Raw genomic sequence first — 57,671 nt, forward strand, 5'->3', positions numbered from 1 at the left:
ATTGTTCTTTATAAAAAACTTGCATTGAGCGACAAAATCAGGGCTTGTTTGAAATATCGTGGTAGCCCATAAGATTATGGCGCGCGGTTCTATGACCCGGTGATTGGTAGGTGGACGAGCGTGGACCCGCTGGCGGAGAAGTACCGGAGAATGTCGCCTTACAATTATGGCGTGAATAATCCCATAAGATTCATTGACCCTGATGGGATGGATGTGTATAGCGATGATAAGCTGGCGGATGCAGAAAGATTAAAAAAAGAGATAGCTGTCCGTAACTCTAGGGAAAGTTTAGAGGCGAGCCAAGCTCAATTCCAGGAATGGACTAACAGTGTATTTGACGGAACTTTGCTTGGAGGAAGCGGGAACGGTATGGTGAATAATGGCAAAACTTCGTTTGAAGGAAGCGGGGGCGATGCAGCAGATAATGGCGAAACTTTGTTTGAAGGAAGCGGGAGTGATGGAGCGGATAATGCTAATCAGGGGGGGTATTAATAAAAATTTTAGTGGCTGATGCTTCAGGTTTGTTAGACGTAGGACATAGTGCTATTCAATTAAATGATAATTACGTCTTTGGGTATTATCCTTCAAGTAGCAGTGGTCATGGTTTTGGTTCAGGGGATTTGATGTCGAGTAAAGGTGCGCCAAGCGTTGTTTCTAGAAGTACATTCGACAGGGAATATTTAAAACAAGGATACACGGAATACACCCTAAGTATTACGGCCAAACAATTCTCGTCGTTACAAAATTATCTATCAAATGTCGTGAATAATCCAGGTAATTATAGTTTATTTTTGAATAACTGTACAAGCGTAATAATAACTGGTCTTCAGAATGAGGGTATTTACCTTAGAATACATGGCCTCGGAACAACTGGAGAAATTATAACTCCAGCTTTTACCAAACCGGCCCAGTTTGGCAATGCGTTAAATGAAGCATATTATGCAATGCCGAGTTTAGTAACAAAATTTAATCACTACGGAGGAAATTAAAATGAAAAAGATAGTTAAACTGTTAATTGTTTCTACTCTATTCACTTCATGTGTGAATAGCGACGAGGGCATTAAGACATTGTTGCAAAGTAAAACTTTAGATGATCAGATTGAGGGGGCTTGTAAAGCCGGGGAGTCGGGGAAAATGGATTTTATTCCATACCTATTAATGAATGCTGATGACCCAAGAGTGTCGACTGATTTACGGTATAAAGGTTTTAGTGTTTATCAGGAGAAGATGATTGCAATAAAAACCATTCTAAAGATAGGTCCCCCAAAAACGATTACAAGGGAGCCTGACTCTACGATAATTCAGTTTTACGTCAATGCCGCATCTAAGTATATCAATAATTAATAATTATTGGGGATGAGTTAATTTTTAGAATAAGGCGCTTTGTTATTGCTGGTAATTTTAGTATATTTAAATCACAATCATAGTTGTCCGTAGAGTTCCGCTGTTCCAATGTCCATCACTGCTATGTATAAAGCAATATGACAGGTATGAGATTTTTGGAATCACATAAAGTTATATTTTTTGATTCAGCATAACAAGCTAATCTCTGACTGCTATATGCGTTCCTCCCTAAATCAGGAGCCGCCTGTAATTGTATGTAGTCAAAGAGGTACGAATACTTCGAAATGTAGTTTGTAATTATTGTACTCCTAAAATCGATGAACGAGGCAATAGTTTTTGTAGGATTAGCCCCTATTCAAAAACTTGATTTAAAAAGAAAATGATCTTACTTATCAGTCAAGGATGTTATTGAACTTTTCCTCTGATAAGTCTTTCGATTCTCCTTTTCCTGATTGTTTCACTACGGATTATGCTTTGATTTTATATGATAATAATATGAAAATTGCTGGCAGCATGTTCATGAGTTTGAATTGTAATATGTTTCTGTGAACGATCAAACTCCAATAAGATTAACCGCAAAAGCTAAAAGAAGACTGCTACAACTACTGAAATGAGCCACAGTCTTCCTCCGCTGCCGCAAGGTTTTATGTTGTGGCCTGCGTTTATCGTGCAAGACAATACGATGCCGCTATAGGCAGGTGGACATCGATAGATCCCTTGGCGGAAACTTCGAGGAGGATGTCACCTTATAACTATGGTGACAATAATCCAATTAGATTCGTTGACCCTGACGGGATGTCTACCGAAAGCTATATGGAGGAACATGGGATTACCGATGATGATTTAACAACTGTTTATTCGGCATCCTCATCAAATAAGGATGTAGTCAAACTAGGTGATGGGTCTACATTTGTAGATAAAACCGTGAATAGCCAGGCAGAAATAACCAAAAAGTATGGTGCCGGAGCTAAAGATGTAAGTGGTCAAACGTGGACGATAGGGCGAGATGGGGTTTTTGTAAAGTTTGGGAAAAACAGTTGGGATTATATAAATCCTATTACTGACTCTTGGAAGGGCTGGAATGAGGCATTTCAAAAGGGCATAAAGTCTTGGTCGCCGATGCTAAATACTGCTAAGTATACGGCCATAGGAACCACCGGGGTTATTGGCGGCGGATTAGTCGGCGGCGAGTCGGCGGGAAACTTTTTGATTGATAGAGGTGATAGATTAGCGGATTTCTTTGAGGGAATGACTTCTTCAACACCCGAAAGTAGCAGTGTTTTGAACTTTACGTCCAAGTCACTGCAGGCAAAGTTTAAGCGTGCCGGAGATTTTGGAATTGAGGAAAATTGGAGTAGAGCAGCAGCTGGACGTTTTAGTGCGGCGATTAATCAGCACATAAATGATATAGGAACACAGGTATTTCAGGGAGCATACCGAAACAGTAATAATCTCGTTAATTTTTATTTAAACCCACAAACCGGATTGAATGTAATAGCTACACCATCAGGAAAATTTATAAGCGGTTGGTTATTAGAAGCTCCGCAAATACAGTCAGTAATAACCAGGGGATTTTTATGGTAAAACAATGGAAGCATTAGATAAAGTTAATTTAAAAAAATATTTGAAGTTGATTAATTTGTTTTGTGATATGCAAATTGATGTAAAAGAATTTGAGACACATTTCATAAAATTAAGGAGAGAAGATTCCTATTGGATGTCAGGCTCATTCGAACAGCAGTTAGGACAAATTCTTTATACACTTTTTCTTGATATTAGTGATTATACACCAAATGAATTATACGATGTTAACGATCCAATCAATATTAATGAAAGTGAATTAAGAATAAGAGTAAATGAGGCAAGGTTGAAACTAGAGGCAATTAAATGATAACTCATTACTCGTTGATAAAAAATAATCTTCAGTGGGAACCCACGTTTCGTGGCTGTTGAACAATGAATAGGTCCTCAATTTATGAATGCAATAAATTATACTGCTAACAAAATCCATTTTAATTTGACTGGTCCCAATGGTAATATGATAAATGCCTGGAAGGCTATAACCGAAGGTGCAAAAGGTTTAGGTGTTAGTAGGGCCACAAGTTGGGAATTATTTCAATTATATTCCAACCCAGAAGCATTGCAAAGAACTATGTTTTATTTTGGCGGAAAATTAATACCGCCTCCATTTTAAATGATCTATTATGAACAAGGAAATATTTAAATCAGACAGATATTTTACAGCTTTTGATTTTGTGTTAGGTCACGGCCAACTGTTATTAAGATCAAGTAAAGATGACAGTAATAAAAAGAATATTGACATCATTTTTTTTGGTACAAAATATGTTCAGTTATTTACTTCTCTCTGGGGGATTCGCATTAAGCTTGTAGAAAAAGATAAAGGCCTGATTAAATACAATTCTGTTGGTTTATTTTTAAATTCAGATATAAACTTCTTATTCGAAATAGAAACTAAAGATGAAAAGTACTATATAGCTGCTTCATACTTAAAAGTTTATGAGAATGAATTGGAGTTTAACGAAACGAGTTTGGGGTTAGGCTTAGTTATGGGCCGTGAAAAAGAGATTTCGGGAAGCAAATAAAAGACTCTGCTTTAGTCACCTTTTATACCGCGCGGTTACTATTTATAGTACGGTAGGTGATTTGAAATAGTGCTCTATTTATGCTTCCCGGCGTAGGGATTCTGGGATTAAGTCTGTAATCGATTTTGGGAGCACAATAGTTACAAAAATAAGACAAGGATAGGCGTTCTGGGACATTTGAACAGCGGAACTGTACCGCGAGTTGGTGCGACACGAAATATGCAATTGCAAGCTTGGCAACAGTAGTGTCATTGCAAGAAATGAACGAAGCAATAGTTTTTATAGGCGTATCAGGATGTTTCCCCGGTGCAGAAACAAACAGTTTGGTAACTGACTAAAACGACAACCGCTGGCAGTAGCTCGATAGCCTTTATCAAAAATGCCACAGGTCGGAAGTTATGAAAATTGCCAATTACGATAGGTACGACCAAGTCATTTTAAGGCTAATGAATTTTTCCTTTCTAATAACTTTAGGCATCAACTCCTGATCAAAAGAACGAAGCATTAAAATACCTTATTCATTTTGTAGGTGATGCCCACCAACCAATGCACGTTAGCCGTAAAGAAGATAAAGGCGGTAATACTATCCAGCTTCAATTTGACGGCAAAGGAACAAACCTACACAGTCTTTGGGATAGCAAGCTTATAGATCATGAAGGATTAAGTGAAGCTGAAATTGCAAAACAATATGATTGGGCCAACGAAACGCAGATCAAAAAATGGCAAACCGATAGTCCTATGGAATGGCTTTGGGAGAGTTACCAGATCAGCAGCGAACTATATGCAGATATCAAGCCAGGGCAAACGCTTAATGACGATTATTACAAGAAGTATATTCAAACCATCCATTTGCAAATTGATCAGGCCGGTATAAGATTAGCCGGTGAGTTAAACAAGCTATATGCAAATGAACAGGTTAAAATTACAAAGGTTGAGTTATTACCTCCGCCACCGGTAACTGCTCAGAAGATCATGCTTACAGAGGTGAAAAACATGGTTGGCAGAAATGTTTCAGTTAGTGGCAAAGTATATAGTGTTAAAGATATCGGCAGCATGGTGCTTGTTAACTTAGGTGCAGCTTATCCGAATCAATTACTAACTATTGCTTTAAAAGGTGACGCTAAACAATTGGCTTCCCAATTAGATGGTAAAACCGTTACCGTAGAAGGTACCGTGATAGATTATAAAGGCAAACCAGAGATAGTTGTTACTGAAACAAATAAGCTAACGATAGCTAAATAGAGCGAAAGCACCCACCAGGCTGGTTAAGCCTGGTGGGTGCTTTCAAGTTTGTCCAATTCAGCCATCCAACTAAGGCGACTTAAACAATATTCGCGGCTACCAAAACGGCGGCAATTAAACCGGTTGCCATTTCCATTCTATTGGAACCGTGATTAACCCAGCGTTCACCAACCTGCACAAATGTATAAGGTGTCGTATACATAGTAATTGTTATTGCGGCAGGCTTTTGGTCAACTATATAAAAATAGTATATACGGTTCTGATAGTGTGCTTCGAGTTTGCCTTCCATGGCGCAAAAGTATAAATCAAATCAATAGCTCCTGGGGTAGCAGGGACTATGTGGATAATTAAAGAGCAGGTATCCATTTTAACCTTAGTAGGACGTGAAGCTAACAAAACATTATATTTGGATATGACCAGACAGCAGTTTAGGGCATTAGATATAAACAGCCAGGCCGATGTGGTCTGGAGGCATACCGGAATCGCTGTTCCGTCTACTATGGCTTCCGGGTTGCTCGATGATAAGTAGCCGCTGGGCAGAATACGTTTCCGCTTGCTGCTATATGTCCATACGTCAGTACCATTCATCCCGCTATATTCCCTATTTTTAGGTAAACATTGATACCCCACGTTTTTTAATAGCAGTTCCTTCTTTGTTCAAATTGCTATCAGCGGTTAACTTCCGGCACCTGCATCGCCAGCAGTTTCAGTTTACGTTTCTGTAATTCCATGTGATGCTGTATAGTCGCATCATAATCTGTTTCGCCATGGGTCATTTTGTTGATCATGATGAAAATTTCTATGCCCAGCAAGAGCAGGGCCCACAACGACCAAACAAATAAAGCCGGTCCGGAATCCCGCAGGATATGGTACATCAGTTGCAGTTCAAACAGAAACCCGCTGTTAGCTTTAGCCTCTTGTGTCACTTCGTCTCTTAGCTTTAATATCCGATTTTCCTGGTCTACCTTTATTGCCCGTATTTCTTTGATTTGTGCGTCAATTGGTGCGAGCATCGACATTTTCGGATTGGGTATTGAATTGATGGTTACTGCCGTTTTTCTGACAAGATTCGTTTTAGTTGTCGTCCTTTTATTGGTATCAGTGGTAACCGTAGGTACAGCGATAACATCACTCAGCTTACCAATCATTTTGATCGTCGGATTTTTGGTCAGTTCATCTACAAGCGCTTTGCGTTCCGCTTCTTTTTTATTGATGGTACGATCCGTTTCTGCAGACTGGGCTTTTAGTTCCCTTTCTCTGGCTGGCAATAGGGAAGCTACCTGAGCATTTAACTCGAACAATTCCTTGTGTTTAATGTCTTCTCGGAAAATAATCTGGTCAATGATGATCGAACCAATGACCGCCATGATCAGGGCAATAAAAGCGCGCACACCATATTTCAATTTGCTTTGCGAATCAGAAAGAATAATTTGCCGTTCTACCTGCAAAATGATCAGAACAAATAAAACTCCTCCCAAAATACTGTAATACCATTCTGCCGCCAGGTATTTGCTGACAAAGGAATAGCCTATAAATGCCCATAAGATACAAATAATCATCAGCGCAGCTGTGTAACGCTTAACTGCACGGTGTGCAATTTCACTGCAACCTTGCAGCACTTCGTATTTATACCCTGTAAGAAAACACCCGAACTTGATCCACCGGTACTTCATTGTTAAAATCTCCTTGATAAAATATGGTGGTGGGAAATGGCTGCCAGGCCGTTTTTAAATCCACGGGTATAACTGATCAGGATACCCTTGCAATCGCCTTCCCCGCGTGCCGTATCAGTCTCGATAGCTGTTACCTTGTCGATATGCCCCTGTGCGATCTTTTTTTTCATCTCCAATTCCTCGACCATATCCACCATACCGCTCCGGGACCTGCTCGTAATGTGAAATTCAGTTTCCCGGACAAAATCTTCGTAGAACGTTTTTATTTTATTGATGGTGCGGACCAATTCGCTTTGAAGTGCCTCCAGGTTTTGGTTCAGGTTACTGACATCCGGGTTCAGCAAAGCATCGTCATAACCTTTCACTTCGTGATTTTTATCCATAAACGCGTATAGCATGCCGATATGATGATCAACCTGCGCTGGTTCCTGGGCATGTTCCTTTGGAGCCCCCGTTTCTATAAATACGCGTTCTTCAACCTCTGGCAGGGCAGGGTTTAGGTTCGGATGGTGCCCGTTCACGGGCGGGGTCTGTGCACCGCTATTGCCGGCGCGTTTAAAAAAGCTAAACATAGGTTCAAATTATTATGACGGGTACTTTGAATTTACTGTGGCCTCGTTGATGACAGCTTTTGCACAAGGTGATCAACAAGTGATCCGGATAATCCCAGGGGACCTTAAATCCCTTCATCGCTTTTACATATTGGTACTGGCGGTGATGCACCTGGATTTCGTCCGTCCCGTTGCAAATTACGCAACACCCCTTATCGCGGCTAATGATTTCATTTCGTTTAGCCTTCCAGCGCGGGTCAAATAGTAAATTTCCATAAGAGCCATGCGCGGGCGGATCAATAGGCAATACACCGGCATCGGCCTTGGCCGGTTCGTCATCACGCCGGTAGCGGCCAACAAGCTTTTGGCTCCGGATTCCAGTTGTGTCGTAACGATTGATTTGCATAATGAGTGATAAGGTTTAGGTTCAGTCAACTACTTATTAGCATTCTTTTAATTTTAGCAGGTTATCGGATGTAACATCATCAGCGACCGTCTTCACATATTTTGTGCCTTTATCCGTTGTCTGGGCCACAAGTTTTGCCTTGTTGCCCACTGAATCCTTTACATACGCCTCGCCGCCTTTTTTTACAAAATCATACATTTCCTCTCGGGAGCTGGTTCCGGTTTTTTGATCGTCTTCGCTTATCCAGGTCATGCTTTTAATAGCAACATATGGATTTTCATGATTGCCATTATCCTTTTTAATGCAGGTGATTTTTACTGACATATTATTTTTCTTTAATATGTCTCAAAAATACATTGTGTTACGGGGCCATTTTTACGGAAAACCGTAAAGATCAATTTGTGATATGGAGTACGTATTTTTCTAAAATATGGGTGGTCATCGGGAGTACCCTTAAGTTGGTGTCCAGCGGGTTGGGGCCGCTGCCGGTATAAAATTCCACCCGGCCATTATAGTTACTGTACCAGACTTTGCGCACGGAATGATAGCTAAGCGTGTCCGGCCGGGTGATGCGTTTAAAATGATCAATAAGTTGGTATTTGATCGGATAGTGCGAGGCGGAGGTGGACTTGTCATTGCATTCGATGCATTCGTAATGGTCATCGCTCCAGATCATACAGCCCTCCGTACCGGTACAGTGTTTTACCGTCTTTTTAGAAACCAGGTACCAGGTCATCCCTAAAATGATGACAATTGAAAAAATCCACAAAAATTTATAGCTCATGCCTTTTGCCGCTTCCTCGCCGGTTTCTATAGTTTCTTCTCCAGAATCCAGGCCTACGGGAGGTTCATCGGTCAGTACTTCGGTCGGAGGAGGTTTGACGGGCGGATTAGCAGCACCTGTGGTTGGCAGCCCCGGGTGATAGGGGCGGGGGGTAAAGCCGATGAGCAAAGCCAGTAAATCGACGTTCCTGATATTGGTCTTTATCGACCTGTCGTCAAACAGGTTGATCAATGGGCGAAACGGATCAGCTTTGCCGGTTGCGAAAGCCTTTCGGTACGCTGCGGCATTATCCTTTTTACCGACAAAAGAGCGTAATATCTTTTCGTCACCGGTACTTAGTTCCGAACCTTCCTCGCAAATCTTTACGACCAGTGCTTTGATTTTGGCCGGCGTTGGGGTCAACAGCTCCGAAAGCGATGGCTCGTCTTCCATTTGCCTGTCATACTCCGCCAGGACCAGCTCTTTATACTCAGACTCAGACATTTTTAAATTTTTCAAGGATAAATCTAAAACATTTTTTGGAATTCCATCCGCATTTCCGGAATCGCGCCGGAAATAATGGAAATACCGGAATCGATTGGTAGTAAGTCTGTTATCCCGCCGCATATTTGTTCCGGCAATCGATTCGAACGATTGCTGCGAGCAAAGGCAGCGGCGGTAGCCACCCGGCTTGGGAAGCGGTTAACTGCTTCCGCTGTCAATGCTCTCCCTTCCCAAAAAATGGTAAGAGGCGCCTCTTACGCGGTTTGCAGCGATGCCCCGGGACAGTCCCGGGGCGGGCCTGCAGGATTTATTAACCTTTTAAATATCTTGAAAATGCTAAATGTTTTTTTGGCGTTATGGCTGGCTTTTGCCTGCCCCGCGCAACATCATTCCGGTTCTAACGGCGACGATAATGGTACGATAACCACTAATACTGTAGGCGGGGATAACGGGCATCCGCCACCGCCACCACCGCCGCCGCCGCCCGGCAGCTAAATTTAAAATAAGGCAAGTGCAAGCTTGCCTTATTTTTTTGTAATTTATTGTACTTTAGCAGCAAGAGCCTTGAGAAATTTATCACCAATATGGATGTTGCCCCTGCTGATTTTTACGGCATGCCATAAGACCGCCCCGACCAGGCCTGCCGATCAATGGGCAGACTACCGAAAAGCCTACGGCTTCTTAAATAAGAATAAAGACTCCGCTTTTTACTATTTTAACCGGTCGGCAACGAATGCTGTCAACGGAGAACAGGTTGCCATGGCCTATCAGAATATGGCCCTTATCCAGTCCGAAGCAGGCGATGACTACGGAGCCCAGGAAAGCCTGACCCTGGCCTTAAAATCAATAGATGAACATGATCCTAAAAACCGGGGTCACCTGGCGGAGGATTATAACCAGCTGGGCATGACGTTTGCCAATTTAAAGGAACCTGGGCAGGCACTCGGCTATTACGCGCTCGCACTCCGGTATGCGGATAGTCCCGCGCTAAGGTCCTACTTCCTGAATAACCAGGGCAATGCCTATCAGGATGGCAAGTCCTACACCCGGTCATTGGCAAGTTACGATACCGCGATCCGTATAGCCGGAAAGGCAGGTACCGGATATGCCCGTACACTGACGAACATGGCGATAACCAAGTGGCTGCAAAACCCCCGCTATAACGCTGCTCCGGAACTTTTACAGTCGCTCGCTATCCGGGTACAGGCGAAAGATGTTTGGGGCGAAAACTCCAGCTATGCGCACCTGGCGGATTTTTACATGGACACCAAGCCGGATTCGGCGCTATGGTACACCAGAAGAATGTTTGGTGCTGCCAGTAAATTGAATAGCCCCGACGACAAATTGTATGCATTACGCAAGCTTATTGTGCTTGTCCCCAAACAATCCGGGCGCTATTTTCAACAATACCAGCACTTAGCGGATAGCCTTCAATCTGCGCGCAGCGCGGCAAAAAGCCAGTTCGCAGTAATCCGGTATAATGTTGAAAAAGCAAAGACGGAAAACCTGCAGCTGCAAAAGAAAAATACGGAACGACGCTACCAGCTGATAGCCGGATTGGTACTCTCCGGAGTGGCGGTACTCTGGACAATTTGGTGGTACAGGAAACGAAAGCAACGGTTAGAGCTTCAGGCCGAACAGGAGATACAGGAAAATAAATTAAAATTGTCGCAAAAGGTTCATGATAAGGTCGCCAACGGCATTTACCGGATCATGAGCGAGGTGGAACACCTGCCGGAGATTGATCGTACGATTTTGCTTGACCGGCTGGAAAACATGTATAACATATCCAGGAACGTTGCACACGATGAAGCCGAATCGGTTGTCGATTTCGCGGAAAGGATCGCCGCCATGCTTAATGCTTTTAAAAACCCGTCGTTGCGGCTTGCCGTGGAAGGCAATAAAACGGAGTTATGGCAAGCGGTCGATTTACGCATAAGGGAACAATTGCTGCTGGTTTTGCAGGAACTGATGGTCAATATGAGCAAACATAGTAAGGCGACGCAAGCGCATGTGGCTTTTTCAATGAAAGATGGCAGCCTGATTTTGGAATACCGCGATGATGGCATCGGCCTGGATGGGAAAGAGACCACCGGAAAGGGCATGCAAAATACGGTTTTCCGTATAGAAGCATTGAGGGGTACGGTTAATTTTGAAGGTGCGGAGGCGAAAGGCCTCCGGGTTTTAATTCAATTACCGATTTCTGACTGATATGCAGTTTAACCACATTCTTATTGTTGAAGACCAGGACCTGGCCAACTTGTCGCTGAGGCTAACGCTGGAGGGCCTGGAGCTGCCGCGCCCTGTGCATATTTACCATACCGGCCACGCCCTTTCCATGTTAAAAAAGGCGCTTTCGGAAAATGAACCATTTGATCTGCTGGTTACCGATTTGTATTTTGAAGAGGAAGGCACCGCAAAACAATTGCCGGACGGTATGGAACTCATCCGGGGAGCAAAACTATTACAGCCGGAACTCAAGGTGCTGGTGTTTTCAACTGAAAGTAAAATTGCGATGATCCGCGGCCTGTATGAGGATCTGGGTATCGACGGTTTTGTGCGTAAGGCGAGAGGGGATGCAGGTGAACTGAAAAACGCGCTGGAACAACTCTCCGAAAACCGCCGCTACTATCCCCGCGATTACCGCTCGCTTGCCGCGAAAGAAAACCAGCATGAGTTCACGGATCGTGACAAAGCAATCGTCCGGCTGCTTAACGAAGGGTTTTCGCAAAAAGAAATTGCGGACTGGCTGGAACTGAACGGTATGCCTCCTTTTCGTTTGAGCAGCGTGGAGAAACGGTTGAAACTGATGAGAGAGGCCATGAACTTTAGTAAAAACCAGCAGCTGATCGGTTTCTGTAAGGACCTGGGCATGATTTGACCAGGTACGGTTTTCCCTAAAAACAGCAACCACAGGGTTTTTAATTTCGAATAAAATCTTTAATCCCGATTATATGAAAACGCTATTATTATTTGTGGCCTTGTCGCTTGCGCACAACACTTCTGACACCGTTTACATTTGCAGCGGCGCCAAAGGGAAGAAATATCATTTACGGTCTGATTGCCGGGGTTTGAGTCGCTGCACGCACCAGGTCGTGAAAATGAAACTGGCGGATGCAGCGAAGGAGGGAAGGACACTTTGCGGATTTGAGAAATAGTTTTTTATTCTCCCGTTACGGAAAACCGGAAAATACAGCGCCTGGGAACTAAGATATTTGAGTTCACATTTTAAAATCAATTTTATGTCAGCAGCTTATGTAGAACACAGGCCCATTTCTTCAGACAAGAATGCGGCTACCGACCACCATGTGGTCATCGTTAACGGCGCGTCCGTTGGCGGTAAATTTGACACCCAACGCGAGGCAAAGGACTATGCGTGCAAAGAGGGGTACCGTCCGGTGCATGTTGCACGGGAGCGTCATCTGCAAAACAGGGATATTCCTGATCATTGGCGAAAAGATCCATGCTAGTCTAAAGAACAAGGAACAGCTGTTCATCGCCGGCGTATCCTCATACGCTGGCTTTTTTCTGTTAGGAGGCTCAAAAAGCGGTGCAATTGGATATTCCAAAGCAACTGGTCAAAACGGTCCGGGAAATAGTTCAGCTTTTTCCGCTGCACGTTGACCATGGTAACTTGCTGATTCGGTTTTTTTAAATAAATAATTGTGAACACCCTTCATTGATCTGGTTCAGACAAATGTTGTCAGGTATGCCGGAAACTAAGCACTGATCTGATCCTGAATTTTTATCTCCGGAATGACTAATTTACATTGCTATCCCCTTATTTAAGATTGATTTGTCCTTAATTTTTTTGCATAAAAGTATTCTTTGATAGCTATGGATATTTTATCTGCCGTATCAAAGCTTGAATTTCTGGCGAATTCATCTCTGGCCGCTTGGCAAGTTTAATTGTAATAAGGGGATGCAAAGCCATGGTAGATTTAATAGCGAATTTTTTCATCTCCCTGTTACCGCTGTTAAAGAATGCCAGATAGGCAATCAGGTTGTTAATCGTGGGCTTTTTATCCCGCGCAGACAAAGTACCATTGCGATATTGCCTAATTATGCGATTAATCTCTGAAACCAACACGACATATTGGGAATGCTGAAAAGCGTGAAAATGAATTTTAAAGTAGGTTGTTTGATCGGTATCAAAAAGTTGCAGAATCCTTAGGAATTTGTTCAATAAATATCATCCTGTTTGATAAGTTTCAAACACATTTGTAATAAAAAATCCTGAGTTATATAAGTACTATCAAAACTATTAAGGTTGGGATTGTCCGCATATTGTTTAGCAACCATTGCGGTAACATTCAGTAATTTTGTAATTTCAGTATAATTGTCAATATTCTCCTCTTGCACAAAACTGACAAACAAAATGTTTTTGTAGATCATTTTCGTATCTTCTCCATCATATGTTGGAGACTTTACTATCACTTCTATAAGCTCAAAGATTTTGTCATTGTATATGATCCTGTCAATACGATTGTTATAGATTTCGCGAAGTTCAATAAGTTGGGTTAAATCTGTCGAAAATAAGCCATTGCTATTATTTTGATAAGCCCCAAAGAGTTTTTTAAAAACCATTTCGATGACGTCTCTTTTAAGGCTGTCCTTACGCAATACGCCATTTTGAAAGATAGTGTAAACTTTGTAACACAAATAAAGGAAGAAGCCTAAAGAAATGAGGTAGTATAATATATTTATGGTTTCCTTCTCTTATCCTCCGTTTCTTCACCGAAGGCGAAGACCTCGAAAATGGGCTCGCACGCACCGATCAGATTGATCAGCTCATAGGTCAGGATGCCGCTTTGGAGCATCCGGCGATAGTCCGTTTCAAATTCTTCTTCCAGCAGTTCGCGCATATAGTTGAAGCGCGAGGGCCGTAGGTCACGGGTCAATTCTTCAAGGCACAGGGCTTCGATGACATAAGCCGGGCGGTTTTCTTCCTGAAAGGTGTTAAGCAGATCGCTCACGGATTCCACCTTTTGTTTCAGGTAATGCTCCAGCCGGTGTTCTTCCTGTAGGGCGATCAGCAGGTCGGTGTGATTATGCAGCAGGTAATGGTGGAGCTGTTTGATCAATTGTGTTTTCATGTTTAAGACATTTTTAAAGCCCTCCTTTCCGGGGAGGGTTTGGGTGGTGCTTAGATGCCGAAGAATGATTTAATGATGGTTGCCACAACCACGAGGAAGATGCAGGAGCCAAACCAGGCAGCGGCAACTTTGGAGGTATCCTGGTCGCCGGAGTTCCATTTCTGATAAACTTTGACGGCCCCGATCAGGCCGACGATGGCACCGATGGCGTACATTAGGTTGGTGCCGCTTTCAAAATAGCTTCTGACCTGGGTATTGGCCTGCTGGATGCCGGCGTTGCCGTCCTGGGCGCTGGCAATCATGGCTTCGGTTAATAGCAGCGCCCACAGCACGCTTATTTTCAGGGCTTTGTCTACGATTTTTCTCTTGCACGTTTTCATTTTCACTTATCGTTTGGTTAAATATTCTGGCATGACTTTCCCATGCCCGCTCCGTCCCGGTTTTCCGGGATGGAGGGGTTGAAAATTCGCTGCCGCCGTTTCCCATTTTCGGATTACCCTTGGCGCTTAGCGCCGGGACGTTCGGTCAGCAAAGACTGTTGATGGTATTGGTTTTCTTCCGTTGCCCGGCCCCGGTCAGGGGACACGGGACGGAAGCGGCAGGCCTGCTAACGTTCCCACCACTGATTCACTTCTTCTTCGGTCAGCAGGGCGGTGCCGGTTTTTTCACATTCGTTCACGATCACGTGGTTGATTGCGGGCCGCTCTGAAGCGGCAATAGGTTGATTCTCCTGTAGGATCTTTTGCAGCTGGGGTATCAGTATGGCCGGTGCAAAGGGTTTGTCAGCCGCTTTGATAATGCAGGCTTTGAGCTTTAGGGCCAGGATGTCCGTATCGGTAATTGCCTCCTGGTTTGGATGTTTTTCCCGTTCATGTACGGGTGCAGCTTTTATGGCTTCTTCGTCGGGCTGGTATTGCAGGGCTTGTAATTCTTCGCCCGGTTTGTCACCGCTGATTCGGCGCTGCAGGTTTTGCAGTTCGGGGCGGTAGCAGCGCAGAATCACCAAGAGGTAATAAATGATGGCCGCTAAAAGGGCAGCTGTTAGGTATTGGTGTCAGCTGATTGGGTGCAGAAGATGGTTCATTGTCTAATTGCTTTATGTTTTCCTTAATGGGCAGGTTTGCTGCCGTTTGTTGATACAAAGCAACCGGATTTGTATACGCGGGAAAACTTCAACTTTGAGTTGAACCCTTATTGCAGTTTTTGAAGCTAACTGATAATAAGTGAATTATAGGGCATTATTGATTAAATGGAGTAATTTTTATTTGAAAATTGCTGCTGGATCCAAAAGAAATAGCGGTTTTGCTGAAATTAAGATTCAGTGAATAAAAACCCCTGAATTTAAGGATAAGTAAGCGAAGGAGATTTATTCTGGTGACAAGTCTTAACTTTCGCGTGGATTTAATGCGCTCCTTCGCTTATATGTTTTTCAAAAATGCCGCGGCCATTCAGTTCAGGAAATATGCGGTTGCGTTTTAAAACTATCGGAAATCGAACGAGTCCATATCAAGTTTTTGCAAGGAAAGATTTCCGAACTGGTCTTGATCAGAAAGCGGTGGAGGCAATTTCAGTGGATAATTCTTAACGTACATACGGTTTTATGGCGGTACTTCAGTTACTATAGTTAAAAAAACACAGCGGGCAATTCTATTCATGGCTTAAGCCTGTGCTTTGAAAAAAGGGTAATTCACCCACTGTATTTGGTCTTATTTAGGGTATAATGGGCCGGACAGTTGATTCCTATGAAAGAAAAGCATTCACTTCGCCTGTTGCTTGATTGGTTTGCGCCCCTTCCAGTTGTATGGTATCACCTATAGCAGCCATGCCCTCTCGCTGGTAAGGTTTTATAAAAAGGCGATCCTGTTTTAAACACGCAAAGACCCTTAATACTAACTTATATCGCACTGCATTGAATACAGACAGTTTGTGCTTTCCTTCTGATACTTTTCGTTTAAAATAATCTTTCAGCTCCTCGTCGCGGGTAGCGGCACCTATTGCGCAGAGATGTAATAACGCTTTCATTTTTTTGTTAGCCATAGGAGAAACCCGGCGTCTCCTGACCACCGTCCCCGATTCATAAGGAAAAGGGGCTATTCCTGCATAACAAGCAAATTTTTTAGGATTAGTTATATCACGGTATTCGTTTGTGCAAATAATGATATTGACGGCCGTAATAAATCCTATAAAAGGCACAGAAGTAATGATTTCCAGTAGCCTTGTCAATCGTTCGTCTTTGGCGATTAATAGTTTTATTTTCTCTTCCAGATGGGACAGATCTTTCGTTATAGCCTCTAGGCTGGCTTTGTAAATTTCCACCATTTTTTTGTGCGCAGGCGCGTTGATATAATCTTGTTTCTCCTTTTCTGGGTTTTTAAGGATGACAGCTACGCCTAATAAACGGTTCCTATACGCCATCAAATCAGAAAGTTCAATCAGGACCGGCCTTCTGGGAACCCATAATTTTAATTCGGATCTGTTTTTCCAAGCAAAATCAGCAATTCGGATTGCGTCGGACTTATCATCTTTTCCGCGGGATGTCCCCATTGACTTTTTAATTTTTAAAGGGTGCTCCTGAATGATATTCGCCTTAAGTTTTATAAGTATGTTCAGGAAGTGATTACCATAAAATCCCGTATTTTCCATGCAGAAAACTGCTTTTGATAGTTTAAAAGAAGGGATTTCTTTGAGCCGGCCGATAAAGTCGAGGATCGTCTGCTTTTCGTTTTTAATCTCTTTGTGAAAAAGGAATGTTTTTTCTTCAAATACAGCAAAATCAAGCTCATGTTTGGAAACATCTAATCCAATAAAATGAGTGTACTTTTTGACTTTTTTGGTGATTGGGCTGCTATCTGGCATAAATAGACGTTTTGATGTTTGTTAATTCGGTACAATAATAGGCTATTTATGCCCTATTTTACAAGTTTTTTTTTCATTTTATTCGAGGATGATTAAGAACAGCAAAGCCAGGCGTAATGAAGAGGCGATTTTGATCCTTGCTCAAAACGTTCGGAAATACAGGAAGGTAGCTGGTCTGACTTTAATGGAACTCGCTGTAAAGTTAAATACCGATTATTCGCAGATTGGCAGGATCGAACGGGGCATTTTAAACCCCAGTATCTCAATGGTTTTTGATATTGCGACGGTATTGGCAGTAAAGCCGTCGCAACTGGTAGAGGAAGAAAGGAAAGAAGGCTGAAACCGGGCTCGTGATGCTCCGTTCTGCTAATTTTACAACAACTTATTATAAATATTGACCGATTTTCCGAACTCGTTTTAAAAGGACAGCCAGAATCGGAAATGCGATTCCATTCGACTTCATGGCCTTCCAGTCGTTTTGCAACGCCAATATACGGCTTCGTAAATTGCGGTTACTGGCACCCCCAGCCTCCATGTTGACCATGACACTTTTCAGGTAAAACGAATTAATTTTGTTTGTATGTATAAATCTCAACATCAACTCATAGTCTGCAGAGGTCCCCAGATCGAGCCGGTAAACGCCGTGGGCCTTAAAAAGTTCACGGCGGCAATAGAAAGTAGGATGTGGTGGCATCCAGCCAAAGTTAAATACGTTCGGCTTGTACTTTCCGGATCGCCATTTCCGAAAAACTGTACCTGACGAATTTACGAAATCCAAATCGCCATAGAGTAGTTGTAAATTTTGATCCTCAAATGCTTCTGCTACCCGGGACAAAACCTCATTGTGTGCAAAGAAATCATCTGCGTTGAGCATTCCAATAATGTCACCCGATGCCAGATTGATCCCTTTGTTCATTCCATCGTAGATACCTTGGTCAGGTTCTGAAATAAATCTGTGGATAAAATTTTTAAAAATTTGTATAGTCTGAACTGTATTGTCAGTCGATTTTCCATCGATGATGATATATTCGACTTCTTTAAAGGATTGCGCAAGAACCGAAGCAATACAACGCTCGATCGTGGTTCCCGCATTGTAGCACACTGTAATTAATGAAATTTTCAAATCACCTACTTGTTGAAACTATTGCTGTTTGAAGTCGCAAATTTATGTAAATTTGGCGTTGTTTCTAATTAAATAATATTGACAAGAACAGGTGTGTATGTGTAAATTAATAAAATTGTGTCTGGTTCTTGCTTCTGTTTTTACCTTGTCGTCTTGCGGAAGACAACAGTATATCGCATTATTCCAGCAAAAAAACGCCGCGGAAAGTGTTATTTACAACGATACAGTTGGCGATTATCATATCAGGCCTCACGATCTTCTGCTCATTAAGAATTTACAAGACATAAGTTATATCGTCAGTCAACCTGCGGATCGTGGCTCCTCCGGCGGAAGCTCAGGCCAGGGCCAGACTTTTGAAGTCAATGATGAGGGTAAAGTCACGCTTCCGATCGTCGGAGCAGTTACCGTTGGTGGACGGACAAGGGTAGAGGCAAAAAATATGATTGAAGTCTTGTACCGTAAAAACCTTTTGAAAGATCCGATCATTGATTTAAAAATAACCAATTTGAAGGTAACGGTTTTTGGAGAAGTTAAAGGGCAAGGGAATTTTCCGCTTGTAAAGGACCGCACCACGCTCGTAGAGCTTTTAGGAGAAGCAGGCGGCATCACTGAAAGTGCAGACGAGACCAATGTGCAAATTATCCGGGGAACTGAAAAGAATCCCAAAGTAACCAGGATTGATTTAAGCGCAATATCCGCTATCAACGATCCGAGGGCGATATTGCAAAACGGAGATATTATTTATATTTCTAAAAACCGTAGGGCCATACGTAACGACAAGATCCAAAATTTTTCGTCGGTTTATCAGCCTGCTGTTTTATTACTCAATACGCTATTGCTCATTTTTACGTTTTCGCGGATTAAATGAAAGAGACAGAAAGCAAACCGTTTAGCCTGCCAAGCCAGGAAATCGATTATTTTAAAATCGGAAAAATATTACTGAGTAGATGGTATTGGATCATCGGCTGTCTTGCCATAGGCACCTTGGTTGCCAACGTTTATCTATGGTATACCCCGAAGACTTATGCGACCTCGGGTACCATGAAATTTGAGGAGAAAAAATCAGAAATTTCGGACCTTGTAGGTGCAATTACCACGTCTGACAAGGGACCGTCAAAAGTCCAGACGGAAACGATGGTTCTGCAAAGCCGAAATGTCATAATCAGCGCCATTAAAGACCTGGATTACCGGATTAGTTTTTATGTAGTGGGGCGTGTGCTCAACAGAACGAACGAACTATACCCCCAAAAGCCACTTGATATTCAACTGTTGAAATTTGATTCCACAAATTTTTTCCATGATTTCATCAGCTTTAAGCCTAAAAACAGTAACTCTTTTTTACTAACCTATAAAGAATTTGGAAAGCAAGTTGAAAAAACAGTTACTTATAATACGCCATTTACGATAGCCAATATGGCTTTGAGCATCAAAAGGCCTGTTGGTCTTATGAAAGATGTATTTTACCAGTTTAAGTTCAATTCACCTGAAGACTTTTTTGATAGGATAAGGGGCGGTCTGCGTACTAGTGAAGTGATAAGAAATTCGAACATTGTCTCTTTACAGCAAACCGATGTAAATCCAGAGTTTTCAGCAGACGCCTTAAATGCCGTGATGACCGAGTATTTAAAATACGACCGGGCACAAAGAATGCAGTCTGCCACGCAAATGATTGATTTTATCGATAGCCAGTTAAAATATCTTTCCAATGAGGTTAAAGGGTCTGAAAGATCGATTGAAAAATTCAAACAAAATTTGAAGATCATGGATGTTAATTCGGCTGCTGAAGCCGCGCTAACTAAAGCAAAAGATCTGGAGACGCAACGCTCGCTGTTAAAAATTCAGTTAATCGCGCTCGAACAGCTTAAAAGCGACATTGTTAAGGAGAAGAATAATGTAACGTTAAATTTTAGCCTGGAAGGAGTGGTAGATCCCCAGCTGCAGGCATCTATCGAGAAACTGGATAACTTACTTGCAGACAAGTTTTCCCTTGCTAAGACATATACAGAGAATTCTAAACCGATTACTGATATTAACCAGCAGATTTTACAGATTAAAAATACCGCACTGAACAATATTAAAATTTCAATCGGGCTGGTTCAAAAAAATGTTAATTATATTGAAGGCCAACTAAAACCTGTTAACCAGCAGATTGCTCAGTTCCCAGCGGCTGAAAATGACATGGCCGGCTTAAAAAGGAATTTTGAAGTCAATGATAAAGTTTACTCGTTTTTGTCTGAGCGAAAATTGAATGCTCAAATTAGTCGGTCAGGGATTTTACCCGGGGCGACAATTATCGATGCGGCGCAACCTAATTATTCACCAATTTCACCCGACGAGCATAATATCCGCCGGTCAGCTCTTGTTTTTGGGCTGATAACAGGCTTGGGATTGATCGTTCTTATCCGCATGCTGAATCCATATATTTATGATAAGGAGACAATTGAAAGTCTTACAGCGGTGCCGATTCTGGGGGTTATCCGGAAATATCCGGATATTATTGATGAATACAGTTCCCAGATATTGGCCATAAGTAAGCCCAAATCGATCTTTGCAGAATCAGTCAGATCTGTCCGGACAAATTTAAGCTTCCTTGCCTCGGACAAAGAACGCAAGGTTATTTGTGTCACGTCGGAAGTCGCTGGTGAGGGTAAATCATTCGTAGCGGTAAATTTATCAAGTACATTATCGCTTATTGATAAAAAAGTCATTATCATAGGAGCAGACCTTCGGCGCTCAAAGTTGCATAAAACCTTCCAGGTGTCCAATGATATGGGTTTAAGCAATTATCTTGCGAATCAATGCTCCGCAGAAGACATTATTATGCACTCATCGCAGGACAATCTCGATTTCATTCCTTCGGGACCGGTCCCTCCCAATCCATCTGAACTGTTGCATTCAGCAAGGGTTGGAAAATTAATAGACTTTTTAAAAAAGGACTATGAAATAATCATGATCGATACCGCCCCGATAGGGCTGGTTTCAGATTCCATACCTTTGATCAGACTGAGCGACATTAATGTCTTTGTCATACGCTCCGGGAAATCAAAATTTTATTCTGCAAGTGTTCCTAATCGTATAGCCCAGGAATACCACTTGGAAAATACGGTGATCGTATTGAATGCTTATTCGGAGGATTTATTACATTCAAGATATTATACCACTAAGTTTACAGGTGAAAGTTATGGTTCGAAGTATTATTATTATTCAGATTATAGCGGCTATGAAAGTTCGGGTTATTATGTAGACGAAAAAAAGAAGAAATGGTGGGATTTCAGGAATTGGATTAAATGACAGAATGCACAGGTAAATGATCTCAGTTAAATCAACTGCCGGTATAAGTAGATGGTATCCTGTTTATACCCATCCGCGTTCTGAAAAAAAAGCGTTCGAGGCATTGGTAAAAAAGGGAATCGAAGCCTATTTGCCATTGCAACGGCAGCTCAAACAGTGGAGCGACAGGAAGAAATGGGTAGAGGAACCGTTTATAAAATCCTATTTGTTTGTTCGGATTAAAGAACATGAGCAAACAGAGGTATTAATGACAAAGGGAATAGCGCGGTTTCTCTATTTCTCAGGACGGATTGCTTCAATGCCTGACCGGCAGATCAAGGAACTTAAAATGCTTATTGCCAGTCCCTATGAGATGGAGATTACCGAGGATAACCTGCAGGCAGGCGAGCAAATCATGATTAAATCCGGGCCTTTAAGGGGTCTTAAAGGTGAAATTTTAGCATATCGGTCGCAAAAAACATTAGCCTTAAGGTTAGAGAATTTGGGGTATTCCATCATTGTGCACGTTTCTGCATCGCTGATTGGAAGATTTAATATTGAAAGTAGATAACTGACGAAGGCATTTTTATTGATATCAATACTGAAATTAGTAATCTGGGCATTTATTTAAATTATTGGTTTATAATGAGTTGTGCATTAGAGGTGTGACTTATGAGGCGAAGCTATGAGTATATATGTGTAGGATTGCGGGGATAATATCCAAAACGCTGAATCAAAACCAGCTTCTTGAAAAAGTAGGGCTGATGTGTGATACGATGGCTCGTGGCGGGCCCGACGATGTCGGCATATTTTCAAATGAAAATGAAAGTCTGGTGTTTGGACATCGGCGCCTTTCGATCATCGATCTTAGCATAAACGGACATCAGCCGATGGCTGATATTAATCAAAAGGTGTGGATTACGTTTAACGGCGAAATCTATAACTATCTTGCGCTAAAGGCACAGTTATTGGCTGCCGGGATGGATTTTTGCTCCAATTCGGATACGGAAGTGATCATAAATTCTTACCTGCTTTGGGGCGTTTCGGCGTTTGCAAAATTGCGTGGGATGTTTGCTTTCGCGCTATACGATATCGAGAAAGGGATAACTATACTGGTGCGTGATTCAACCGGGATCAAACCACTTTATTATTATTGTAGTAATGGGATATTGACTTTTGCATCGGAGATTAGGGCATTTAAAGCGGCTGGAATTGCAACAGATACTGATCATTCCTGGCCCGTAAGATTTTTGGCTTTCGGCCATATTCCTGAACCCTTTACAACGTTGAAGAATGTTTTCAGCCTTAAAAAGGGACACTATTTATTGTGGCATCAAGATAAGTCCGTCTTTACTTTAAATCAGTTTTTTCCTGATGCTAAAGAGGAATTTATTACCAACGACACAGATGCCAAGGCATATATCCGAAGCAGCCTAAAAGCAGCTGTTAACCGGCAGTTAGTGTCGGATGCCCCCATAGGTGTTTTTTTAAGCGGGGGTGTTGATTCAAGCCTTTTATCTTTACTGGCAAATCAGCAGCAAGAGCAGAACTTAAAAACAATTTCGATTTTTTTTAACGAAGCCAGCTACGACGAACGCGCCTACCAAAACAATGTGCTCGACCAGATAAACGGTGAGAAATTTACGCATCTGGTCCAGCAAAAGGATTTTGAATTGTTTTTTCCGAAGATTATTTCGGATATGGATATGCCAACTACTGATGGAATAAACACCTGGTTTATCAGTAAGTACGCGCATGATGATGGCTTAAAGGCCGTATTATCCGGGGTTGGTGCTGACGAGTTATTTGGAGGGTACCCTTCATTTAACAGGATAAAATATTTGCGCTACCTCAGAATGATGCCATCCGTGCTATTCCGTGGAATGAACTATTTCCAAACGGACAAATACCGGAAAATGTCTTTTTTGGCTCGTGAACATCATTTAGCAGACTATTTATTGTTACGCGGCCTGTTTGTTTCGACAGACATCGCGCGCATTTTGGACATGGACGCAAACGAGGTGAATAAAATTTTATTTAATGAACCTGATTTCAATGAACTCAGATCTTACACTAAGGAGCACGCTGCCTGGTTCGAAACAAATCTGTACATGCAAAACCAATTATTAAGGGATACCGATGTCATGAGCATGAGTCATGGATTGGAAGTCCGTGTGCCATTTTTAGATGAAGATTTTCAACTCGCTGTATGGCGTATTTCCCCGCGCATAAGGTTCGACAGCAAGCAACCCAAAAAGCTATTAATTGACAGCTTCAAGGAAGTATTACCGGAAATGACCTGGAACAGGCCAAAAATGGGATTTACCTTTCCTTTGCAGGAATGGATGGGCAAGCATCGGGAAATTAGTGATGTGAATTTATACAAAGGTACGTTTGCCCGAAACGAAGCTTTAAGATTTAAAAGGGGGAATATGCATTGGTCAAAGATGTTTGCGCTCTACCAGATTCAAAAACATGTCTAAAAAAGTTGTGTTATTTACCCTGCAAACTTTTAGCACAACCGGTGGTATTCAAAAAATGGCACGGACGCTAGCGCATTCATTGTTTTGTCTTTCTATAATAAATAATTGGAATTTTAGCTTATGGTCGGTTTATGATTCTGCCGGAGATTTGATGCCACAATATCTTCCTAAGGAGAATTTCCGGGGGTTCGGCCTAAACCGGCTGAAATTTATTTTGACGACGCTTATCAATGCCGGAAAACCCGAAGTTGTTATATTAAATCATATAAACCTTGCAATAGTAGGAACGCTGATCAAAACCCTAAATCCCAAATGTAAAGTGTGGCTGATTGCGCATGGTATTGAAGTATGGAGGCCACTGACGGCAACCAAAAAGTTATTACTAAAGCGCTGCGATAAAGTCATTTGTGTAAGTAATTACACCATGCAGCAAATGATCAGCCGTCACCATGTCGATGGTTCAAAATGCACGGTTTTAAATAACGCCGTCGATCCGTTCATGAAACTACCTGAATCGTTTTCAAAACCGGAATATTTGTTAAAACGTTATGGGTTAAATGAAGACGACCGGGTTCTTTTTACCCTTACGCGTTTGGCATCGACCGAACAATATAAAGGGCATGATCAGGTCATTAAAGTCATAGCCCTTTTAAAAGACCAGTTTCCTGACATTAAATATATCCTCTCCGGGCAATACGATGAGAAAGAGAAAAAACGTATTGAAAGACTTATTTCCGATCACCATGTAGAGACGTGTGTCTTGCTAACTGGTTTCATTGATGAGGGAGAACTGTCAGATCATTTTTTGCTGGCAGATCTTTTCGTTTTGCCAAGTAAAAAAGAGGGTTTTGGTATCGTGTTTATCGAGGCGCTTGCTTGCGGCTTGCCTGTCATTTGTGGTAATGTTGATGGTAGTATTGATGCGGTTTACAACAGTGAACTTGGAACTCCAATAAACCCTGACAGCCTTTCAGAATTAAAAGAGGCAATCGCCGGATACCTCGAAACAAGTATGACGGAAGATAAAAGACGATACTTACAGGGTAAATGTGTTTCGCAATTTAATGAAAACAATTATATGATCAATTTAGAAGAGTTAATTAAATATGGATAAAAAGAAAGAGGATTTCTGGGATACCGAAATTTCCGCTAAACACAATCTCCTTGATTTGAAGCTGAAAGATATCTGGGATTACCGGGATCTGCTTATTCTACTGGTGAGACGTGACTTTGTTTCTTTTTATAAGCAAACTATATTAGGCCCGCTGTGGTTTTTCATACAACCGTTGTTTACCACTGTTATCTATACATTCATATTCGGAAGCCTAGCTTCCATACCCACCGATGGCTTACCCCAGCCGCTTTTTTACTTAGCTGGAATTACTGGGTGGAACTATTTCGCAGATTGTCTGACCAAAACGTCAGGTGTATTTACGGCTAATGCTGCTTTATTCGGTAAGGTCTATTTTCCCAGGTTAATTGTTCCGTTAAGTATCATCGTATCAAACCTTATTCGTTTTGGAATTCAAATGAGTCTTTTTGCCCTGATGATGCTGATATATTGGCTGAAAGGAGCTGCGTTTCACCCCACTCAATGGATTCTTTTATTTCCATTTTTGTTAATTCTAATGGCTATGCTGGGCTTGGGACTTGGGATGATCTTTTCGGCTATGACTACAAAATACAGGGATTTAAGCTTTTTGCTGACATTTGGCATTCAGCTTATGATGTACTTGACTACTGTTATCTATCCGTTATCTGTGGTGGAAAGCAAATACCCTGCCTATAGGTGGTTGGTTGAATATAACCCTATGACTTCTATCATTGAGGCTTTTAGATTTGGATTCCTGGGACAGGGAACCTTTACCACGCAATCATTGGCGATAACTACCTGCTCGACCTTGTTGATACTAATCACTGGAATTGTAATTTTTAACCAAGTTGAACGGAACTTTGTAGATACCGTGTAATATGTCAGTAGTAATTAAAGTTGAAGGACTTTCTAAGGCTTATCAGTTAGGCGAAATAGGTACGGGTACAATTTCCAGGGACCTCGAACGTTTCTGGGCTAAAATACGCGGGAAAGAAGATCCTTTTCTAAAAATAGGGGAAACCAACGAAAGAACACAAAAAGGTACAAATGACATTGTTTGGAGTTTAAATGATCTCAATTTTGATGTTAAGCAGGGTGATGCTGTTGGAATTATCGGCCGGAACGGTGCCGGCAAAAGTACCCTTTTGAAGATATTAAGCAGGGTAACCGCACCAACCCGGGGGACTATAAAAATTAAGGGTAGGATAGCTAGTTTGCTGGAAGTCGGCACGGGTTTTCATCCGGAATTGAGCGGGCGTGAGAATATTTATCTCAACGGCGCCATATTGGGCATGCGCAAAGCAGAGATCAAAAGAAAATTTGATGAAATTGTTGACTTTTCCGGAGTTGAACGATATATTGACACGCCGGTGAAAAGATACTCTTCCGGGATGTACGTGCGGCTGGCCTTCGCCGTAGCCGCGCACCTTGAAAGTGAAATATTAATCGTAGATGAGGTTTTGGCGGTTGGTGACGCAGAATTCCAAAAAAAATGCCTTGGAAAAATGGACGTTGTCAGTAAGGGAGAGGGGCGTACAGTATTATTTGTTAGTCATAACATGACTGCAATTCAAAAATTATGTAATACTGTTGTTTTATTAAACAACGGCGAAATAGCGGGTATAGGAGAGACACAGTCTAACATAGATAAATACCTTCAAAACGCAATAATTCAAAAGACCACTTTTGACATTCCGTTGCCTCAAGACCATACCGCTTTGCATGGTTTTGCTTCCAGGTTACAGATCGAGGATAGCGATGGCAAACCGATCGCCGAAATTCCTGTAGGAAAAACCTGGCAAGTAAGGGTGTTTTTCAAAATCAATGTTGAAGTGCAGCATTTTATCATCGCTTTAGGCATCATGAATTCAAATGAAGTTAACATCAGGACTTGTTGGAGTGAAAAGGCCTGCCTCAAAGAAGGTTATTATGAAGCAGTATTCAGGGAAGACCAGCTGATATTTGCTCCGGGGAATTATTATTTAACTATAGGGCTTTCTAATTATGAGCGCCCGATCCATTACGTCGAAAATATTGCATCTTTAAGTATCTCACAAGTCAGTGATCCGCTATTGGAAAATACGATCTTGAGAGTTAATAATGTCGGATTATTTTTAAACCCCATGAGCATTAAAATAGCCATGTTGAAAAATAATCTCCTTTAATAAGCTATATGAACATGATAAAAAAACTACAAAGACTCTTTACTGCTAGGAGTAAAAAAGAGGATAATGTTATCGAAAATTGGAATGATGCCGGCCAACCAGTCCCCCCTCCTCATCTCGTTAAACAAAATATAATCAAAAAACTCCAGCAACAGTTTAACTATGATCTGTTCATAGAAACTGGAACATACATGGGAGATATGGTTGAAGCCCAAAAGAAAAATTTTAAAGAAATCATTTCAATTGAATTAGGGGAGAAGCTTTATTCAGATGCTGTTTATAGGTTTAAGAATGACAAACATGTCAAGATTCTTCAGGGAGATAGCGGGGATATTTTAGCTAAACTTTGTGCCGATATTGACCGGCCGGCAATTTTTTGGTTAGATGGTCATTACTCCGGGGGAATCACAGCAATGGGAAAAAAGGAATGTCCTATTTTTGAAGAATTGTCAGCTATATTAAGTGCGAAGCCATTTAATCATATTTTACTTATCGATGATGCCCGGCTGTTTGTCGGTGCCAACGATTACCCAACCCTGGAAAAGTTAAACGATTTTATTACAGAGTATAACCTTTCGGCCAAAATTTATACTGAGTATGACATTATTCATGTTATATTATAGTAGCGATCTTTATTTAAAACGGGAATTTTATGATCTTTAACAGAGAGTATTATATTGATCTTCCAGTGCCAATAAAGCAGGAATTGGATATGTTGTTTAAAAGAGATGCTGCAATTACGATTTTCGAAATTGGTGCCTGCGAGGGGGAGGATTCGATAAGATATTCGAACTTATTTCCGAACTCCAATATTTTTGCCTTTGAACCCCTTCCAAAGAATCTTCAAAAGATACAGCACAATATAGTAAAGTATCAAAAAGATAACATTACGATTGTTCCACTTGGCCTAAGTGATAACTGCGGTATTTCCACATTTTATGTTTCATCAGGGACACCGGAGGGACAGGAGAATAATGAAAACTGGGATTTTGGCAATAAATCAAGCTCCCTTTTACCACCCGACAAGCATATTGATGTCGTAAAATTTATCGAGTTTAAACAGAGAATTGACGTTGAAACCATCACGCTTGATGCTTTTTGTCAAAATAAGGGAATCAACCTTGTTGATTTTGTTCACATGGACGTTCAAGGAGCAGAATTGATGGTTTTAAATGGTGCCAGGAACTCAATTTCAAAAATGAAAGCGATCTGGCTTGAGGTTTCTAAAATTACCTTATACAAAGGGCAGCCGTTAATTAATGATATTGAAAGATTTATGTCTGAAAATAATTTCGTAAAAATAAAGGATACCGTAGATGATATTACTGGCGATCAATTTTACGTTTCAAAAACATTTTTTCCGGGCCATCATCAGATGCTCTCCGCCATTATTCCGCGCGATAGCCGTTTTGAACGCCTGGCCGATTTAAAAGCCCTTTGGGGGAAAACGAAAAGGAAATTGTCGGCTGTCAAAAGATGGTTTTTCAAATGATCATTTGTGAATTGTTCTAATTGAAGGAATAGTGATTATAGTAAAAATTCATGGCGGTTTAGGTAATCAACTATTTCAATATGCGTTTGGGCGTAAGGTTGCCATTCAAAATGCCTGTGAGCTCAAGCTTGATCTTTCCTTTTTTGAAGATCAAAGCGTACGGCGTTACGCTCTGAATCATTATTCCGTTATGGAACATATTGCTTCGCCTGCTGATTGTGAGCGCCTGGTAGCTAAGCATAACTCGAAACTCAGGCACGTTGCCCGAAAATATTTCCGGTATCACCCACATTATATAGAAGAAAATGGCCTCTCTTATAATCAAGCATATCTTGAGGTCAAAGGTGAATGTTTATTTAATGGGTATTGGCAGTCTGAAAAGTATTTTGCGGATATTTCGCATATCATCAGAAATGAATTTAAAGTAACAGTTAAATCTTCAGGCCCTAATATCGAGTTGCGGAAAAAGATTGATTGTTCAAATGCCGTGAGCCTGCATATTCGCCGAGGCGATTTTGAAAATAATAAGATTGTAAATCATATCCATGGAGTTTGCTCACTCGATTATTATCTCGCGGGGATACAGTACATTGCCACACAACTTGCTGATCCGGTTTTTTATGTTTTCTCCGATGATATTTTGTGGGCGAAAGAAAATTTAACCATTAATTATGCAGTTATTTTTGTTGATATAAATGATGAATATTCGGCCTTCGAAGATATGGCTTTAATGAGTCGTTGTAAGCATCATATTATTGCCAACAGTACTTTTAGCTGGTGGGGGGCCTGGTTAAACCCTGATCCTTGTAAAATAGTAGTAGCACCTAAAAATTGGTTTGCCGATCCTGCGATGAATCTGCAGTCAGCATCAATAGTTCCTGAAAAATGGGTCAGGTTATGAGAAATCCGTTGGTTACTGTGATTATGCCCGTTTACAATTGCGAAAAACATATCGCAGACGCTATAGAAAGTATTTTAAGCCAGACATATGCAAACCTGGAATTAATTATAATTGATGATTGCTCCACGGACCACACGCGGCAGCTAATCGGCAAGTACACTGATGATAGGATTGTTTTCATCAAAAAAGAAAAGAATACCGGGCTTGTTTCCAGCCTCAACCTGGGCATCAAAATTTCCAAAGGGGGATTTTTAGCCAGGATGGATGGCGATGACATCAGCCATCAAACGAGACTATCAAAGCAGGTTCGGTTGTTAACATCAAACCCCGACATTGTGCTCTGCGGCACCTGGTATCAATTATCAGGATCTAATGAAATTATAAAAAATCCTGTTGAGCACGAGGATATTAAAATAAGTTTATTGGATCATTGTGTGTTGGGACATCCATCTGTGATGTTTCGGAAAGATTTTTTAACGGCAAATGAGCTGACCTATGACGACTCGTTTTATCCTGCGGAAGATTACGAGCTCTGGACAAGAATATCGGCCATCGGTAAAATTGCAAATATTCCGGAAGTATTACTATGGTACCGAACCCATGAAAACCAGGTTTCAAATAAGGAACAGTCGATTCAATTAACAAAATCTTATCAGTGTAAGGTCCGGATGATGTGTTATCCTTTGTCTAGCCCCAGCCAATCTGATATAAGCAGAAGCGCGTTTATCGTTGAAAACGGCGGGGTCAGCAACCTCTCAGAACTACAGGAACTGGTATCCTGGCTGGATCGCCTGTCTGACGCAAACAAACAATCGTCATTTTATGATGAACAAAAATTTCAAAAATACATAAACAATAAAAAACGTCAGATCATCCGTAAGTTTTATTTGCATTCGACGTCCTATTCACCGTCTGTGTTATTTTCTTTTAGCTGCGGCAGCTATTTTACAGCTAATGAACTTGTTAAATTCACGTTAAAATGTATTTTTTTCTGGAAATAAGAACAGGACAGCTCCAATGAAAAAGCATCTTGTTATCGTGGATCTTTTTGAGTTCGGAGGGAGTAATTCACATCTCAAAACATTGATCAAATATTGGGGTAAGGCAAATGTGGTTATAGTGCTAAAACATGAGGATCAGTTAGCTTATCTTAATAATATCGAAGATGTTCAGGGTATACAAACGCGGATCTATTCAAGCTTATATCAATACGCACATTTAAGCTACAGATTTACTACTAACTTTAAAGAATTATGCTATATCATCCGTGCAATTTTTTTAGTTCAGCTTTTAAGCATAAGATATGGCTTTGCAGACGTGAATATCAGCACGGTTGACCCGGAAAAATATCTGTATTTACTATGGCTGCCATTTGCAAGAGTATTTTACACCCTTCACAGTACGCCTGGCGAAAGATATACATGGTTTACAACATTCACCTGCAACTATACTTTAGGCAACCGGAAAAAAATAATAACGGTTTCTAACGCCAACAGGGACCTGATTTGCAAAAAATGGAGAGTATCTCTTTTAAAGGAGAACTTTGTCTATGCCGTTTACAATTGCATTCTTGAGGATGGACCGATAGACACTTCGCAAACAAAAAGTGATGGACTCATTATTTTGACTATGGGGCACGTAATTGATTACAAAAATCCAGGCCTTTGGCTTAAAGTGGCTAAAATGGTGATAGCCAGACATAAACATGTAACATTTGTCTGGCTGGGGAACGGACCCTTATGGGATGAGTTTAAGGCCGCGAGCGAAAGTATCGAACGCGTTTTATTTATGGGTGCAGTGCATAACCCTGTGCCGTTTCTGAAAAGTGCCTTGATTTATTACCAACCCAGCCTGAGTGAAACGCAGGGTATAGCTGTAGTTGAGGCAATGTCCCAATCTCTACCTTGTGTTGTTTCGGAAACGGGTGGTTTGCCGGAGACTGTAGTACATGGATATAACGGGTTTGTCGTGAATCCTACTATTGTTCAAGATCATGTCGAAGCGATTTCAGCGTTGCTCAATGCTCCGGCCATAAGAGAAGAGTTTGGTTTAAATGCACGTAAAAGAGTTTCGGAATTATTTAGTTTCGGTTCCTTCAAAAAGAAAATGGACGCGCTTTACCTCTAATAAATAACTATTATTATACAAAATATTTAAATGAATCCTGGTGTATCCGTGTTAATATGCTGCTACAATGGTAGTATGAACCTTCCTGAAACGTTAAAGCACCTCGCTTTGCAGGAGGTGCCTGCCGATATTCCATGGGAGATTATCGTAATTGATAATGCCTCTACGGATTCAACAGCGATAGTGGCAAAAAAGGAGTGGGAGAAATACGACGTTGCCCTTTCCGGATTTAGTATATTGTCGCAACCACTCCCTGGTAAAAATCACGCATTTGATATGGGGCTGAAAGCAGCAAAATATGATTTTGTACTGACCTGTGATGACGACAATTGGTTATTCCCCGATTATATTGCGCGGACTTTCCGTATCATGTCAGGCAACCCGGAGATCGGAGCCCTCGGCGGATGTGCTATTTATGAGCCACAGCAACCCGCTAACAAGGAAGTAGAAGAATTTACCTATTATTTTGTCAACGGTCCCCAAACCTGGGTTGAAACTGACCATTGGGTATATGGAGCGGGCTCTTCCTATAGAAAAAGTATTCTGATTGAACTTTTAGATAAGGGATGGCAGCAAATAACTTCGGGCCGTAAAGGCAAAAGTTTGATTTGTGGCGAAGATTCCGAAATCTGCTTTATGATTTATTTGAGAGGCTATAAAGTTGTTGCAGATAACGATCTGAAATTCCGGCACTTTGTTCCTTTAAAGCGGCAAAAAATCGACTATATCACCAACCTGTCGTTTTGGATCAGCTACTCACATGTGCTGATGAACAGTTATTACCCGATCTTAAACCAGGATAATCGGACGATCAGGCACATTATCAATTTTTGGTTACTGGGAGCAACCAAAACCTACCTGAAGAGCCTTGTCCTTTTAACCATTCAAAAAATGAAGGTGTGGGAAAAAAGGACGGTGATGGACAAAATAAAATTTAATGCGACATACGGGACATGGTACTCTCTTTTCAGGAACAGGAGAAAGATCATTGCGCACCACGAGCATACCAAGGATATACTAACAACCAAAAGTTTATAAGGGGGCATGCAAGAAATAACCAGGATAGTTACAGGTAACGACTTAGCGCCGGTGGTGCTATTCATTTATAACCGCCCGCTTCACACCCGTAAAACCCTTGAGGCATTAAGCCGGAATCTGCTGGCTGATGAGTCAGTATTATATGTTTTTGCCGACGGCCCGAAAGAAAATGCCACACCAGGGGATTTAAACCTGATAGCACAGGCCCGCGAGGTGATTAAAGAAAACCAATGGTGCAAAGAGGTTGTCCTCGTTGCAAGGGAAAAAAATATGAACCTGGAGGATAATATTATTGACGGAATAACCAGGGTGATCAACCAGTACGGGAAAGCCATAATGCTGGATGACGATTTAATTACATCTCCATATTTTCTCCAATATTGTAATACCGGCCTGCAGGTTTATGAAAACGATAAGCAAATTTTTTCGATAAACACATACATGCTCCCGATAGACTTTGAAAGTACGCCGGAAACCTTCTTATGCCCGGTGGCAACAAGTTCAACAGGATGGGCTACCTGGGCAGACAGATGGAGGCTGTTCGACCCTAATCCGGCTTTTATCAATGAGATTGACACTGATGCTTTTTTACAAAACAGGTTTAATGTGGGTTTGATGAATAAAATGTATATGTTAAAGTACATGAATACCTGGGATATCAGGTGGTATTATACGGCATTTATCAGAAACGGACTTGGTGTTTTTACCACTAAATCACTGACTTTTAATATCGGCTTTGATGGCAGTGGCACCCATAAAGGAGGCGAAGACCTCGTACAGGAACTTTACACGGAGTCAATGCCCGTGATTTACCAGGATTCCATCAATTTAAAGCACTATTCCAAACTATTGAATTTTGTGAAGCCGGATCCGGTTTCCTTCAAACAAAAAATAAAAAATATTTTAAAATTCCTGATTAACTATCATCCGTCCGGATAATGACCTGAAATGTCAGATTTTATCGTTGCTGAAGGCCGAACCCCGAAAGTCAGCTGCTTTGACGGTGAGTGGCTGATTGATATGACCTAAACCATGACATAATATTTATGCTAAAAAGAATTAAAGACACGCGCAGGATGCTGCCGGTTTTCCCGGGGCATTTTGCCAGACTGGAAAATGAACCGGCTGAGCAAAAGCCACGGGCTGCGAAAGCTGCTATCAATAGTTTGGACTATTCTTTGGACGGCCCGATCATTGCATACGGATTCAATATATTTTCCGATGGGGAGGGTGATCAAATAGGCATAATCAGATTCATTTTGAAATTTCATTTTTTTGGTGAATTAAACCATAGTTAAATTGTCATTTACAGATGTTTTATGGTTGAAATTCAAGTTTGTAATTATCCGCAAAGTACTGCCGAGTATTATTTATCTTTTGTGCAGCCCTTTGCCCCGGCAAAAGCAACGGATTCTGATTATTAAAGCCGATGGTATTGGTGATTACCTATTGTTCAGAAACTTTCTCCATTTTTTAAAGGGTTCGCAGAAATATAAGCACCATCAATTTTATCTGACGGTTAATCAATCCAGCGCCCGATTGGCAAAGTACCTTGATGGCGATATTATCAGCACATTTTTCACATATTCGGAAGGCTTTTTTTTAAAATGGGAGCTGATCGGTTTATTGTGGAAGCTCCAGCGAACACGCTTTGATACCGTTATTTATCCTAACTATTCGAGGAGCTTCCAGGTTGACTGGCTGGTCCGTAATTTGTCTGTTAAAAACAAGATCGGCGTCGACGGCGACTGTGTCAATGAGACAGCCGTGTTGAAAAATGAGGGGAACAGGTATTATTCGGAACTGCTTGATGTCGGTACACTACCCCTGCACGAATTCGAAAGAAACAAGCAAATTGTTGAGTTAATTGCGTCGGAAAAATGCTTTCTTACCGGACCGATTATAGCAAAAAGCGAACTGGACATTATTGACCATGGAGATATAATCATATTCCCTGGAGCAAGTACCGAGGAGAAAAAATGGCCGGTCAGTTATTTTTATGCCCTTTGTTCCCGTATTTACACGACGCTTGGGGCCGGGATCGTCGTTGCGCCCGGAAAAGGTGAAGCATTCGGTAAGACGGCTGTTGATTTGAACATACCTGCCGACTTGTTCCGGGTTGCTGATAACCTCAGCCTGGAAGAGCTTTGTACCCTGATCGGCGGAGCCGCGCTTCTGGTCTCGGGGGACACTGTCGCTGTTCACATTGCCGCTGCGCTAAATGTTCCGGTTGTTTGTATCTGTAAAGGTGACCTTTACGGCCGCTTCGTTCCCTATCCTTCAGGTGTTTTTGATAAAGTATGTTGTGTTTTGCCACGAAATGTTAGTCCACAATATTTGGACTACTCCAGCTGGTCTCCTGCAAAAATAGCCGATGTGGACGGTGAGGATGTGTTTGATGCCGTTTCTAACGTCTGGGCGCAAAAAAAAGAAAAATATACAAAATGAACCTGCCCGATTTAAAGTACTACCGGTCTGTTTTTCAAGGAAAAGGCATTACATTGCCTTTAAAAGAGGTGCCATCATCAGAGGGTTTGCGGCGTGTGCTGCCGGATGTGCCTGAGGGGAAGGTCGGATGGCCCTGGACGGAAGAAACGAATCCTATGGTTTACGTTAAGCGTGCGCATTGGCCGAAGCTGACTATTGTCACCCCTTCCTATAACCAAGGTCAATTTATTGAAGAAACGATCAGGTCCGTGTTGTTACAAAATTATCCGAACCTTGAATTCATCGTGATTGACGGGGGAAGCAGTGACGGGACGAAAACGATCCTTGAAAAGTATTCGCCGTGGATAAGTTACTGGCAAAGCGAAAAGGACGAAGGGCAGGGGCAGGCGATCAACCGTGGATTCAGTCTTGCTTCGGGTACCTGTTTTGCCTGGATAAACAGTGATGATTATTATTTGAAGAATGTGTTTTTGAAAGTCACTGAAAAGTTCATGACGAGCAACACCCAATTTATTTATGGGTTTGGTTATAGTATGACCCAGGAGTCGCGACGCTTTGAACTGATCAAAGTTTTACCGTTTTGGGATCTGTTCATCAAGATACCAAGCCTGATCCAGCCCTCTACTTTTTGGTTAGCGGCAATTCACCAGCCGATTTGGGAGGAACTACATTGTTCTCTGGATTTTGAACTTTGGCTGAGGCTCGTGAAAGGGAAAAAACGGTACCGGATAAAGGAACCGTTGTCGGTAGCCAATGCACATATGGACGCCAAAACGCACGATCCGAAAATGAAGGCGCAATGGGATCAGGATCACCGCAGGATATGGTCAGCGGACGCGCACGGCGAGGTATATGAATGGAAACGGATCGTTTTTTTAAATAGGGTGAGAAAAAAAATCTGGCAAATGTTTAAATTAACCTAGTAAATGCTTTTTAACTCGCTTCTGTTTTTGTTTTTCTTCCTGATCGTTACAACAGGTTATTACCTGCTTCCACATAAATTCAGATGGTTCTGGCTGTTGGGTGCGAGTTGCTACTTCTACATGTATTTCAAACCGGAGTACATTCTGATCATTTTTTTTACAATTATTGTCGACTTTGTTGCCGGTATTTTAATTGAAAATGCAAAGGGCGCGTACCGGAAAATTTACCTGCTGGCGAGTATTATCACAAATGTTGGTGTGCTGGCCTTTTATAAGTATTTTAATTTCTTTTCCCAAAATATCAATTTCCTGAGCCAGTTTTTACATGGACCGAAGGTGCCCTTACTGGACTTTATCTTGCCGATCGGACTTTCTTTCCATACTTTCCAGGCGATGAGTTATACGATCGAGGTCTACCGGGGTAAGCAAAAAGCTGAAAGGCATCTTGGATTATATGCTTTATATGTGATGTTTTATCCACAGATGGTTGCCGGGCCGATAGAACGGCCTCAGCATATTTTGCCCCAGCTTCGCCGTGTTATCAGTTACAATCCAAAGACTTTCGTTGCAGGCCTGTTGTTAATGGCGTTTGGTCTTTTCAAAAAAGTCGTCGTCGCTGACAGGCTGGGCTTATTTGTCGATCCGGTATTTTCAAATCCGCGGGGACATTCGGCAGCAGAGCTTTTTGTGGCCAGCTATTTTTTTGCCTTCCAGATTTACTGTGATTTCAGCGGCTATTCTGATATTGCGATCGGAGCGGCGTTAACCTTGGGGATCGAACTCATGCGAAACTTTAACATGCCCTATCTTTCGCGGAACATCGCGGAATTCTGGCAGCGCTGGCACATTTCATTGTCCACCTGGTTCAAAGACTACATTTACATCCCTTTGGGCGGGAACCGCGTCGATTTTTTTCGGTTGTGTATCAATTTCATGATCGTGTTTCTTGTTAGCGGATTGTGGCATGGAGCGAACTGGAAATATATGATCTGGGGAGGGATACATGGACTGTTATTGGTGATTTACCAGTTGATGAAAAAAATGAAATTAATTATAAAAGGTTTTACATTCTTCAAATGGCTGTTGACGTTTAACCTGGTATGTTTTGCGTGGGTTTTTTTCAGGGCGGACCATGTCGGGGATGCTTTTTATATTATTGAAAAAATAACACGTGTAAAAGAGTTTAGCTTTAGATCGATAAGTGCCATGCCTGCCGGGGAATTGCGCTACTGCACCGGCCTGATCATTTTATTGCTGGCTGCCGATCGATATTTTCAAAATGTCCGGTTTTTTTCGGTGCCCAAGATCGTGATGTGGACGGTTTCTTTGGTTATATTATGTTATTTTTTAGGTATTTTTAGCGAAGCTCAGTTTATTTACTTCCAGTTTTGATGCGAAAAATTATTGCCCTGCTGATCTTGTTGTTTTCCACTGTTGTCCTGATCCTGGCGATGGATCAGGCTTTGATCAACACGCTAAAACGGGACAGGTACTTTGACCATCTAAGTACTTCCGGCCCCGGTGGTAACAGATTATATCACCAGATTTTGATCAGGTCTGACAGGTGGCGTTATGGGGACCTTTTCGGATTGTGCTATTTGCCGCAATACAAATTCAGGCTGGAACCATTTAAAAAATATGAAAATGGCCCCGCCGGGGCGGCTTCAGGACGTGTCCTTTATATTATCGGCGATAGTTACCTGGCAGACAAATCGATCAGTGGTGCGTTTGACGGCTTTGAGCATGTCATTTTCCTGGACCGTCGTTTCCCGTTCGGGCCAGTTGCTTTAGATAGTACCAAGCAAAATGTGCTGATCATGGAATTCGCAGAACGAAACCTGGTGGATTATGAAATTGACCGTACCTCTGAACAAAGGTGGACTCAAAAGGACATCGCCGGTAAACTGAATTTTAGGCCTCAGGCCGCCGCACCATCAGATAATAATGCGGGGGCGACGGCGCTTTCTGAACGGCTTAACAAAATACTTTTTAACAGGGAATTAAGCCGGAACCTTGAACTCTTGCTTTTTGATGATAAAATGTGGACACCACTGAAGGAGTTGAAGGCGAGCCTCAATTACCAGCTATTTGGCAGGCTGCCCGGCGAGGTTGCCGTAAGTACCGACAAAAAGAGGCTCCTGATGAATATTACCGTGGATACTTCTTTCCGGCAGTCTGATTTCAGGACAATCCCTGATATTGAGATAAACAGACTTACTGCGCATCTTGCGGAAGCAAAAAATTATTATAATGCGATCGGTTTTAAAGCGGTTTATCTGGCGGCCATTCCGAATGCAGCCTCAGTTTATGACGACCGGCGGATGTCTTATAACCATTTGCTTGAGCGGGTTGAACGGAATAATCTTTTTCCTGTCATCAGTGTTTATCACCAGTTTAAACGTAATCCTGCCAATTTGTACTACCGCAGCGATACGCACTGGAATCCACTTGGCTTTGATATCTGGCTGACTGAGGCCGACCGGGTACTTCGTCAAACAGCCTTCGGGAATGCGGCTAAATATTAATTATAACTAAAGAAATCGTTAAATCAATTTCAGCATGAAGACTTTTTTGAAGCGGGTGTTTGGCCCTCATTTAACCGCACGGTTCAGAGAATCGTTTCCCTCATTGGTACAGCGCAGAGCGGAAGCCCGGGAGATCGAGCGAAAATCCAACTTTTACGCATCCTTTGTCAACAAAGGAGATATTTGTTTTGATGTTGGTGCAAATATGGGAAACCGCATCACACCGTTGCTGGAAATCGGTGCCTCGGTAGTAGCTGTGGAACCCCAGGAAAGTTGTTATAAATACCTCGATAAAAAATTCGGAAACAAGATCTCACTTGTTAAAAAAGGCCTGGGTGAAGCTGAGGCGGTTAAAGTATTTCATTTGTCAGATGATTCTACTATTTCCTCTTTTTCTGACGACTGGATCAGTGCCGTAAAGAAAACAAGCCGCTTTAAAAATAAAAAATGGGACAAATCGGTGTCCGTTGAAATGACAACGGTCGATAATATTATAAAAAGCTTTGGGCATCCTTCATTTATTAAAATTGACGTTGAAGGATATGAACTGGAGGTTTTAAAAGGCTTAACCCGGCCCGTCAACATGATCAGCTTTGAATATACGGTGCCGGAACAACCCGGCCGTGCAGTGTTGTGTATCGCCCAGATAGAAAAATACAATAACCATATCGAATGTAATTACAGCATTGGTGAAGACCTCGTTTGGGCGCTTAAAGATTGGCTGCCCGCTGCAGACATGAAACAACACATTTTTTCAGAACAATTTAATCAAACCTGTTTTGGTGATATTTATATCCGAACGAAAGCAAATGATCATGCCGGCAATCCTTAACCACACATGAACCGCTTGCGAAAAAAGACAAATGCATATCGAAAGTGGCGCCTGCTGTTGCGACTGGTCTCAGCTCTATAGTTGACCTGTCAGCAGGGGTTCTGTTTAGACCGGTAGTTTCCGGTGACGCGTTCCAAGGCATGCTTAGTTTCATGAATCACTTCAACCGGCTCAAATGGAATAACAGTCACAGCGTGCCAGGCAGGAGCCGGCGAATCATGTCACATCCACTAAGGTGGTATTTGGCCGGGCAAAACGAGATTACTTATCCTATTTCGTCTTTGGTTCCTGTAAAACTGGGCGCGGCCGTCATACGCCTTCGCTGGGTGCTTTAACAGCTGTTTGTTATTGCTATGATTTTATGCCTTACAGAGTCAGCGCGCCCGGCGAAGCGGGGAGACTGCACTAAGTAATATGAAACCTTTTTTTTCGATCATTATTCCCCTGTTTAACGCCTCTTCCAAGCTACCGCAATTGCTTGAAAGTGTTTCTTTACAGCGTTGCCGTAATTTTGAAGTTGTTTTTATGGACGGTGCTTCAACGGACAACACCCTCGATATTGTGGCTGATTTTGTAAAAAACAATAAAAAGCAGCCTGTCATCGTTCATTCCAGCCCTGACCATGGAATTTACGATGCAATGAACAGGGGAGTTGACTGGGCGTCCGGCGAATGGCTCTATTTTATGGGAAGTGACGATAGCTTCTGTGATGCGGGAGTATTGGAAGAGGTCAAGGACGTGCTAGAAAGGGAAAAGGCCGACCTGATCTATGGAAATGTAGTGGGTATTTCGGGTACGACCAGGTATGTTTACAATACGGAAGATAAAGTATTATCCAAAGGGATTCACCACCAGAGCGTGTTCTACCGTCATTCGCTTTTTGATGATTTCGGTAAATATGACCTGAAGTTTCCAGTTGCGGCCGATTATGATTTTACGCTCAAAGTCTTTTTGAACGATAGTTACCGGATAAGATATATCAACAGGGATATAGCATATTATGGGGAAAGTGGGTTTAGTTCGGTAAACTTTGACTACAAGTTTTTTTGCGGTCATTATCGTTTACTAAAATGCAACAAGGCTCTGGACAGGATTGCCGATCCCGATAAGTGCCTTTCCGATTCAGTTTATTGTTGTTATCACCTGGCGGGGACAAAAAAAAATCTCGCTTTGGCCTGGCGGAACCTCCTTTTTTATGTATTTTTCGTAAAAAAGGCCACCTTGAACTTCCGGATTAAAGTTTTTTATAATATGTTAAAGCGGACAGTAAGGCGTCCTTTACTGACTTAAATGTTTAGCAGTAGTTTTTTAAGTACCACCATACGCACCTTAGGCAGATTTTGCCGATATGGTGTGCCCAGCCATATTTTATACTTCGGCGATTCGCTTGGTGATAATCTGCTGTTGACCACGCTGTGTAAAGCGCTGTCGGGGCGGGGTGCCAGGAATATCTGGGTCAAATGCGACCACTATGAGTTATTTATAAATAATAATGATGTCAAATTGGTGTTGCCGTTTCAGGCAACCCTATCTTCGTCGTTAATCCGCCTTTTCCGGGTTAAGGTTATTCATCCGGTATATACCGTGTACCAAAAGGATATTGACCGGGATCTGATCCCGGAAAAGCATATTGTACTCAAAATGGCGGATTGTATTCCCCTGAAGGGCGAAATTGAGAATAAACCGGTATTCCATCTTTCCCCGTCGGAGGTGACAGCGGGGCGGCTGTCATCGCAAGTCATTGTCATTGTGACATCTACCAGTGGAGCAAAAGTGCCGATGGCCAACAAAGAATGGCTACATGAACGATATCAGCAGATCGTCGACCGGTTATCACCGAGATATCAATTTGTTCAATTAGGGACAAAAGGAGATGCCGCGCTTAAAAATGTCCGGGATTTACGTGGGAAAACCACCATTCGGGAAAGTGCGGCTATCCTGCATAACGCGTTGCTGCTGGTTACCCATGTGGGCTTTATGATGCACCTTGCGAGAGCGGTCGATTGCAGGGCAGTGATTATATACGGTGGACGCGAAAATCCAGCACAGTCAGGTTATAGTTGTTTTAACAATATTTACAGCGATATATCCTGTTCCCCCTGCTGGCTGCACAATACATGTGAGTTTGACCGGAAATGTATGAAAATGATCACCGCTGAAAGAATAGTGGAAATTATATTGGGAGAATTGAAAGAACCGAAAGTGACACCTTTTGTCGATAAATTGTATAATGATTAAGCTATCAGTAATTATACCGACCTACAATCCTGACATTGGTCGGCTACGTCGGACTCTTGACGCATTAAAAAACCAGACTTTACCGATCTCATCGTGGGAACTGGTTATCATAGATAATCATTCGCCGAACGACTTTTCAGGGCAAATTACTACCGCCTGGCAGCATTCTTCGCGTATTGTCAGAGAAGAAAGACCCGGGTTAACATTTGCCAGGATCAGGGGCTGCACAGAATCTACCGGTGATATCATTGTCTTTGTGGATGATGACAATTTACTCGCTCCGGATTATCTCGAAAAAACCTTAAATATATTCGAAGTTTTTTCTAACCTGGGGGCGGTCGGGGGAAAGTCCTTTCCCATTTTTGAGGGGCCTGAGCCAGCCTGGCTCCGTGGGTTTTATGGCAACCTCGCGCTAAGGGATCTGGGCGACGAAATTATACTGAGTGACTGGGATCAAACTTATCCGTCCTGCGCCCCCGTAGGTGCGGGAATGGCGGTAAAGAGAAGTGCAATCGCGCCTTACGTAGCCGGTGTAATGTCTGGAGGCAGCCTGATCTCCGACAGAAAGGGGGACTCCCTGAGCTCCGGCGGCGATAATGACATTGTTCTCCACGTTCTGAAAAATAACCTGCAAGTTGGTTATTTTCCTGATCTGCAGCTGTTGCACATCATCCCTGAAGCGAGAACAAAGGTGCATTACATAGCCAGGCTGATCAATAACACCAACAAGTCCTGGATTCAGTTACTTGAACGTCATCAGATCAACCCCTGGCCGCTGATCGACAACTGGACAGTTCCCTTCAGAAAGATGAAGGCCTGGTTTACCTATAAATCATGGAAGGACGAAGTTAGTTACATCCGATGGCGGGGGGCTTGCGGGACATTTGAAGGTTTGGCAAAAAGTAACTATGTAAAAAGGAAGGTTAACACGGGGGATAGCCAATGACGAAGGCAAAAAACGGATTTGATCTCCTTCGGATACTGTTGGCAGCGATGGTTGTATTGGAACACAGTCTCTTAATAGGGGGATATGATTTGAAGGATCCCCTTTACGTTTTCTCGAAAGGGCAGATAAATTTTGCGGATCTGGGCGTAATGGTTTTTTTTGCTCTAAGTGGTTACCTCATTACGGCGAGTTTTGAGCGGTCAGGTAACGTGTTCATCTTTGCAAGCCATCGGCTGCTTCGGATTTTTCCGGGTTTTTGGGTTTGCCTTATCGTCGCCGCATTTTTAATTTCGCCCCTGATTTTCATCTCAACGGGCAGGTCATGGTCGGCTTTCGATTTTTTCGGACCGGGAGGAGCGCTGAATTTTATAAAGCAAAATTTCTTTTTAAAGATTAACCAATGGAGTATCAAATCGTTGCTCGATCACGCGGCATACCAAGAATCTCTCAATGGCAGTCTATGGAGTTTATTCCCGGAAATGCAATGTTATTGTTTTACGTTATCGGCCGGGCTTTTCGGGCTTTTTAAAAGGAACAAATTCCTGTACCTGCTTATTTCAATGATTGTATTCGCTTATTTTGCGATCAATGTTAATTTCTCGAAGAGCTTTGGGCCAACTTTGCTGACGCTCTCGCCGGCATTAAAACTCTATGCCTCCTATCTTGCAGGTTCAGTAATTTATCTTTTTCGGGATTTTGTAACGCCTGATAAAAAAGGTACGCTGTTTTTGCTGCTGTTTACATTAATACTGATCAGGTTTGGCGGATTTAATCTTGTATCGCCTTTTCTGATCGCGCTTGTCCTGATCAATTTGTTCCAGTTGTTCGAATTTAAAATTAAATACGACGTCTCGTACGGCATGTATATTTATAGCTTCCCAATACAGCAACTGTTGTTCCATATTTTCGGTAACAAGCTCCATGTCCTGGCATTTATCTCCATGGCGTTGTTTTTTTCTGCGATTGCCGGTTTTTTGAGTTATATCTGGATAGAGCGCCCATTTATGAACTTAAGAAATAAAACGGATCAATTATTAAAATAATGAGATGGCGAAAAGTTTGGTTGTTGCAGCATTAACATTGCAAAAGTTACTCAATACTGTATGTCTTTAATAGGAAAATTATTATACAAATTTTATTATCAGCCTAAGAGTCAACGGGCGGTTGTTGAAAAATTCGGGGGAAAAAAAAAATATCAGAAGATGTTGGCTGCCGAAGCGGAAATGAAAAAGTATGCACTGGAGGCTTTAACAATCAAAAGTAACTTCCATCCTGCAGGTGAATTCAAAATTAATCTGTTGACAGGTGACCGGTTTATTCATCAAAGTTTATTCTGTGTTTACAGTTTTTTTAAATTTTTAACTCCGGAAGAATCCGCGCAGTTTTCGGTTAACTTTTACAGCGATGGTACATTGAGCGACGAAGTCGTATCTGTATTAAAAGCACGCTTTCCGCAAATTCAGCTGGTATCATACAGCGATACCAAGGATGCGTTGCGCAAATACCTGCCTGAAACGTTATTTCCCCGCTTAAACCAGAAAGTAGCAGCAATTCCCCTTTTTAAAAAATTGATCTACCCCCATTTAAATCAATCGGGTGGATCTGCTTTTTTTGACTCGGATATGCTGTTTCTAAAAAAGCCGGTGGCATTCCTTAATTGGATTGAACAATTTAAAACCGGCAAAATTACAGCGTTCTGCATCCTTGATGTGCACAGAAGCTATGGTTATAGCGAGGAAAGTATCCGGAAAATATGGCCCGGGGGCATTATTCACAATATTAATTCAGGAATGTATGGGATTGATAGCAGGCAGATAGACTTCGGTGCCATTGAAAACCTGGTTGTTGATTTTGAGGACAAATTCGGATCTCAATACTACCTGGAACAAATGATCACTGCAATGATCCTTGAAAAAAGCCCCGATTTAATCGTCGCAAGTCCCCATGAATATATCGTAATGCCGGGACCTGAACAAGTTCGCGCACAAACCGGGACGCTTCACCATTACGTGAATGAATCAAAAGCGTTTTATTTTTTGGAAAGCTGGCGTCTGCAGATTACCGCCTGATTGGTTGCAAAGCTTTTCCATAGGTTTTTATATTTTTATCAATTGAGCATTTATCCTCTAAAGCATTCCCTGGTATCAGTTTGTGTCCCCGCCTATAACTGTGGATTATACATTGCGGACACGTTAAGATGTCTCTGTGCGCAAAGTTACCAAAACATCGAGATCATAGTCGTCAATGATGGTTCTGATGACGATACGGTGGATAGAGCCAACGCGATCAAGGACAGCCGTATCAGGCTGCTCGATATTCCTAACCGGGGAGCGGCCGGGGCGAGGAATATGGCTTATGAGCATAGCAGCGGTGATTTTATAGTTTTTTTTGATGCGGACGATATCGTGGGCCCCGATTTCATTTCTACCCAGCTGCAAACAGCCCTTCAGTGGCCCGATTGTATCGTTGTTTCGGCATGGGGGCGCTTTTACACCGACACCGGGCTGGATTTTAAATTATGTGAAGAACCGCTGAGTACCCCTCACACCTTGGAGGAATGGATTATTACCAATTGGTATAATTCCCAGCACAATACGCCGCCGGGAAGGCTGTTCCTGCCGAGATCAATAGTTGAGCAGGCCGGCCCCTGGAATGAGCAATTGACCTTAAATGATGATTTTGAATTTTTTACAAGGGTGGCTTTACACGCGAAAATGATCGTTCCTGCCCCTTCTGCATTATATTATTACAGGTCGGGGGTTAATGGCCTTTCGTCACAAAAGACAGACGAGGCTTATATGTCTTTGTTTAGGTCGATGCAGCTTTCGTTTGAACATGCGATTACAGTTTACGGAAAAAATGAAAAAGTCCGGCGATCCTGTGCCAATTTGTGGCAGGCCTATATCTACGAGGTTTATCCCAGGCTAAAGCAACAACGTATATTTGCAAAACAGCAGATAAAAGCATTGGGAGGGGCAGATTTTGCCTACCCTGCAGGCGGATTGACCCGTCTGCTGATCCGGTTAGCCGGCTGGCGGATTATTAAACATCTTAAACATCACGTAAAAAAATGAATTCCCTGCTCTTGGCAAATAAAATAGTTAATAAGTTATTAAAGGCAAATCTTAAGTTGTCTTTTTCGCAATGCGGCGAAGATATTATCTTGTTGTTTCTGATCAATTCATTAAACATTCAGGATGTTAAATACCTGGACATCGGGACGAACGATCCCCGGGACATGAATAACACTTACCTGTTATACCTAAAGGGTTACCAGGGGGTTTGTGTTGAACCGGATCCATCCTTTCACCGGAAAATCAGACGGTGCCGGCCAATGGATACCCTGATTCAGGCAGGGGTCGCACTGGAAAATACAGATAAAGCCGATTTCTACGTCATGGACGATTCCGTATTAAATACTTTTTCACTTGAAGAGGCCCAAAAAATGGTAATCGAGCATCAGCGAAAAATAATCAAGAAGATCTCCGTGCCCTTGGTTTCTGTCAACGATATCATCGCGTCACATTTTTCAGCTCATACACTGATTCTTTCGCTTGACGTGGAGGGGCTGGACTATCAGATTCTCGCATCTATAAACTATAAGCAACAAAGACCTGGCTTAATTTGTGTTGAAACGGTTGAGTTTTCCAATAATCTTAGCGGAAAAAAAGACGGACGTATTGCGGAACTGTTAATCAGCCTCGATTATGTGCTATACGCCGATACACATATCAACAGTATTTTTATTGATAAGCATCTGCTTCCCCAATGATTTTTTTTGATGACATGCAGCTGAAAATAACCGAATTGTGAGAATACTATTATCGTTCCAGCAGGACCTGACCGTGCAGCCGCACCCGGTTCCCGCTTATCGTTTCTGGAGCTACTATATCAGGCAGGGAATTGAAGAAGCGGGAATGCACTGGCTTGAAATTCCTGGCGTCGATTGGGCAGCAGGCCTGGTGCCCTACGAGGATGAACCAGCTCTCGGTATATGGAAAGTGCGTGCATGGGAGCTCACCGTTAAATTTATCAAGGAAAACAGGGCCAGTTTTGATGTGTTCTTATGCTATCTTTATCCCAAACAGGTCGATATGAGCGCAATTAACGAAATAAAGGCGCTTGGAGTGCCGTGCGTTAATTTCTATTGTGATAATGTCCGTGAATTTACGACTCCTCCACCGGAATTTAAGGTGTTCGACCTGATGTGGGTGCCGGAATTTGAAGCACTGGAGATGTACAGGAGGGCAAAAATAAATCATATTCATTTGCCGATGCCGATGTGGGTAGCTCCCGTTTACCGAAACCTGCCGGTGAATGAGAACGGAAAGATATCATTTATCGGATCAAAGGATGTTCTTAGAGCGAGATTACTGATGGAGGTTATTGAAAGCAAACTGGATATACAAATCCGGGGCGAGGGCTGGTCACCCGCTGCTGAAATGCCAATTTCCGGTAACTTAGTCCCGCATCGCCCGAAGCTGAAAAATCAACTCAGGCTTCTTGCGAAAACCGGTTTTAAGGGCTTCCTGATTCATCACCTGAATCGTGTTACGTTCAGCGACAAAACAGCTATTCCCGGCGAGTATATTTTCGCTAAACCAGATTTTGAAGAATATATCAGTTTAACAAGGAACAGCAATATCGTGTTAGGCATTAACAGGGTACCCATATACCGGGAATTCGGCCGGACTTCTTTAGTTTACAGCAGGTTAAGGGATATAGAAGCACCGATGATAGGAGCCTGTTACCTGACGGAATATACGCCAGGGCTTAAGGGCCTCTATGAATTGGGCAAAGAGATAGAAACCTATACCAACGCTGAGGAGTTAACTGCGCAATGCAGGGAAATTGGAAGTTCCGCGTCCCGGAGGATGGCATTGCGGAAACTCGGACAGCAAAAGGCATTGACTTCCCTGTCCATACCGCAGTCACTTCAAAAAATAATGGAACGCCTTTTTAAGGAGGCGGGCGCATGAGCAGCAGCATGCCAGCAGGAACAATCCGTAAAATATGTATAGTTACCCAGTCTCATCTTTGCCGCAATCCCCGTGCGATGAAAGAGGCTTTGGCCATAGCGGGGGCAGGATTCGAAGTCGTTATCCTGAACACGGTGGTCTCGCAGAAATTAAGTCAGGAAGACAGTACCGTTTTCAATAATCACCCCCGTATCCAAATCAAACCAGTCGCCGATCTGACGCGGAGAGATTTTAGTTCGTTTGCGGACCGTGCTGTATTCAAATTGGGGGCATTGCTTGCATCCGGTCTGAATGTTCAAAGTTTTTGGGCCCTCGGCTATGGTGCTTTGAGATATTTCAGATGTTGCAAAGCGGTAAAGGCCGACCTGTATATTTGTCACCAGGAATTGGCGACCTATACGGGCTCCAGGCTATTGAAAGCAGGGTTTAATGTGGCATTCGACCTGGAGGACTGGTACTCGGAGGACCTGCTGCCCGCAGCAAGGGCAAAGCGGCCCCTCCGGTTACTTCGCAGCGCAGAATTTTCCGCGCTCCGGTATGGCGCTTTTTGCACGACAACCTCCCACGCTATGGCAGATCAGTTATGCCGCCGTTATGAAAGCGCCTTGCCTGCTGTTGTTTACAATGTCTTTCCGAAAGATTCCGGAGGGTTGCCGGAGGAAAAAGTATTTGACGCCCCGCTGAAACTTTTCTGGTTTTCCCAAACGATCGGTCCGGGCAGAGGAATCGAAGAATTTATCCGCTTATCCGGGAATTTAAGCGTCGGTCACGAATTGCATTTACTGGGAAATGTTGATGCCGGCTACAGGGAACGGTTATGCCTACTTATGCCTGAACAGCACTTGTTGTTTTTCCATCCTTTAGTAAAGGAAAAGGAGCTGGCAGCGCGGATCGCAGATTTCGACATAGGACTTGCGTTAGAACTGCCTGCACCCCCAAGCCGGAACTATACCATAACCAATAAATTTTTTCAATATATAGAAGCCGGCTTGCCGGTTATCGCTACGGCGACAGCCGGACAGCAGGAGATTTTTGAAGAATTCACGCCTGGTTTTTTACTGCCCCTGGTACCCCTGCCATCTGATATCCGAAACCTGGACAGCTGGCTCAACGACCAACAAGCCTTGCGTAAGGCGCAACGGGAAACGCAAAAAGCTTCGCTTTTCTACAACTGGGAAAGCCAGGCGCAAATCATGTTAGCACTCATTCAAAAATCCATTGTATAAAGTTAGTTTACAGATCAACCTTGCACCAAGCGATTATTTGCTCGTGCGTGAAACATTAAAGCATCAGCTTAAGATATTGTCAGCGCAGGTTGATGAAATACTGCTGGTGGTTGAATCAAAACCCAGCAAAGGCCGGTTCAGCGCCGGATGGGAGACTTATAAAGAAAAGCTTGCTGAATTTTTGCGGCAGGAAATACAACCGAATAAACTTGTGCGCGTGATCAGTGTGGATTATAGCCTTAATACCAAAAAGGATGTCGCCCGATATTTTTTTGGGCTCGATACGATGCCCGACAAGGATTGCAGGGGAGGGCCTTTTTATGCTTACTTCTTTGGATTGATGTTTGCCTCAAATCAGTTGGTTTTTCATTTGGACGCGGACATGTTTTTAGGGGGCGGTAGTCAGCATTGGGTGAGCGAAGCGGCAGATTGTATAAAAAATCACGATGGCTGCTTTACCGTATCTCCGCTGCCCGGCCCCCCTCATCCGGAAGATATACTTATCAGGCAATCTGTCAGGGCTAAATTAGCACCATACCGTTACTCGCTGAATGGCATGAGCACCCGGATATTTATGATTAACAGGTCTGTTTTTGAACAATATAAATTGAAGCTTCGCAAACCGGGTTTTCGTGACCAGATCAGAGCGATCTTTAACGGACATCCTAATGCGGATTTGCCGGAAAATATTATTTCTGCCTATATGGACGAACACAGTTTTTCAAGAATTGATTTTCTGGGTTCTGGTAAGGGTTTATGGTCACTTCATCCGCCTTACCGGACCAAATCCTTTTTTGATAATTTGCCGCAGATTATAAATTGTATAGAGGACGGCGATTTACCCTATACACAAAACGGGTTTTACGATATCGTCGACGAAGTGTGTGATTGGTCAGAGGCGAGAGAAAGACTAAAAAATAAGCGCTGGTGGAGGCGGTTTAAATGAAAAAAGTGTTGATTATTTCTCCATATTTCCCGCCTTCCAATGCGGCCGACATGCAACGTGTGCGCATGAGCCTACCTTATTTCAGCACTTTGGGCTGGAAAGCGGAAGTCGTTTGCGTTGACCCGGCCTATTCGGATATGGTTAAGGACGAACGCCTGCTGTTATCATTGCCCGATGACCAAACAGTCCACAAAATCAGGGCTGTTCCCCTGAAGTGGTCGAGGAAGATAGGTTTCGGTAGCCTGGGCTACCGCTCCTTATGGTTTTATTTAAGGGCCGTGAATAAGATACTTCAGAAAGGTGATGTTGACCTGATTTATTTTTCAACTACACAGTTTCCGGTTTGTGTGCTGGGCCCATACTGGCTTCGGAAATTTGGTGTGCCTTATGTTATTGATATGCAGGATCCCTGGTATTCTGATTACTATGAAGACAAGCCGAAGGCAGCTCGGCCTCCGAATTATCGTATTGTTTATTGGCTACACCGCCGGATGGAAGCTATTACCATGAAAAGGGTGGGGGGATTAGTCAGCGTCTCACAAGATTATTTAACTATCCTTCAGCAGCGGTATCCCGAGCTGGAACCTGTCCCTTCTGAGGTCATCACTTTCGGGGCCTTTGAAAAGGATTTCGAAATTGTCCAGCAAAACCAACAGCTGCTGGCTGCTGCCAGACGGCGTCTTGATCAGCGATTCCTGAACTATGTTTATGTCGGCCGGGGCGGTGCCGACATGGCACAGGCGGTAAGCCTGCTTTTTGAAGGCTTCCGGGAAGGACTATTGAAAAATAAAGCAGTATTTTCGAAAATAAGATTCCACTTCCTGGGGACCAGTTATGCGCCTGCAGGCACGGGGATTCCCAGTATCCTTCCAATAGCCCAAAAAATGGGCGTTAGCGAATTTGTCAGCGAGCAAACAGACCGCTTGCCTTATTATGAAACAATAGCCATGTTACTCGCCTCGGACGGGCTTATCTTACCCGGGTCTGACAGTCCCGGATATACAGCCTCTAAATTATTCCCTTATATTATGGCAAAAAAACCACTGCTTGCCATCTTTTACAAGGGGAGCAGCACGTTGAGCATCCTGCGGCAATGTTCACCCTGCAGCCATATATTCACCCTTCCCGGTGAATCAGATGACGGCTTTTTTGAAGTTTACCGAATCCTCGAGCAATGGGCAACAGAAAAGCCCACTGTAAACCAATACGATGAAAAAAGTTTCAGCATTTTTTCTGCCCCTGCCATGGCAAACAGGCAGGTTTTATTATTTAACCGGGTCCTCGATAACCAATGAAGAAACTTGCAATTGTCACTACCCATCCGATCCAGTATTACGCGCCCATATTTAAGCTATTGCAGGCACGTGACCGGATAAAAATAAAAGTATTTTACACGGCAGGCAGGCAAGTGGAAAATGGGCATGACCAGGGTTTTGATAAAGCCATCAGGTGGGATGTTCCGCTTTTAGAGGGGTACGACCTAACCTGGTTGGATAATGTTGCCAAAGACCCGGGCTATCATCATTTTAAGGGCATTGATAATCCGTCGGCGATCAAAATAATTGAGTCCTGGTCGCCTGATGCTATACTGGTCATCGGTTGGGCGTGCAAAAGCCATTTGAAAATAATGAGGTATTTTAAAAATAAGCGGAAGGTTTATTTTCGTGGAGATTCCAATTTATTGAAGGAGGGTTCAGGTCTAAAGCAAATATTAAAAACGTTTTTGTTGAGATGGGTCTATCAACACGTGGATCACGCTTTTTTTGTTGGAAAGAACAACAAGGAATACTATATTAAATATGGGCTGAAAGAAGCTCAGCTGAGCTTTGCTCCTCACGCGATTGACAACGATAGGTTTAGTGAAATGAGGGGGACTGAATGTGATCTTCTTCGAACAGCCTTAAATGTCGGCTACGGGGATATTTTAATTTTGTTTGCCGGAAAGTTTGAACCTGTAAAAAATATCGAACTGTTATTGTCTGCGTTTCTGAGCCTTAATAAGCCGAATATTCATTTGCTGGTGACAGGCAACGGGATTTTGGAAAATAATTTGAAAAAAAAGGCCCGTGAAAGTAGTAATATGGACAAGGTACATTTCATGGAGTTTAAAAATCAGACCTACATGCCAGTGTTGTATCAATCTGCCGACTTGTTTTGTTTACCCTCGAAAAGTGAAAGCTGGGGCTTGAGCGTCAATGAGGCAATGGCCTGCGGAAAAGCGGTTTTAGTATCGGATAAGGTGGGTTGCGCCGCAGATTTGATCCGTCCGGGTGTCAACGGCCTGGTGTTTGATGAGGGCGACGAGGCCAGCCTGACAGCCAGCCTGGACAGCCTGACTAACGATAAAAGCCAGCTCGGGGCCATGGGGGAAATATCCAGAACCATCATAGCTGAGTGGAATTTTCTTAATATTGTCAAAGCTATTGAAGATGAAATCGACAAGAATTGAAATAAGCGTACAAAGTACCAACTTAATGTTAGCACCGGATGCATAATACAACGCCCATTGAAAGATTTGTCGTGCTTTTTATGCCGTGGCTTATTTCGTTACTTTTTATTTCTGACCCTGTTTTATCTTATTTCACGGCGTGGCTCGGCTCTTTCGTGATCTTTTACCTAACCTTGTCAGGCTGGATCCGGCCTTTACCGGATGATATGCCTGTGGCATCGCAAATCATGCGCCCGGTTTTTCTGGTACAGATCATCTTTGCGGGTTATATGGCCTGCAGCTCCATTTTTTATTTTATGAATTTGCTGGGTTACGATAATTTTCAAAAGCTCAATTATTTCCTGGTAAACGATAATAAATTAAGGGTCGCAGCACAGTGCCAGCGTTATTACTGCCTTGGACATGCATCATTTGTTTCCGGTATCCTGTTGTTCATGAATTATCCCGTTAAACAAAAATACTTTGTAAAGCCAGGTAAATTGTCTGGGCTGTTATTGACAACGGCCCTGGTCAGTCTCTCGGTCTCGATCATTTTGCTGCGCATTCCAGGATTATCACAATTTTATTATCAGCTTAATTCTTTGAGTTTTATTTCGGGAACCCTTGCGCTCGCCTTTGCCATACCGGAGAAGAAAATCTGGAATACGCTTATTTGTATAACGCTTTATCTGTTTAATTTTTACCAGGCATTCATTTCCGGTTTTAAAGAACCGATTATCGTCAGTATCCTTGTGCTGGGTATTTTCCTTTATCCGAGTTACAAGAAATTAGTGATAATCACCTTTGGGCCTGTTTTGATTCTATTATTTGCTTTTCTGCCGGCGTATGTCAGCTCGTTTCGTCAAAATGCCTGGTCGGGTGCCGAATCTACCGAGGATGCATCCCAGATAGCGCTTGACGCGGCGCTTCATCAGGAAGGAGGGGACACCAATTGGGGCTTTCTTGTTTTTCGTTTGAGTGAAATTGATATGTTCACAGAATTCGTTGAGTCTACGCCGTCCAACATTGATTATTACGGAATGCGGTTGGTTAATCAGTCCGCCATTGCCATCCTGCCCAGGATATTCTGGCCTTCGAAGCCTTCGACAGAAGACCTGGTGATGGAGCGGGTCTATGCCGCAGGTGTGGTCAACAGGGCCTCTACGGTGTCTGCCAAGCCGGCTTTTATCGTGGACGCCTACCTGTCCGGAGGGGTCTTCGGGATTTTTGTTTCTTTGTTCATTTATGGCGCTTTAGCGCAATATATATCGCTCAAGGCGGAGGAGTTATTTGGAGGTTATACATTGGGTACTGCCCTGATATTTACCGGGTTATTCCAGATCTTCTGGCGTGGCCTCAGTTTTGAGTTCCTGATCAATTCCGTTTTTTGGAGTTATGTCAGTATGTTAGTGATGTTCAAGGTTTTCAGGTCGAAAAATATTGTAGAGAAGCTTTGAAGATTTTACAGGTATGTGCAGCCTATAAGCCGGCTTTTATTTATGGAGGACCTACGATGTCCGTATCTATGCTCGCTGAGCGCCTGGTGAATGCGGGTATAGAGACCGAAGTCTATGCGAGCACCGCAAATGGTAAAGAAGAACTGCCGGTTATTCCTGGCGAGCGGGTTGTAGTGGATGGTGTTCCGGTAACCTATTTTCGGAGGCTAACCGGGGATCACAGCCATTATTCTCCTGCGCTTTTCCGGCAATTACGCAGGGAGGTTAAAAATTTTGACATTGTCCATATTCATACCTGGTGGAACCTGGTTTCGATTTTTTCATGCCTGATCGCCCTGAAAAATAACGTGCCGGTTTTATTATCTGCCAGGGGCACCTTGAGTCCATATTCATTTCAAAACAAAAATATCGGCGTTAAATGGCTGATTCACCATTTACTGGGAAAAACGCTGCTGCAAAAATGCCATCTCCACGCTACGTCCAAAAGGGAAGCGGATGCCTTAAGTGATTTGTTTAAGCCTAAAAGTATAGCTGTTTTGCCAAATTTTGTAAAACTGCCCAAAGAAAGGGTATTTATTCCCCGGGAGATTTCGGCTGTTTTTAAATTATTATTTTTCTCCAGGATTGAAGAAAAAAAGGGACTGGACTTATTGATCAGGGCGCTGCAGGCTGTCAACGTTCCATACGAACTCACTGTTGCTGGCGATGGTGATGCTGATTATGTAACATCTTTAAAGGAACTCGCGGGAGAAACCGGGTTGACAGGTAAAATCGAGTGGATAGGTTTTCAAAACGAAAATAAATTCGAGCTCATGCAAGGGCATGACCTTTTCATATTACCTTCCTATGATGAGAACTTTGGCAACGTGGTCATTGAAACCCTTTTTGTTGGTACCGCGGTATTGATCAGTGAAGACGTTGGCCTGGAAGATTATGTAAACGTCAATAACCTTGGCTGGATTTGTCATACGAATCCGGCATCGGTAGCCCGGCATATCAACCATATCGCTGTGGAACACAGGGATGATCTTGTCAGGATCAGAAATGCTGCACCTGGTATCATCACCCAGGATTTTAACGAAGAGCACCTGGTTAAAAAATATTCTGATCTTTATCAAAACCTGATCAGAAAATGAGTAAAAACGAATAAATGTTTTTTTTCGTTAAAACCCGGTCTTAGGTTGTGCTGCTATAAATGCCCCCGGTTGGTGGTTGGGTTGTTCCGATGAAGCGGCGCGTAAATGAATATAACAAAATGCATGAAATAAGTTCACCTCGGGAGATGATCAATGTACAACAAGTAGTGCGAAACCAAGCTGAACAAATAAGTAAGTGGCATGTGCAGCTAATTTTATCCGAAGAAGTCCTTCCAATGAGCCTGATCCAGGAAAATAATCACTGGAATTACCTGTTGTGGCATCAGGAGGATGTTGCCCGCACGATCGATATTGAGCCTTCAGCAATGGTTTTGGCTAAAAGGAATATAGACCTGTTTAACCAGAATAGAAATGATTGTATTGAAAAGATTGATGAATGGATACTGGAATTCTTAAATGTCAAAAAAGTTAATCCTAAAGGACGGCTGCATTCCGAAACTCCCGGGATGATGATCGACCGGCTATCCATCATGGCCCTTAAGATCTATCACATGAGAGAAGAGGCGGCAAGGGGCGATGCTTCCCCTTTACATCGGTTGAACTGTGAAAAAAAGGTGGCGCTGTTAAATGAGCAAATCAAAGATTTAGCCACTTGTTTAGCCGGAGTCCTTGATGATTTGGAGAGGGGCGAGCTTAGTTTTAAGGTTTACAGGCAATTTAAAATGTATAATGACCCGGACTTAAACCCCCAGATATATGGGAAACATGGTAAAGAAAACCGGTGAGGAAGCCCGCCAACCGTCTTAACAGCTATTTAGCCGAGTACAGTACATACCCATCACTCAGCATATCCATGTGAAAGCCCTTATAACCAGGGAAGCACTTACGGATGATGTTTGATTTTGGGCCCATGTAACTTGCGGGAAGCAGGATAAAGACGGGGCCTGCATGACCGTAATGCACGTAATCGTCAAAGTCAATCTTAACATCAGCGCCAATAGGGTCTAAAGTGATGTAACGGTTATGATTGATCTCCAGGCCCAGATCCGGGCTGATAAACACAAACAAAGCGCCTGTATTTTTCTTATCCAGGCTGATGATCTCATCTAAAGAATGCTGATCAATAAACATTTGCGCCAGGCCCGATGTCCCTTTGGCGCTGATGTTTTTGTTATGAATATAACTCGGTATAAAATACCTCAGGCTTAAGCCCGCTATCAACAGGCATATTACACCAAACATTATCCTGAAAGGCTGTCTCCAAAGGCTTACCAAATAAACAATGCCCGGCGTTATCAACAGGCCGATTACCCGGAAATGTCTTGCCTCGTAAGAGATGCTGGCCTGGTGTAAAAAGCTATAGCCAAAAAACAGGACGGACACGGCATAAAAAACCAGTACCAGAAAGCTATATTTTTTGTGGGGAACATGTCTGATCACATTTACCACCAAAAAAACACTTACTACTGCAGAGAGCAGCAGTATAATTGCAGCGCGGGTTGAACCGACTATCGCTGCGTTACTTTGGAAGACAAGACCATGAAAAATATCGTCGACAGAGAAGCCGGCTAACAGCGGCGAAGCCAACGGGAATGCCAACGATTGCCAGCTTAGCAAAAAGCCGGCTGTTTGCCCGGCAGGGTTTGCTCCTTTTGATAGGTAAAGGAGCTCTATAAGCACGAATGATAGTATTGCCGGGGTCGCTATCCATGCGCCGTTTTTAATCCAGTGTATGGCTTTCAACTGGTTTTGAGATAAGCAGATCCACAGGTATAAACACGCCGCGCCGTAAACCCATAAAAATGATGATTTGCAGAAAAAGCCTATCCAGCCTGAAAATAACAGGAATAGGGCAAGTTTCCACCCTGCTTTATCCATATTGATACAGCCATACAGGAACCATCCGGCGAAGCCGAAAAGTAAAACTTCGCCGCCGTTGTAAAAAACGTAGGGCACAATAAATGCCTGCTGAAAAGCTATAACCAGCACACTTACCGTGGCCAATGCGGGTGTAAAACCTGCTTTTTTGAAAAAAGCATAGCAACCACTTATCCCCAGTAAACCGCAAATGGTGGTGGTTAATGCTGATGCCTGTCCGGTATTAACACCAAAAACAGATTTTAAAAAAAAGGGGATCAAATACTGCCCCGGCGACCACCAGGATAAAAACTCGCTGTAATTTTTACTCAGATCTTCCTGATCGGGCTTTACGGCGATATTAAAGGCGCCGCCCGCCTGCATTTTTTGCAACACCTGGAAACCCCATGATGGATCAGGAAAAACAGCGGCAGGCGCAATAAAGATCAAAGCCCCAAGCAGCAACACGGCCAGGTATAAGCTGCATAAGATTATCTGGTGTGTTTGTGGTTTTTGTGCCTGCATTGGTTTTATATTTTTTTTATGAGGTAATCTCGCGTTCGCGCACTTTAATCGCCGGATTACCCTGGTAAATGCTGTATGGCAGCAGGTCTTTTGTGGCAATTGATCCGCTGGTGAGTACCGAATGGCTGCCGGCGGTGATTCCGTGGTTTACTGTTGCGCCGGCTCCTATCCAAACGCCATCCTCCAAAATGACGCTTTTTGTAATCAGGTCGAAAGATCTGTTTTTATAGTTGTGGCTGCCGGTAAGTAAAACAGCACCTTGGGAAAGGCATACGTTGGCGCCAATGGTTATGATTACCAGGCAATCAATCCACACGTTTTCGCCAATCCAGGTTTCATCGCCAATTTGTAAAAACCAGGGGTATTTGATGTTTACACAAGGTTTAATGGTTACGTTTTTACCAATCCGGGCACCAAACATCCGCAGTATAAATACTTTAAACCCGCTTGAAGGGATCAGGCTGGTTTTAAAGAATGCGGCGTTTACATAAAACCAAACCAATCTTTTAATGGC

60 protein-coding genes and 3 pseudogenes (1 of these 63 running past the window's edge) are annotated in these 57,671 nt (G+C 42.7%); 48 read left to right on the forward strand and 15 right to left on the reverse strand.

Annotated features, from left to right (window positions below):
* Nucleotides 1-72 precede the first annotated feature (72 nt).
* The 9 genes and pseudogenes from QWZ17_RS29740 to QWZ17_RS26240 all read left to right on the forward strand — a co-directional run.
* A pseudogene (locus tag QWZ17_RS29740) lies at nucleotides 73-210 on the forward strand (RHS repeat-associated core domain-containing protein); the annotation flags it as partial.
* A 293-nt stretch (nucleotides 211-503) separates the two neighbouring features.
* The gene (locus tag QWZ17_RS26205) at nucleotides 504-989 is read left to right on the forward strand and encodes a hypothetical protein (protein WP_290308301.1); all 486 of its coding nucleotides are present in this window, start codon (nucleotides 504-506) and stop codon (nucleotides 987-989) included.
* Between the two features lies 1 nt (nucleotide 990).
* Nucleotides 991-1,344, forward strand: coding sequence for a hypothetical protein (locus QWZ17_RS26210; RefSeq protein ID WP_290308302.1), 354 nt, complete (start codon nucleotides 991-993; stop codon nucleotides 1,342-1,344).
* 651 nt (nucleotides 1,345-1,995) lie between these two features.
* Nucleotides 1,996-2,130, forward strand: a pseudogene (locus tag QWZ17_RS26215) (RHS repeat-associated core domain-containing protein); the annotation flags it as partial.
* 9 nt (nucleotides 2,131-2,139) lie between these two features.
* The gene (locus QWZ17_RS26220) at nucleotides 2,140-2,928 is read left to right on the forward strand and encodes a colicin D domain-containing protein (protein WP_290308363.1); all 789 of its coding nucleotides are present in this window, start codon (nucleotides 2,140-2,142) and stop codon (nucleotides 2,926-2,928) included.
* A gap of 4 nt (nucleotides 2,929-2,932) precedes the next feature.
* The gene (locus tag QWZ17_RS26225) at nucleotides 2,933-3,235 is read left to right on the forward strand and encodes a colicin immunity domain-containing protein (RefSeq protein WP_290308303.1); all 303 of its coding nucleotides are present in this window, start codon (nucleotides 2,933-2,935) and stop codon (nucleotides 3,233-3,235) included.
* 84 nt (nucleotides 3,236-3,319) lie between these two features.
* Nucleotides 3,320-3,538 carry a hypothetical protein gene (locus QWZ17_RS26230; RefSeq protein WP_290308304.1) on the forward strand — a complete coding sequence of 73 codons (219 nt, stop codon included), beginning with the start codon at nucleotides 3,320-3,322 and terminating at the stop codon, nucleotides 3,536-3,538.
* Between the two features lie 10 nt (nucleotides 3,539-3,548).
* Nucleotides 3,549-3,947, forward strand: coding sequence for a hypothetical protein (locus tag QWZ17_RS26235; RefSeq protein WP_290308305.1), 399 nt, complete (start codon nucleotides 3,549-3,551; stop codon nucleotides 3,945-3,947).
* Nucleotides 3,948-4,439: 492 nt separating this feature from the next.
* Nucleotides 4,440-5,189: pseudogene (locus QWZ17_RS26240) on the forward strand (S1/P1 nuclease); the annotation flags it as partial.
* Nucleotides 5,190-5,268: 79 nt separating this feature from the next.
* Here QWZ17_RS26240 and QWZ17_RS26245 read toward each other — a convergent pair.
* From QWZ17_RS26245 to QWZ17_RS26270, 6 genes are all read right to left on the reverse strand, one after another.
* Nucleotides 5,269-5,478: a hypothetical protein gene (locus QWZ17_RS26245; RefSeq protein WP_290308306.1), complete on the reverse strand. Its 210-nt coding sequence runs from the start codon at nucleotides 5,476-5,478 to the stop codon at nucleotides 5,269-5,271.
* A gap of 379 nt (nucleotides 5,479-5,857) precedes the next feature.
* Nucleotides 5,858-6,862 carry a DUF4407 domain-containing protein gene (locus tag QWZ17_RS26250; protein WP_290308307.1) on the reverse strand — a complete coding sequence of 335 codons (1,005 nt, stop codon included), beginning with the start codon at nucleotides 6,860-6,862 and terminating at the stop codon, nucleotides 5,858-5,860.
* 2 nt (nucleotides 6,863-6,864) lie between these two features.
* Nucleotides 6,865-7,434 carry a hypothetical protein gene (locus QWZ17_RS26255; protein ID WP_290308308.1) on the reverse strand — a complete coding sequence of 190 codons (570 nt, stop codon included), beginning with the start codon at nucleotides 7,432-7,434 and terminating at the stop codon, nucleotides 6,865-6,867.
* Nucleotides 7,435-7,438: 4 nt separating this feature from the next.
* Nucleotides 7,439-7,819: an HNH endonuclease gene (locus QWZ17_RS26260; RefSeq protein WP_290308309.1), complete on the reverse strand. Its 381-nt coding sequence runs from the start codon at nucleotides 7,817-7,819 to the stop codon at nucleotides 7,439-7,441.
* A gap of 36 nt (nucleotides 7,820-7,855) precedes the next feature.
* Nucleotides 7,856-8,143 (reverse strand): DUF3892 domain-containing protein, encoded by a 288-nt coding sequence (locus QWZ17_RS26265; protein WP_290308310.1) that lies wholly within the window; start codon nucleotides 8,141-8,143, stop codon nucleotides 7,856-7,858.
* A 70-nt stretch (nucleotides 8,144-8,213) separates the two neighbouring features.
* Entirely contained in the window at nucleotides 8,214-9,101 is an 888-nt protein-coding gene (locus QWZ17_RS26270) for a hypothetical protein (RefSeq protein ID WP_290308311.1), read from the reverse strand.
* A gap of 318 nt (nucleotides 9,102-9,419) precedes the next feature.
* Here QWZ17_RS26270 and QWZ17_RS26275 point away from each other — a divergent pair, with 318 nt between their 5' ends.
* The 3 genes from QWZ17_RS26275 (at nucleotide 9,420) to QWZ17_RS26285 (ending at nucleotide 11,967) form a co-directional block, all read left to right on the forward strand.
* Nucleotides 9,420-9,581: a hypothetical protein gene (locus tag QWZ17_RS26275; protein WP_290308312.1), complete on the forward strand. Its 162-nt coding sequence runs from the start codon at nucleotides 9,420-9,422 to the stop codon at nucleotides 9,579-9,581.
* Between the two features lie 69 nt (nucleotides 9,582-9,650).
* Nucleotides 9,651-11,297 (forward strand): tetratricopeptide repeat-containing sensor histidine kinase, encoded by a 1,647-nt coding sequence (locus QWZ17_RS26280; protein WP_290308313.1) that lies wholly within the window; start codon nucleotides 9,651-9,653, stop codon nucleotides 11,295-11,297.
* 1 nt (nucleotide 11,298) lies between these two features.
* Nucleotides 11,299-11,967, forward strand: coding sequence for a helix-turn-helix domain-containing protein (locus QWZ17_RS26285; RefSeq protein WP_290308314.1), 669 nt, complete (start codon nucleotides 11,299-11,301; stop codon nucleotides 11,965-11,967).
* Nucleotides 11,968-12,921: 954 nt separating this feature from the next.
* Here QWZ17_RS26285 and QWZ17_RS26290 read toward each other — a convergent pair.
* The 6 genes from QWZ17_RS26290 to QWZ17_RS26315 all read right to left on the reverse strand — a co-directional run bounded on the left by QWZ17_RS26290 (nucleotide 12,922) and on the right by QWZ17_RS26315 (nucleotide 17,038).
* Entirely contained in the window at nucleotides 12,922-13,272 is a 351-nt protein-coding gene (locus QWZ17_RS26290; protein ID WP_290308315.1) for a hypothetical protein, read from the reverse strand.
* Nucleotides 13,269-13,673, reverse strand: a complete 405-nt coding sequence (locus tag QWZ17_RS26295; protein WP_290308316.1) for a hypothetical protein — start codon at nucleotides 13,671-13,673, stop codon at nucleotides 13,269-13,271. The genes QWZ17_RS26290 and QWZ17_RS26295 overlap by 4 nt, the downstream gene beginning before the upstream one ends.
* A 116-nt stretch (nucleotides 13,674-13,789) precedes the next feature.
* Complete coding sequence (locus tag QWZ17_RS26300; protein ID WP_290308317.1) at nucleotides 13,790-14,182, reverse strand: hypothetical protein; 393 nt, start codon at nucleotides 14,180-14,182, stop codon at nucleotides 13,790-13,792.
* Between the two features lie 50 nt (nucleotides 14,183-14,232).
* Nucleotides 14,233-14,562: a DUF4134 domain-containing protein gene (locus QWZ17_RS26305; RefSeq protein ID WP_290308318.1), complete on the reverse strand. Its 330-nt coding sequence runs from the start codon at nucleotides 14,560-14,562 to the stop codon at nucleotides 14,233-14,235.
* 227 nt (nucleotides 14,563-14,789) lie between these two features.
* Nucleotides 14,790-15,188: a hypothetical protein gene (locus QWZ17_RS26310; RefSeq protein WP_290308319.1), complete on the reverse strand. Its 399-nt coding sequence runs from the start codon at nucleotides 15,186-15,188 to the stop codon at nucleotides 14,790-14,792.
* Between the two features lie 734 nt (nucleotides 15,189-15,922).
* Complete coding sequence (locus QWZ17_RS26315; RefSeq protein WP_290308320.1) at nucleotides 15,923-17,038, reverse strand: IS110 family transposase; 1,116 nt, start codon at nucleotides 17,036-17,038, stop codon at nucleotides 15,923-15,925.
* A gap of 88 nt (nucleotides 17,039-17,126) precedes the next feature.
* On the opposite strand from QWZ17_RS26315, the gene QWZ17_RS26320 reads away from it, so the two are divergent.
* Entirely contained in the window at nucleotides 17,127-17,378 is a 252-nt protein-coding gene (locus QWZ17_RS26320; protein WP_290308321.1) for a helix-turn-helix domain-containing protein, read from the forward strand.
* 45 nt (nucleotides 17,379-17,423) lie between these two features.
* Here the strand turns inward: QWZ17_RS26320 and QWZ17_RS26325 are convergent, their stop codons facing one another.
* Nucleotides 17,424-18,161, reverse strand: coding sequence for a glycosyltransferase family 2 protein (locus QWZ17_RS26325; protein WP_290308322.1), 738 nt, complete (start codon nucleotides 18,159-18,161; stop codon nucleotides 17,424-17,426).
* A 97-nt stretch (nucleotides 18,162-18,258) separates the two neighbouring features.
* Here QWZ17_RS26325 and QWZ17_RS26330 point away from each other — a divergent pair, with 97 nt between their 5' ends.
* From QWZ17_RS26330 to QWZ17_RS26500, 35 genes are all read left to right on the forward strand, one after another.
* A complete protein-coding gene (locus tag QWZ17_RS26330; protein ID WP_290308323.1) occupies nucleotides 18,259-19,029 on the forward strand; it encodes a polysaccharide biosynthesis/export family protein in 771 nt (256 codons plus the stop codon).
* A complete protein-coding gene (locus QWZ17_RS26335) occupies nucleotides 19,026-21,452 on the forward strand; it encodes a GumC family protein (RefSeq protein ID WP_290308324.1) in 2,427 nt (808 codons plus the stop codon). The genes QWZ17_RS26330 and QWZ17_RS26335 overlap by 4 nt, the downstream gene beginning before the upstream one ends.
* A gap of 16 nt (nucleotides 21,453-21,468) precedes the next feature.
* Nucleotides 21,469-22,002, forward strand: coding sequence for a UpxY family transcription antiterminator (locus QWZ17_RS26340; RefSeq protein ID WP_290308325.1), 534 nt, complete (start codon nucleotides 21,469-21,471; stop codon nucleotides 22,000-22,002).
* Between the two features lie 124 nt (nucleotides 22,003-22,126).
* Entirely contained in the window at nucleotides 22,127-23,914 is a 1,788-nt protein-coding gene (gene asnB, locus QWZ17_RS26345) for an asparagine synthase (glutamine-hydrolyzing) (RefSeq protein WP_290308326.1), read from the forward strand.
* Entirely contained in the window at nucleotides 23,907-25,028 is a 1,122-nt protein-coding gene (locus QWZ17_RS26350) for a glycosyltransferase family 4 protein (RefSeq protein WP_290308328.1), read from the forward strand. The genes asnB and QWZ17_RS26350 overlap by 8 nt, the downstream gene beginning before the upstream one ends.
* Nucleotides 25,021-25,884, forward strand: coding sequence for an ABC transporter permease (locus tag QWZ17_RS26355; RefSeq protein WP_290308329.1), 864 nt, complete (start codon nucleotides 25,021-25,023; stop codon nucleotides 25,882-25,884). The genes QWZ17_RS26350 and QWZ17_RS26355 overlap by 8 nt, the downstream gene beginning before the upstream one ends.
* 1 nt (nucleotide 25,885) lies before the next feature.
* Complete coding sequence (locus QWZ17_RS26360) at nucleotides 25,886-27,172, forward strand: ABC transporter ATP-binding protein (protein WP_290308330.1); 1,287 nt, start codon at nucleotides 25,886-25,888, stop codon at nucleotides 27,170-27,172.
* A 14-nt stretch (nucleotides 27,173-27,186) separates the two neighbouring features.
* On the forward strand, nucleotides 27,187-27,795 hold the full coding sequence (locus QWZ17_RS26365; RefSeq protein ID WP_290308331.1) for a hypothetical protein: 609 nt from the start codon (nucleotides 27,187-27,189) through the stop codon (nucleotides 27,793-27,795).
* 29 nt (nucleotides 27,796-27,824) lie between these two features.
* Nucleotides 27,825-28,664, forward strand: coding sequence for an FkbM family methyltransferase (locus QWZ17_RS26370; protein WP_290308332.1), 840 nt, complete (start codon nucleotides 27,825-27,827; stop codon nucleotides 28,662-28,664).
* A gap of 31 nt (nucleotides 28,665-28,695) precedes the next feature.
* Nucleotides 28,696-29,565, forward strand: coding sequence for an alpha-1,2-fucosyltransferase (locus QWZ17_RS26375; RefSeq protein ID WP_290308333.1), 870 nt, complete (start codon nucleotides 28,696-28,698; stop codon nucleotides 29,563-29,565).
* Nucleotides 29,562-30,566, forward strand: a complete 1,005-nt coding sequence (locus tag QWZ17_RS26380; RefSeq protein WP_290308334.1) for a glycosyltransferase family 2 protein — start codon at nucleotides 29,562-29,564, stop codon at nucleotides 30,564-30,566. Before QWZ17_RS26375 ends, QWZ17_RS26380 begins: the two co-directional genes overlap by 4 nt.
* Before the next feature lie 16 nt (nucleotides 30,567-30,582).
* Nucleotides 30,583-31,692, forward strand: coding sequence for a glycosyltransferase family 4 protein (locus QWZ17_RS26385; RefSeq protein WP_290308335.1), 1,110 nt, complete (start codon nucleotides 30,583-30,585; stop codon nucleotides 31,690-31,692).
* A 30-nt stretch (nucleotides 31,693-31,722) separates the two neighbouring features.
* On the forward strand, nucleotides 31,723-32,730 hold the full coding sequence (locus QWZ17_RS26390; RefSeq protein WP_290308336.1) for a glycosyltransferase family 2 protein: 1,008 nt from the start codon (nucleotides 31,723-31,725) through the stop codon (nucleotides 32,728-32,730).
* A 6-nt stretch (nucleotides 32,731-32,736) separates the two neighbouring features.
* Nucleotides 32,737-33,669, forward strand: coding sequence for a sugar transferase (locus tag QWZ17_RS26395; RefSeq protein ID WP_290308337.1), 933 nt, complete (start codon nucleotides 32,737-32,739; stop codon nucleotides 33,667-33,669).
* Nucleotides 33,670-33,776: 107 nt separating this feature from the next.
* Nucleotides 33,777-34,028: a hypothetical protein gene (locus tag QWZ17_RS26400; protein ID WP_290308338.1), complete on the forward strand. Its 252-nt coding sequence runs from the start codon at nucleotides 33,777-33,779 to the stop codon at nucleotides 34,026-34,028.
* Nucleotide 34,029: 1 nt separating this feature from the next.
* Entirely contained in the window at nucleotides 34,030-35,178 is a 1,149-nt protein-coding gene (locus tag QWZ17_RS26405; RefSeq protein ID WP_290308339.1) for a glycosyltransferase family 9 protein, read from the forward strand.
* Nucleotides 35,175-36,101 (forward strand): glycosyltransferase family 2 protein, encoded by a 927-nt coding sequence (locus QWZ17_RS26410; protein ID WP_290308340.1) that lies wholly within the window; start codon nucleotides 35,175-35,177, stop codon nucleotides 36,099-36,101. The genes QWZ17_RS26405 and QWZ17_RS26410 overlap by 4 nt, the downstream gene beginning before the upstream one ends.
* 3 nt (nucleotides 36,102-36,104) lie before the next feature.
* Entirely contained in the window at nucleotides 36,105-37,493 is a 1,389-nt protein-coding gene (locus tag QWZ17_RS26415) for an MBOAT family O-acyltransferase (protein WP_290308341.1), read from the forward strand.
* Nucleotides 37,493-38,626 carry an alginate O-acetyltransferase AlgX-related protein gene (locus QWZ17_RS26420; protein WP_290308342.1) on the forward strand — a complete coding sequence of 378 codons (1,134 nt, stop codon included), beginning with the start codon at nucleotides 37,493-37,495 and terminating at the stop codon, nucleotides 38,624-38,626. The genes QWZ17_RS26415 and QWZ17_RS26420 overlap by 1 nt, the downstream gene beginning before the upstream one ends.
* Before the next feature lie 34 nt (nucleotides 38,627-38,660).
* The gene (locus QWZ17_RS26425) at nucleotides 38,661-39,458 is read left to right on the forward strand and encodes an FkbM family methyltransferase (RefSeq protein ID WP_290308343.1); all 798 of its coding nucleotides are present in this window, start codon (nucleotides 38,661-38,663) and stop codon (nucleotides 39,456-39,458) included.
* A gap of 414 nt (nucleotides 39,459-39,872) precedes the next feature.
* The gene (locus QWZ17_RS26430; protein ID WP_290308344.1) at nucleotides 39,873-40,748 is read left to right on the forward strand and encodes a glycosyltransferase family 2 protein; all 876 of its coding nucleotides are present in this window, start codon (nucleotides 39,873-39,875) and stop codon (nucleotides 40,746-40,748) included.
* The gene (locus QWZ17_RS26435) at nucleotides 40,749-41,696 is read left to right on the forward strand and encodes a glycosyltransferase family 9 protein (protein WP_290308345.1); all 948 of its coding nucleotides are present in this window, start codon (nucleotides 40,749-40,751) and stop codon (nucleotides 41,694-41,696) included.
* Nucleotides 41,689-42,642: a glycosyltransferase gene (locus QWZ17_RS26440; RefSeq protein ID WP_290308346.1), complete on the forward strand. Its 954-nt coding sequence runs from the start codon at nucleotides 41,689-41,691 to the stop codon at nucleotides 42,640-42,642. Before QWZ17_RS26435 ends, QWZ17_RS26440 begins: the two co-directional genes overlap by 8 nt.
* Nucleotides 42,639-43,685 carry an acyltransferase family protein gene (locus tag QWZ17_RS26445; protein WP_290308347.1) on the forward strand — a complete coding sequence of 349 codons (1,047 nt, stop codon included), beginning with the start codon at nucleotides 42,639-42,641 and terminating at the stop codon, nucleotides 43,683-43,685. The genes QWZ17_RS26440 and QWZ17_RS26445 overlap by 4 nt, the downstream gene beginning before the upstream one ends.
* Nucleotides 43,686-43,844: 159 nt before the next feature.
* Nucleotides 43,845-44,711: a hypothetical protein gene (locus QWZ17_RS26450; RefSeq protein WP_290308348.1), complete on the forward strand. Its 867-nt coding sequence runs from the start codon at nucleotides 43,845-43,847 to the stop codon at nucleotides 44,709-44,711.
* Between the two features lie 42 nt (nucleotides 44,712-44,753).
* Nucleotides 44,754-45,716, forward strand: coding sequence for a glycosyltransferase family 2 protein (locus tag QWZ17_RS26455; RefSeq protein ID WP_290308349.1), 963 nt, complete (start codon nucleotides 44,754-44,756; stop codon nucleotides 45,714-45,716).
* A complete protein-coding gene (locus QWZ17_RS26460; RefSeq protein ID WP_290308350.1) occupies nucleotides 45,713-46,414 on the forward strand; it encodes an FkbM family methyltransferase in 702 nt (233 codons plus the stop codon). Before QWZ17_RS26455 ends, QWZ17_RS26460 begins: the two co-directional genes overlap by 4 nt.
* A 37-nt stretch (nucleotides 46,415-46,451) precedes the next feature.
* A complete protein-coding gene (locus QWZ17_RS26465) occupies nucleotides 46,452-47,621 on the forward strand; it encodes a glycosyltransferase family protein (protein ID WP_290308351.1) in 1,170 nt (389 codons plus the stop codon).
* The gene (locus QWZ17_RS26470; protein ID WP_290308352.1) at nucleotides 47,618-48,847 is read left to right on the forward strand and encodes a glycosyltransferase family protein; all 1,230 of its coding nucleotides are present in this window, start codon (nucleotides 47,618-47,620) and stop codon (nucleotides 48,845-48,847) included. Before QWZ17_RS26465 ends, QWZ17_RS26470 begins: the two co-directional genes overlap by 4 nt.
* Entirely contained in the window at nucleotides 48,840-49,793 is a 954-nt protein-coding gene (locus QWZ17_RS26475; RefSeq protein WP_290308353.1) for a hypothetical protein, read from the forward strand. Before QWZ17_RS26470 ends, QWZ17_RS26475 begins: the two co-directional genes overlap by 8 nt.
* Nucleotides 49,790-51,088: a glycosyltransferase family protein gene (locus tag QWZ17_RS26480; protein ID WP_290308354.1), complete on the forward strand. Its 1,299-nt coding sequence runs from the start codon at nucleotides 49,790-49,792 to the stop codon at nucleotides 51,086-51,088. The genes QWZ17_RS26475 and QWZ17_RS26480 overlap by 4 nt, the downstream gene beginning before the upstream one ends.
* Nucleotides 51,085-52,242, forward strand: coding sequence for a glycosyltransferase family 4 protein (locus QWZ17_RS26485; protein ID WP_290308355.1), 1,158 nt, complete (start codon nucleotides 51,085-51,087; stop codon nucleotides 52,240-52,242). Before QWZ17_RS26480 ends, QWZ17_RS26485 begins: the two co-directional genes overlap by 4 nt.
* 38 nt (nucleotides 52,243-52,280) lie before the next feature.
* Nucleotides 52,281-53,678, forward strand: coding sequence for an exosortase Y-associated Wzy-like protein (locus tag QWZ17_RS26490; protein ID WP_290308356.1), 1,398 nt, complete (start codon nucleotides 52,281-52,283; stop codon nucleotides 53,676-53,678).
* The gene (locus QWZ17_RS26495) at nucleotides 53,609-54,814 is read left to right on the forward strand and encodes an XrtY-associated glycosyltransferase XYAG1 (protein WP_290308357.1); all 1,206 of its coding nucleotides are present in this window, start codon (nucleotides 53,609-53,611) and stop codon (nucleotides 54,812-54,814) included. Before QWZ17_RS26490 ends, QWZ17_RS26495 begins: the two co-directional genes overlap by 70 nt.
* A 119-nt stretch (nucleotides 54,815-54,933) precedes the next feature.
* Nucleotides 54,934-55,560, forward strand: coding sequence for a DUF4254 domain-containing protein (locus tag QWZ17_RS26500; protein WP_290308358.1), 627 nt, complete (start codon nucleotides 54,934-54,936; stop codon nucleotides 55,558-55,560).
* 25 nt (nucleotides 55,561-55,585) lie between these two features.
* Here QWZ17_RS26500 and QWZ17_RS26505 read toward each other — a convergent pair whose 3' ends face one another.
* Both QWZ17_RS26505 and QWZ17_RS26510 read right to left on the reverse strand, forming a co-directional pair.
* Entirely contained in the window at nucleotides 55,586-57,157 is a 1,572-nt protein-coding gene (locus QWZ17_RS26505; protein ID WP_290308359.1) for a hypothetical protein, read from the reverse strand.
* 16 nt (nucleotides 57,158-57,173) lie between these two features.
* A protein-coding gene (locus tag QWZ17_RS26510) for a WcaF family extracellular polysaccharide biosynthesis acetyltransferase (RefSeq protein ID WP_290308360.1) crosses the window boundary here: on the reverse strand, nucleotides 57,174-57,671 show its 3' portion. 57 nt of this gene lie beyond the right edge of the window; the window shows 498 of its 555 coding nt (coding positions 58-555); its start codon lies off the right edge, out of view; the stop codon is at nucleotides 57,174-57,176.

The sequence above is a fragment of the Mucilaginibacter flavus genome, from assembly GCF_030409315.1.
Lineage (GTDB): Bacteria > Bacteroidota > Bacteroidia > Sphingobacteriales > Sphingobacteriaceae > Mucilaginibacter > Mucilaginibacter flavus.

Bases quoted from the DNA above. Each gene is read 5' to 3' on its own strand.
- QWZ17_RS26210 (WP_290308302.1), top strand. From the start codon at position 991: ATGAAAAAGATAGTTAAACTGTTAATTGTTTCTACTCTATTCACTTCA.
- QWZ17_RS26220 (WP_290308363.1), top strand. From the start codon at position 2,140: ATGTCTACCGAAAGCTATATGGAGGAACATGGGATTACCGATGATGAT.
- QWZ17_RS26225 (WP_290308303.1), top strand. From the start codon at position 2,933: ATGGAAGCATTAGATAAAGTTAATTTAAAAAAATATTTGAAGTTGATT.
- QWZ17_RS26230 (WP_290308304.1), top strand. From the start codon at position 3,320: ATGAATGCAATAAATTATACTGCTAACAAAATCCATTTTAATTTGACT.
- QWZ17_RS26235 (WP_290308305.1), top strand. From the start codon at position 3,549: ATGAACAAGGAAATATTTAAATCAGACAGATATTTTACAGCTTTTGAT.
- QWZ17_RS26245 (WP_290308306.1), bottom strand. From the start codon at position 5,478: ATGGAAGGCAAACTCGAAGCACACTATCAGAACCGTATATACTATTTT.
- QWZ17_RS26250 (WP_290308307.1), bottom strand. From the start codon at position 6,862: ATGAAGTACCGGTGGATCAAGTTCGGGTGTTTTCTTACAGGGTATAAA.
- QWZ17_RS26255 (WP_290308308.1), bottom strand. From the start codon at position 7,434: ATGTTTAGCTTTTTTAAACGCGCCGGCAATAGCGGTGCACAGACCCCG.
- QWZ17_RS26260 (WP_290308309.1), bottom strand. From the start codon at position 7,819: ATGCAAATCAATCGTTACGACACAACTGGAATCCGGAGCCAAAAGCTT.
- QWZ17_RS26265 (WP_290308310.1), bottom strand. From the start codon at position 8,143: ATGTCAGTAAAAATCACCTGCATTAAAAAGGATAATGGCAATCATGAA.
- QWZ17_RS26275 (WP_290308312.1), top strand. From the start codon at position 9,420: ATGCTAAATGTTTTTTTGGCGTTATGGCTGGCTTTTGCCTGCCCCGCG.
- QWZ17_RS26285 (WP_290308314.1), top strand. From the start codon at position 11,299: ATGCAGTTTAACCACATTCTTATTGTTGAAGACCAGGACCTGGCCAAC.
- QWZ17_RS26295 (WP_290308316.1), bottom strand. From the start codon at position 13,673: ATGGTTTTTAAAAAACTCTTTGGGGCTTATCAAAATAATAGCAATGGC.
- QWZ17_RS26300 (WP_290308317.1), bottom strand. From the start codon at position 14,182: ATGAAAACACAATTGATCAAACAGCTCCACCATTACCTGCTGCATAAT.
- QWZ17_RS26305 (WP_290308318.1), bottom strand. From the start codon at position 14,562: ATGAAAACGTGCAAGAGAAAAATCGTAGACAAAGCCCTGAAAATAAGC.
- QWZ17_RS26315 (WP_290308320.1), bottom strand. From the start codon at position 17,038: ATGCCAGATAGCAGCCCAATCACCAAAAAAGTCAAAAAGTACACTCAT.
- QWZ17_RS26320 (WP_290308321.1), top strand. From the start codon at position 17,127: ATGATTAAGAACAGCAAAGCCAGGCGTAATGAAGAGGCGATTTTGATC.
- QWZ17_RS26330 (WP_290308323.1), top strand. From the start codon at position 18,259: ATGTGTAAATTAATAAAATTGTGTCTGGTTCTTGCTTCTGTTTTTACC.
- QWZ17_RS26335 (WP_290308324.1), top strand. From the start codon at position 19,026: ATGAAAGAGACAGAAAGCAAACCGTTTAGCCTGCCAAGCCAGGAAATC.
- QWZ17_RS26340 (WP_290308325.1), top strand. From the start codon at position 21,469: ATGATCTCAGTTAAATCAACTGCCGGTATAAGTAGATGGTATCCTGTT.
- asnB (WP_290308326.1), top strand. From the start codon at position 22,127: ATGTGTAGGATTGCGGGGATAATATCCAAAACGCTGAATCAAAACCAG.
- QWZ17_RS26350 (WP_290308328.1), top strand. From the start codon at position 23,907: ATGTCTAAAAAAGTTGTGTTATTTACCCTGCAAACTTTTAGCACAACC.
- QWZ17_RS26355 (WP_290308329.1), top strand. From the start codon at position 25,021: ATGGATAAAAAGAAAGAGGATTTCTGGGATACCGAAATTTCCGCTAAA.
- QWZ17_RS26360 (WP_290308330.1), top strand. From the start codon at position 25,886: ATGTCAGTAGTAATTAAAGTTGAAGGACTTTCTAAGGCTTATCAGTTA.
- QWZ17_RS26365 (WP_290308331.1), top strand. From the start codon at position 27,187: ATGATAAAAAAACTACAAAGACTCTTTACTGCTAGGAGTAAAAAAGAG.
- QWZ17_RS26370 (WP_290308332.1), top strand. From the start codon at position 27,825: ATGATCTTTAACAGAGAGTATTATATTGATCTTCCAGTGCCAATAAAG.
- QWZ17_RS26380 (WP_290308334.1), top strand. From the start codon at position 29,562: ATGAGAAATCCGTTGGTTACTGTGATTATGCCCGTTTACAATTGCGAA.
- QWZ17_RS26385 (WP_290308335.1), top strand. From the start codon at position 30,583: ATGAAAAAGCATCTTGTTATCGTGGATCTTTTTGAGTTCGGAGGGAGT.
- QWZ17_RS26390 (WP_290308336.1), top strand. From the start codon at position 31,723: ATGAATCCTGGTGTATCCGTGTTAATATGCTGCTACAATGGTAGTATG.
- QWZ17_RS26395 (WP_290308337.1), top strand. From the start codon at position 32,737: ATGCAAGAAATAACCAGGATAGTTACAGGTAACGACTTAGCGCCGGTG.
- QWZ17_RS26400 (WP_290308338.1), top strand. From the start codon at position 33,777: ATGCTAAAAAGAATTAAAGACACGCGCAGGATGCTGCCGGTTTTCCCG.
- QWZ17_RS26410 (WP_290308340.1), top strand. From the start codon at position 35,175: ATGAACCTGCCCGATTTAAAGTACTACCGGTCTGTTTTTCAAGGAAAA.
- QWZ17_RS26415 (WP_290308341.1), top strand. From the start codon at position 36,105: ATGCTTTTTAACTCGCTTCTGTTTTTGTTTTTCTTCCTGATCGTTACA.
- QWZ17_RS26420 (WP_290308342.1), top strand. From the start codon at position 37,493: ATGCGAAAAATTATTGCCCTGCTGATCTTGTTGTTTTCCACTGTTGTC.
- QWZ17_RS26425 (WP_290308343.1), top strand. From the start codon at position 38,661: ATGAAGACTTTTTTGAAGCGGGTGTTTGGCCCTCATTTAACCGCACGG.
- QWZ17_RS26430 (WP_290308344.1), top strand. From the start codon at position 39,873: ATGAAACCTTTTTTTTCGATCATTATTCCCCTGTTTAACGCCTCTTCC.
- QWZ17_RS26435 (WP_290308345.1), top strand. From the start codon at position 40,749: ATGTTTAGCAGTAGTTTTTTAAGTACCACCATACGCACCTTAGGCAGA.
- QWZ17_RS26440 (WP_290308346.1), top strand. From the start codon at position 41,689: ATGATTAAGCTATCAGTAATTATACCGACCTACAATCCTGACATTGGT.
- QWZ17_RS26445 (WP_290308347.1), top strand. From the start codon at position 42,639: ATGACGAAGGCAAAAAACGGATTTGATCTCCTTCGGATACTGTTGGCA.
- QWZ17_RS26450 (WP_290308348.1), top strand. From the start codon at position 43,845: ATGTTGGCTGCCGAAGCGGAAATGAAAAAGTATGCACTGGAGGCTTTA.
- QWZ17_RS26460 (WP_290308350.1), top strand. From the start codon at position 45,713: ATGAATTCCCTGCTCTTGGCAAATAAAATAGTTAATAAGTTATTAAAG.
- QWZ17_RS26470 (WP_290308352.1), top strand. From the start codon at position 47,618: ATGAGCAGCAGCATGCCAGCAGGAACAATCCGTAAAATATGTATAGTT.
- QWZ17_RS26480 (WP_290308354.1), top strand. From the start codon at position 49,790: ATGAAAAAAGTGTTGATTATTTCTCCATATTTCCCGCCTTCCAATGCG.
- QWZ17_RS26485 (WP_290308355.1), top strand. From the start codon at position 51,085: ATGAAGAAACTTGCAATTGTCACTACCCATCCGATCCAGTATTACGCG.
- QWZ17_RS26490 (WP_290308356.1), top strand. From the start codon at position 52,281: ATGCATAATACAACGCCCATTGAAAGATTTGTCGTGCTTTTTATGCCG.
- QWZ17_RS26500 (WP_290308358.1), top strand. From the start codon at position 54,934: ATGCATGAAATAAGTTCACCTCGGGAGATGATCAATGTACAACAAGTA.
- QWZ17_RS26505 (WP_290308359.1), bottom strand. From the start codon at position 57,157: ATGCAGGCACAAAAACCACAAACACACCAGATAATCTTATGCAGCTTA.